This window comes from Bradyrhizobium sp. UFLA05-108, assembly GCF_059803455.1.
The window spans coordinates 1-55,458 of record NZ_JBANAZ010000051.1; the positions used below are offsets into that span (position 1 = coordinate 1).

62 protein-coding genes (1 of these 62 only partly in view) are annotated in these 55,458 nt (G+C 63.0%); 4 read left to right on the forward strand and 58 right to left on the reverse strand.

Going from position 1 to position 55,458, the window contains the following annotated elements:
- Window positions 1-72: 72 nt before the first annotated feature.
- The 6 genes from SO140_RS30740 to SO140_RS30765 all read right to left on the reverse strand — a co-directional run bounded on the left by SO140_RS30740 (window position 73) and on the right by SO140_RS30765 (window position 5,179).
- Window positions 73-603: a DUF3471 domain-containing protein gene (locus SO140_RS30740; RefSeq protein ID WP_449377249.1), complete on the reverse strand. Its 531-nt coding sequence runs from the start codon at window positions 601-603 to the stop codon at window positions 73-75.
- Window positions 557-1,450: a serine hydrolase domain-containing protein gene (locus SO140_RS30745; protein WP_449377250.1), complete on the reverse strand. Its 894-nt coding sequence runs from the start codon at window positions 1,448-1,450 to the stop codon at window positions 557-559. Before SO140_RS30745 ends, SO140_RS30740 begins: the two co-directional genes overlap by 47 nt.
- 92 nt (window positions 1,451-1,542) lie before the next feature.
- Window positions 1,543-2,355 carry a class D beta-lactamase gene (blaOXA, locus tag SO140_RS30750; protein WP_449377251.1) on the reverse strand — a complete coding sequence of 271 codons (813 nt, stop codon included), beginning with the start codon at window positions 2,353-2,355 and terminating at the stop codon, window positions 1,543-1,545.
- Window positions 2,356-2,434: 79 nt separating this feature from the next.
- Complete coding sequence (locus tag SO140_RS30755; RefSeq protein ID WP_254113110.1) at window positions 2,435-2,698, reverse strand: EscU/YscU/HrcU family type III secretion system export apparatus switch protein; 264 nt, start codon at window positions 2,696-2,698, stop codon at window positions 2,435-2,437.
- Window positions 2,695-4,329 carry a flagellar hook-length control protein FliK gene (gene fliK, locus SO140_RS30760; RefSeq protein ID WP_449377252.1) on the reverse strand — a complete coding sequence of 545 codons (1,635 nt, stop codon included), beginning with the start codon at window positions 4,327-4,329 and terminating at the stop codon, window positions 2,695-2,697. Before fliK ends, SO140_RS30755 begins: the two co-directional genes overlap by 4 nt.
- A 55-nt stretch (window positions 4,330-4,384) precedes the next feature.
- Entirely contained in the window at window positions 4,385-5,179 is a 795-nt protein-coding gene (locus SO140_RS30765) for an ATP12 family chaperone protein (RefSeq protein WP_449377253.1), read from the reverse strand.
- 74 nt (window positions 5,180-5,253) lie between these two features.
- Between SO140_RS30765 and SO140_RS30770 the strand changes: the two genes are divergently transcribed.
- The gene (locus SO140_RS30770; RefSeq protein ID WP_449377254.1) at window positions 5,254-5,700 is read left to right on the forward strand and encodes a hypothetical protein; all 447 of its coding nucleotides are present in this window, start codon (window positions 5,254-5,256) and stop codon (window positions 5,698-5,700) included.
- A 167-nt stretch (window positions 5,701-5,867) separates the two neighbouring features.
- Here the strand turns inward: SO140_RS30770 and SO140_RS30775 are convergent, their stop codons facing one another.
- Genes SO140_RS30775 through SO140_RS30790 form a run of 4 tightly spaced genes read right to left on the reverse strand, consistent with a single transcriptional unit; the run spans window position 5,868 to window position 10,206 of the window.
- Window positions 5,868-6,182 carry a hypothetical protein gene (locus SO140_RS30775; RefSeq protein WP_498543529.1) on the reverse strand — a complete coding sequence of 105 codons (315 nt, stop codon included), beginning with the start codon at window positions 6,180-6,182 and terminating at the stop codon, window positions 5,868-5,870.
- A gap of 31 nt (window positions 6,183-6,213) precedes the next feature.
- Complete coding sequence (locus SO140_RS30780; RefSeq protein ID WP_498543530.1) at window positions 6,214-7,413, reverse strand: RluA family pseudouridine synthase; 1,200 nt, start codon at window positions 7,411-7,413, stop codon at window positions 6,214-6,216.
- 52 nt (window positions 7,414-7,465) lie between these two features.
- Entirely contained in the window at window positions 7,466-8,803 is a 1,338-nt protein-coding gene (locus SO140_RS30785) for a replication-associated recombination protein A (protein WP_449377257.1), read from the reverse strand.
- Window positions 8,800-10,206, reverse strand: a complete 1,407-nt coding sequence (locus tag SO140_RS30790; RefSeq protein ID WP_498543531.1) for a DegQ family serine endoprotease — start codon at window positions 10,204-10,206, stop codon at window positions 8,800-8,802. Before SO140_RS30790 ends, SO140_RS30785 begins: the two co-directional genes overlap by 4 nt.
- Window positions 10,207-10,523: 317 nt before the next feature.
- Here SO140_RS30790 and SO140_RS30795 point away from each other — a divergent pair, with 317 nt between their 5' ends.
- Entirely contained in the window at window positions 10,524-12,125 is a 1,602-nt protein-coding gene (locus tag SO140_RS30795; RefSeq protein WP_498543532.1) for an OprO/OprP family phosphate-selective porin, read from the forward strand.
- Window positions 12,126-12,164: 39 nt separating this feature from the next.
- On the opposite strand, the gene SO140_RS30800 is transcribed toward SO140_RS30795, so the two are convergent.
- Window positions 12,165-12,542 (reverse strand): winged helix-turn-helix transcriptional regulator, encoded by a 378-nt coding sequence (locus SO140_RS30800; RefSeq protein ID WP_449377260.1) that lies wholly within the window; start codon window positions 12,540-12,542, stop codon window positions 12,165-12,167.
- A gap of 119 nt (window positions 12,543-12,661) precedes the next feature.
- Here SO140_RS30800 and SO140_RS30805 point away from each other — a divergent pair, with 119 nt between their 5' ends.
- Complete coding sequence (locus SO140_RS30805; RefSeq protein WP_498543533.1) at window positions 12,662-13,675, forward strand: zinc-binding alcohol dehydrogenase family protein; 1,014 nt, start codon at window positions 12,662-12,664, stop codon at window positions 13,673-13,675.
- A gap of 134 nt (window positions 13,676-13,809) precedes the next feature.
- Here SO140_RS30805 and SO140_RS30810 read toward each other — a convergent pair whose 3' ends face one another.
- The 33 genes from SO140_RS30810 to rpsL form a co-directional block, all read right to left on the reverse strand.
- Window positions 13,810-14,316, reverse strand: coding sequence for a hypothetical protein (locus SO140_RS30810; protein ID WP_498543534.1), 507 nt, complete (start codon window positions 14,314-14,316; stop codon window positions 13,810-13,812).
- A 62-nt stretch (window positions 14,317-14,378) separates the two neighbouring features.
- A complete protein-coding gene (locus SO140_RS30815) occupies window positions 14,379-14,675 on the reverse strand; it encodes a DUF1330 domain-containing protein (protein ID WP_498543535.1) in 297 nt (98 codons plus the stop codon).
- A gap of 332 nt (window positions 14,676-15,007) precedes the next feature.
- On the reverse strand, window positions 15,008-15,424 hold the full coding sequence (gene rplQ / locus SO140_RS30820) for a 50S ribosomal protein L17 (RefSeq protein WP_027520940.1): 417 nt from the start codon (window positions 15,422-15,424) through the stop codon (window positions 15,008-15,010).
- 121 nt (window positions 15,425-15,545) lie between these two features.
- Window positions 15,546-16,577: a DNA-directed RNA polymerase subunit alpha gene (locus SO140_RS30825; RefSeq protein WP_449377264.1), complete on the reverse strand. Its 1,032-nt coding sequence runs from the start codon at window positions 16,575-16,577 to the stop codon at window positions 15,546-15,548.
- Window positions 16,578-16,692: 115 nt separating this feature from the next.
- Window positions 16,693-17,082 carry a 30S ribosomal protein S11 gene (gene rpsK / locus SO140_RS30830; protein WP_007603045.1) on the reverse strand — a complete coding sequence of 130 codons (390 nt, stop codon included), beginning with the start codon at window positions 17,080-17,082 and terminating at the stop codon, window positions 16,693-16,695.
- A gap of 128 nt (window positions 17,083-17,210) precedes the next feature.
- The gene (gene rpsM, locus SO140_RS30835) at window positions 17,211-17,579 is read right to left on the reverse strand and encodes a 30S ribosomal protein S13 (RefSeq protein ID WP_498543536.1); all 369 of its coding nucleotides are present in this window, start codon (window positions 17,577-17,579) and stop codon (window positions 17,211-17,213) included.
- A 187-nt stretch (window positions 17,580-17,766) separates the two neighbouring features.
- On the reverse strand, window positions 17,767-18,675 hold the full coding sequence (locus SO140_RS30840; protein ID WP_498543537.1) for an adenylate kinase: 909 nt from the start codon (window positions 18,673-18,675) through the stop codon (window positions 17,767-17,769).
- 258 nt (window positions 18,676-18,933) lie between these two features.
- Window positions 18,934-20,268: a preprotein translocase subunit SecY gene (gene secY, locus SO140_RS30845; protein ID WP_449377266.1), complete on the reverse strand. Its 1,335-nt coding sequence runs from the start codon at window positions 20,266-20,268 to the stop codon at window positions 18,934-18,936.
- Window positions 20,269-20,417: 149 nt separating this feature from the next.
- Window positions 20,418-20,903, reverse strand: a complete 486-nt coding sequence (gene rplO / locus SO140_RS30850; RefSeq protein WP_498543538.1) for a 50S ribosomal protein L15 — start codon at window positions 20,901-20,903, stop codon at window positions 20,418-20,420.
- A 76-nt stretch (window positions 20,904-20,979) separates the two neighbouring features.
- Window positions 20,980-21,174 carry a 50S ribosomal protein L30 gene (gene rpmD / locus SO140_RS30855; RefSeq protein ID WP_027520947.1) on the reverse strand — a complete coding sequence of 65 codons (195 nt, stop codon included), beginning with the start codon at window positions 21,172-21,174 and terminating at the stop codon, window positions 20,980-20,982.
- A gap of 25 nt (window positions 21,175-21,199) precedes the next feature.
- On the reverse strand, window positions 21,200-21,775 hold the full coding sequence (gene rpsE / locus SO140_RS30860; RefSeq protein WP_027520948.1) for a 30S ribosomal protein S5: 576 nt from the start codon (window positions 21,773-21,775) through the stop codon (window positions 21,200-21,202).
- A 47-nt stretch (window positions 21,776-21,822) separates the two neighbouring features.
- A complete protein-coding gene (rplR, locus tag SO140_RS30865; protein WP_007603036.1) occupies window positions 21,823-22,185 on the reverse strand; it encodes a 50S ribosomal protein L18 in 363 nt (120 codons plus the stop codon).
- Between the two features lie 11 nt (window positions 22,186-22,196).
- Window positions 22,197-22,730: a 50S ribosomal protein L6 gene (gene rplF, locus SO140_RS30870; RefSeq protein ID WP_449377267.1), complete on the reverse strand. Its 534-nt coding sequence runs from the start codon at window positions 22,728-22,730 to the stop codon at window positions 22,197-22,199.
- 16 nt (window positions 22,731-22,746) lie between these two features.
- Complete coding sequence (gene rpsH / locus SO140_RS30875) at window positions 22,747-23,145, reverse strand: 30S ribosomal protein S8 (protein ID WP_027554158.1); 399 nt, start codon at window positions 23,143-23,145, stop codon at window positions 22,747-22,749.
- A 14-nt stretch (window positions 23,146-23,159) separates the two neighbouring features.
- Complete coding sequence (gene rpsN / locus SO140_RS30880; RefSeq protein ID WP_027520952.1) at window positions 23,160-23,465, reverse strand: 30S ribosomal protein S14; 306 nt, start codon at window positions 23,463-23,465, stop codon at window positions 23,160-23,162.
- 46 nt (window positions 23,466-23,511) lie between these two features.
- On the reverse strand, window positions 23,512-24,069 hold the full coding sequence (rplE, locus tag SO140_RS30885) for a 50S ribosomal protein L5 (RefSeq protein WP_449377268.1): 558 nt from the start codon (window positions 24,067-24,069) through the stop codon (window positions 23,512-23,514).
- Window positions 24,062-24,376, reverse strand: coding sequence for a 50S ribosomal protein L24 (gene rplX, locus SO140_RS30890; RefSeq protein WP_449377269.1), 315 nt, complete (start codon window positions 24,374-24,376; stop codon window positions 24,062-24,064). Before rplX ends, rplE begins: the two co-directional genes overlap by 8 nt.
- Complete coding sequence (gene rplN, locus SO140_RS30895; protein WP_027520955.1) at window positions 24,376-24,744, reverse strand: 50S ribosomal protein L14; 369 nt, start codon at window positions 24,742-24,744, stop codon at window positions 24,376-24,378. Before rplN ends, rplX begins: the two co-directional genes overlap by 1 nt.
- Before the next feature lie 86 nt (window positions 24,745-24,830).
- Entirely contained in the window at window positions 24,831-25,079 is a 249-nt protein-coding gene (gene rpsQ, locus SO140_RS30900; protein ID WP_027520956.1) for a 30S ribosomal protein S17, read from the reverse strand.
- Between the two features lie 13 nt (window positions 25,080-25,092).
- The gene (rpmC, locus tag SO140_RS30905) at window positions 25,093-25,299 is read right to left on the reverse strand and encodes a 50S ribosomal protein L29 (protein WP_027520957.1); all 207 of its coding nucleotides are present in this window, start codon (window positions 25,297-25,299) and stop codon (window positions 25,093-25,095) included.
- Window positions 25,300-25,304: 5 nt separating this feature from the next.
- Window positions 25,305-25,718 (reverse strand): 50S ribosomal protein L16, encoded by a 414-nt coding sequence (rplP, locus tag SO140_RS30910; protein WP_027520958.1) that lies wholly within the window; start codon window positions 25,716-25,718, stop codon window positions 25,305-25,307.
- A gap of 29 nt (window positions 25,719-25,747) precedes the next feature.
- Window positions 25,748-26,464 carry a 30S ribosomal protein S3 gene (gene rpsC, locus SO140_RS30915; protein WP_027520959.1) on the reverse strand — a complete coding sequence of 239 codons (717 nt, stop codon included), beginning with the start codon at window positions 26,462-26,464 and terminating at the stop codon, window positions 25,748-25,750.
- A gap of 17 nt (window positions 26,465-26,481) precedes the next feature.
- The gene (gene rplV / locus SO140_RS30920; protein ID WP_008549264.1) at window positions 26,482-26,868 is read right to left on the reverse strand and encodes a 50S ribosomal protein L22; all 387 of its coding nucleotides are present in this window, start codon (window positions 26,866-26,868) and stop codon (window positions 26,482-26,484) included.
- A gap of 10 nt (window positions 26,869-26,878) precedes the next feature.
- A complete protein-coding gene (gene rpsS / locus SO140_RS30925) occupies window positions 26,879-27,157 on the reverse strand; it encodes a 30S ribosomal protein S19 (RefSeq protein ID WP_008963465.1) in 279 nt (92 codons plus the stop codon).
- A gap of 12 nt (window positions 27,158-27,169) precedes the next feature.
- On the reverse strand, window positions 27,170-28,003 hold the full coding sequence (gene rplB, locus SO140_RS30930; protein WP_027520961.1) for a 50S ribosomal protein L2: 834 nt from the start codon (window positions 28,001-28,003) through the stop codon (window positions 27,170-27,172).
- A gap of 12 nt (window positions 28,004-28,015) precedes the next feature.
- Entirely contained in the window at window positions 28,016-28,318 is a 303-nt protein-coding gene (locus tag SO140_RS30935) for a 50S ribosomal protein L23 (protein WP_027520962.1), read from the reverse strand.
- Window positions 28,315-28,935, reverse strand: coding sequence for a 50S ribosomal protein L4 (gene rplD, locus SO140_RS30940; RefSeq protein ID WP_027520963.1), 621 nt, complete (start codon window positions 28,933-28,935; stop codon window positions 28,315-28,317). Before rplD ends, SO140_RS30935 begins: the two co-directional genes overlap by 4 nt.
- Window position 28,936: 1 nt before the next feature.
- Window positions 28,937-29,653, reverse strand: coding sequence for a 50S ribosomal protein L3 (gene rplC, locus SO140_RS30945; RefSeq protein WP_449377270.1), 717 nt, complete (start codon window positions 29,651-29,653; stop codon window positions 28,937-28,939).
- Between the two features lie 52 nt (window positions 29,654-29,705).
- Window positions 29,706-30,014, reverse strand: coding sequence for a 30S ribosomal protein S10 (gene rpsJ, locus SO140_RS30950; RefSeq protein WP_002712302.1), 309 nt, complete (start codon window positions 30,012-30,014; stop codon window positions 29,706-29,708).
- Window positions 30,015-30,101: 87 nt separating this feature from the next.
- Window positions 30,102-31,292 carry an elongation factor Tu gene (tuf, locus tag SO140_RS30955; protein WP_449377271.1) on the reverse strand — a complete coding sequence of 397 codons (1,191 nt, stop codon included), beginning with the start codon at window positions 31,290-31,292 and terminating at the stop codon, window positions 30,102-30,104.
- 40 nt (window positions 31,293-31,332) lie between these two features.
- Window positions 31,333-33,405 (reverse strand): elongation factor G, encoded by a 2,073-nt coding sequence (gene fusA, locus SO140_RS30960; RefSeq protein ID WP_449377272.1) that lies wholly within the window; start codon window positions 33,403-33,405, stop codon window positions 31,333-31,335.
- A 34-nt stretch (window positions 33,406-33,439) separates the two neighbouring features.
- The gene (rpsG, locus tag SO140_RS30965; protein ID WP_063701818.1) at window positions 33,440-33,910 is read right to left on the reverse strand and encodes a 30S ribosomal protein S7; all 471 of its coding nucleotides are present in this window, start codon (window positions 33,908-33,910) and stop codon (window positions 33,440-33,442) included.
- Between the two features lie 15 nt (window positions 33,911-33,925).
- The gene (gene rpsL, locus SO140_RS30970) at window positions 33,926-34,297 is read right to left on the reverse strand and encodes a 30S ribosomal protein S12 (protein WP_007603006.1); all 372 of its coding nucleotides are present in this window, start codon (window positions 34,295-34,297) and stop codon (window positions 33,926-33,928) included.
- Window positions 34,298-34,938: 641 nt separating this feature from the next.
- On the opposite strand from rpsL, the gene SO140_RS30975 reads away from it, so the two are divergent.
- Entirely contained in the window at window positions 34,939-36,180 is a 1,242-nt protein-coding gene (locus tag SO140_RS30975; protein ID WP_449377273.1) for an FAD-dependent monooxygenase, read from the forward strand.
- Here the strand turns inward: SO140_RS30975 and SO140_RS30980 are convergent.
- The 14 genes from SO140_RS30980 to rpoB all read right to left on the reverse strand — a co-directional run.
- Entirely contained in the window at window positions 36,105-38,129 is a 2,025-nt protein-coding gene (locus tag SO140_RS30980) for an ABC transporter ATP-binding protein (RefSeq protein ID WP_498543539.1), read from the reverse strand. The genes SO140_RS30975 and SO140_RS30980 overlap by 76 nt on opposite strands.
- Before the next feature lie 127 nt (window positions 38,130-38,256).
- On the reverse strand, window positions 38,257-40,311 hold the full coding sequence (locus tag SO140_RS30985; protein WP_449377275.1) for an FAD-dependent oxidoreductase: 2,055 nt from the start codon (window positions 40,309-40,311) through the stop codon (window positions 38,257-38,259).
- Between the two features lie 266 nt (window positions 40,312-40,577).
- A complete protein-coding gene (locus SO140_RS30990; protein ID WP_449377276.1) occupies window positions 40,578-41,708 on the reverse strand; it encodes a helix-turn-helix transcriptional regulator in 1,131 nt (376 codons plus the stop codon).
- 206 nt (window positions 41,709-41,914) lie between these two features.
- Window positions 41,915-43,300, reverse strand: a complete 1,386-nt coding sequence (locus tag SO140_RS30995) for an aminotransferase class I/II-fold pyridoxal phosphate-dependent enzyme (protein ID WP_474799860.1) — start codon at window positions 43,298-43,300, stop codon at window positions 41,915-41,917.
- A gap of 69 nt (window positions 43,301-43,369) precedes the next feature.
- Entirely contained in the window at window positions 43,370-43,969 is a 600-nt protein-coding gene (locus SO140_RS31000) for a flavodoxin domain-containing protein (RefSeq protein WP_449377278.1), read from the reverse strand.
- Complete coding sequence (locus SO140_RS31005; RefSeq protein ID WP_474799862.1) at window positions 43,962-44,834, reverse strand: hypothetical protein; 873 nt, start codon at window positions 44,832-44,834, stop codon at window positions 43,962-43,964. Before SO140_RS31005 ends, SO140_RS31000 begins: the two co-directional genes overlap by 8 nt.
- Window positions 44,831-45,559: an iron-containing redox enzyme family protein gene (locus SO140_RS31010; protein WP_449377280.1), complete on the reverse strand. Its 729-nt coding sequence runs from the start codon at window positions 45,557-45,559 to the stop codon at window positions 44,831-44,833. Before SO140_RS31010 ends, SO140_RS31005 begins: the two co-directional genes overlap by 4 nt.
- Entirely contained in the window at window positions 45,556-46,230 is a 675-nt protein-coding gene (locus SO140_RS31015; protein WP_449377281.1) for an N-acyl amino acid synthase FeeM domain-containing protein, read from the reverse strand. The genes SO140_RS31010 and SO140_RS31015 overlap by 4 nt, the downstream gene beginning before the upstream one ends.
- 78 nt (window positions 46,231-46,308) lie before the next feature.
- Entirely contained in the window at window positions 46,309-47,109 is an 801-nt protein-coding gene (locus SO140_RS31020) for an iron-containing redox enzyme family protein (RefSeq protein ID WP_449377282.1), read from the reverse strand.
- A 109-nt stretch (window positions 47,110-47,218) separates the two neighbouring features.
- Window positions 47,219-47,749: a hypothetical protein gene (locus SO140_RS31025; protein WP_474799865.1), complete on the reverse strand. Its 531-nt coding sequence runs from the start codon at window positions 47,747-47,749 to the stop codon at window positions 47,219-47,221.
- Between the two features lie 138 nt (window positions 47,750-47,887).
- Window positions 47,888-48,622, reverse strand: coding sequence for an iron-containing redox enzyme family protein (locus SO140_RS31030; protein WP_449377284.1), 735 nt, complete (start codon window positions 48,620-48,622; stop codon window positions 47,888-47,890).
- A 170-nt stretch (window positions 48,623-48,792) separates the two neighbouring features.
- Complete coding sequence (locus tag SO140_RS31035; RefSeq protein WP_449377285.1) at window positions 48,793-50,031, reverse strand: helix-turn-helix transcriptional regulator; 1,239 nt, start codon at window positions 50,029-50,031, stop codon at window positions 48,793-48,795.
- Between the two features lie 28 nt (window positions 50,032-50,059).
- Complete coding sequence (gene rpoC / locus SO140_RS31040; RefSeq protein ID WP_449377286.1) at window positions 50,060-54,256, reverse strand: DNA-directed RNA polymerase subunit beta'; 4,197 nt, start codon at window positions 54,254-54,256, stop codon at window positions 50,060-50,062.
- Window positions 54,257-54,386: 130 nt separating this feature from the next.
- On the reverse strand, window positions 54,387-55,458 hold the end of the coding sequence (gene rpoB / locus SO140_RS31045; RefSeq protein ID WP_449377287.1) for a DNA-directed RNA polymerase subunit beta. Its footprint extends 3,047 nt past the window's final position; only the last 1,072 of its 4,119 coding nucleotides appear in the window; the start codon falls outside the window, past its right edge; its stop codon occupies window positions 54,387-54,389.

Here is a 55,458-nt window from a genome sequence, read left to right on the forward strand (position 1 = left end):
GATGCCTTCACCCCCGAGGAATGCGCCAACTACCTCAAAAATTCAGGCTATCGAACTTAATGCCATCACGCTTTAGGGCACCCGCCGCCCGCGCATGTCCTTGCCGTTCTGGTGCAGCGTCAGCATCGGCGCTGCGCCGTCCTCGGGCCTTGCGAAAGTGAGCTGAGCGTCGACGACGCGGTAGAAGAAATCCGTCTCGCTCTCGGCAAATACCTCATATTCGGCCTGCCCGGTCGCCTGCACGAACAGATGGCTGCCGTCGGCGCGCACCGTCAGCACGAAGGTCGCTGCGATCTGGTAGCGGCCCATATAGGCTGTGAGCAGCGCCGGATCGACGGGGACCTCGTGCCGGATCTTCGGTGGCGGATAGACCGGGTTGATCATGTTCAGTGCGAGCGAGGTGTTGGCGCCATAATCGTTCGCATTCGACAGCAGGATGGATGCCTTCCCGGTACTGGTCGAATAGCCGATGAAGGTCGCATAGCCGCCGGTGCCGCCGTCCTTCCAGATCACCTCGTCGTCGAAGCGCAAGCTGGTGAACCAGCCCATGGCAACGTCACGCTGCGGCTCTCGCGGACGCCGCAGCGACAGCGTCATCCTCATGGCGGCATCGAGCGGCGTGTCGCGCGTGCCCTGATAGGCCTCGACGAACTTGAAGAGGTCGTTCAAGGTCGAGGCGCAGCGCGCCGGCGCCTGCGAGCGCATCGAGGTCCCAATTCGCCACGGGTGCCAACGCTGTATTGTGGCCTGGCGCCAGGCGCTCGCGCAGCGCGGCGGAAAGCGTGATCCGCGTGTCGTCCATGCCGAGCGGCGCGCAGATGCGCGAAGTGACGAGCTCCTCGTAACTTTTGCCCGCGCGCAGTGCCAATACGTGCCCGAGCAGGCCGAAGCCGAGATTGGCGTATTCGTAGTGCTTGCCCGGCGTGTAGGCGAGCCTGTAGCTCGACAGGAAATCGTAGAGCCGATCGGCGGTGTAGTCGGCATACGGATTGGTGGGGTCCTTCGGCGCAAAATTGTTGGGCATGTTCGGCAGGCCGGAAGTGTAGGTCGCTAGATCCAGCAAGGTGATCGGGACGCCCTGATATTCCGGCATCCTGACCCGCTCGGGCAGGAACTTGGCCGCGGGATCATCCAGCGCCACCTCGCCTCGTCCGACCATCTCGGCCAGCAGCAAGGCGGTGAAGACCTTTGTGATCGAGCCGATCTCGAAGACGGTGTCGGCGTCGAGCGCGCGATTATTGGCGGCTCCCGAACGCCCATGGGTCGCGACGATGCGGCGACCGCCGTCGATGCGACCCGCCACGAGCCCCATGGTCTCGTGGCCGGTCTCGATGTGGTCCTCGAGCAAGGCCGCGAGCTCCTGCTCAGGCAGGGACTGAGCATGCAGCCGCGCGCCGCCAAGTAGAAGTGCGGAGCCTCCGAGGAGAACCGAGCGGCGATGCAGCATCATACAAGGTCTCGTATGCGGCGCTCGCGCCGAACGGCCGATTAGTAGCCGAGCAATGCTAGTCGAGCTGCGCGACAGACTCCAGAGCTGCTACGTTAAATTGCGCCGATATCGGCAAGGCAGGCTTGCGTCAGCGTCATGCGATCGGCGATGTGACGCGGCTCGCGGCAATCCATGTTGAGCGCGAACACGGTGCGCGCGTCGCCCTTCTCGGCCCAGCCGACCATCCAGCCGAGCGAGCCCTGCTCCTTACCCGTGAGGCCGGACTTGGCACGGATGATGGAGGTGCCGACTTTCGTCACCGGCAGGATATCGCAGACGAGATCCTGGCTGCGCCCGGAGATCGGCAGCGCGCGGCGCCGCAGCCGGTCGACGAAGTCGATCTGGTCCATGGGATCGATGCGCAGGTTTCCGGTCAGCCAGAACTGGTCGATGCCGCCGCCGATGTCGCGATTGCCATATTCGAAGAGGTCGACGTATTTTTGCATCCGCTCCTGGCCGATGCGGCGCGCGATCTCCTGATAGACCGGCACCGCGCTGACCGCGATGGCGCTGCGCAGCGTGTGATCCCTGTTCCAGGCCTCGATGTCGCGCTTCACGCCGTCCCAGGGGAAGACATCCTTGTCCACGTCCTGCACCACGCCGGTTTCCAGCCCGATCAGCGAGTTGGGAATCTTGAAGGTCGAGGCCGGCAGCCGCGGCTCGGCGGAGCGCTCCTTGTCGCTCAGGATAATCATGTAGTCGTCGACCTTGTAGCCGACGAAGGTGCCGGCCGTGCCGGCTTCCGTAAAACGCTTCGCGAGGCTGTCGCGAACTTCGCTAAGCGGCGGCGCAACATTGGCGAGCGCGCGCGATGGCAGGATGGCGCTGGCGGCGAGAAGGCCGAGAGTAGAGCGACGGGTCAGCAAGGGCGGTATCCGTTCAATGGTCGGTAGCGACAGTGCAGCCGGTTTCGTGGTGAAACGATGACAGCGTTTTGGCGCGGCTTTAGCGCACCCGGCCCGACAGCCGCAGCACGAACACCAAGACCTCGGCCACGGCCTTGTAGAGGTCCGGCGGGATTTCGTCGCCGAGCTCGACCTTGGACAACGCGCCCGCCAGCACCTCGTTCTCCTCGATCGGAATGTCGTGGGCCTTTGCCAGTTCCACGATCTTGGCGCCGATCGTGCCCTTGCCCTTGGCGACGACCCGCGGCGCACCGCTGCCCTTCTCGTAATGCAGGGCGATGGCGAGCTTGCTCTCCTCGCTCATGTCGCGCGATCCAGAAAGTGCCCGGCGCGCGCCGGTTGCGGCTGCGGCGGCGTGCCGTCGCGGATCACGATGTCGCCGGGCTTGAGATCGGCTTTGGCCAGCGCCTTGCTGAGCTCGCCGGCGCCGTCGCGCAATTGCTGCGCGGTGGCAGGACGTTCCGCCCACATCCGCACAAATGTCTTGTCGCCATTGAGCGTGATCAGGGCATGCACGGGGCCGGCCGGCTCGACGTTGAGCGAGAAGCGCGCGCGCCAGGCCTTTTTCGCCGGATCGGACTCGCTGCCACCACCGTCGCGCGTAATCTCGAACTGTGCCATCGCGGTGCCTTGGGGCGTGGCGAAGGGAATTTCGAACGCCCATTGCGGCACGGACGGATCGACGCGTTGGCCGCTGGCATCGACGCGATCCGGAAGTGATGCGACCTGCAACAAAGTCTGCCGCGCGATCGCGGCGTCGGTGTCGTCGAGCAGCCGGTGCACGGTCTGACTCAGCGGAGCATCTGATGCCAGCGAGGCCGCTGGGATCGCCTGCGGCGATGGCAGCGCACCGCGAAATGGCGGCGGCGCGGTCGCCGCACGCGGCATCGTGTCGAGGCTGTGCGCGTCCGGCGCCGCGGCTTTGGATGCCGCAAACGCGGCGCCCATGGCATGCGGCAGCTCTTGCACGGCTTCCTGGAGCAGGCTCAGCGCGACGCCGGGTGACACGGCGCGCGGCAGCGCGCCTTCGGTCATGGCCTCGGTGAGCGCGGCCGCGATATCGGCGCCGTGCGGCGCCTGCAGCGTCTGGCCTGGGCCAGCTTCAGGTGAGAGCGGCGGCGCCTGGAACGTTTCGCCAGCAATCTGCTCGAGCGAGGTCACGGCCCGCGCCACGGCCGCAGGCGCGGCGGGAAGCGCGTTTGCCGGTGCCGCCACTTGCGGCGCCAAAGTTTCAACCGCGCCCGACGTTGCAGCGAGCGTCTGGCGCAGCACGAGAAGCGCCGCCTTCAGATCAGGAACGGTGCCGCTTGCAGGCATCAGCCCTGACGCCAGCGAGGCCTCGAGGAAGATCCCGGATTTCTGGAACGCGGACTCGATGTCGCCACCGTCGAGCTGCGGACCGAGTGGTGTCTGCTGCGCCAGCACGTCCAGCACGGCCTGCTTCAGCCCGGCCGGCAGGTCACTGTTGGTGACGACCGAGGCGAGATTGGCAAACAGCGGCGCCTGGCTGCCCTGCTTGGTCACCGCCTCACTGGAGGCCACCGAAACGGCGATCTGCTCGAGCGGCGTCAGGAGATTGCGCCCAGCGGTCGCGGACGGCGCGAGCGTGGGCGCGTCGGTGAGCGCGACCGCACCTGGCGTCAGCGTGACCTGATCGGTCGCCGCCCCGTCCGTTCCGTTGACGATCGCAAGGCGTACGGTGCCATCGCTCTGCGACACCGCGAGCTGGAGGTTCTGCCCCGGCGACAGCGCCACCTCCGACATAACGTCAATCGAGAGGTTGGCGATCGCGATGCGTACGAGATTGTCGGCCATCACGCTGACGACCTTGGCGTCGACGACCGAGCCCGCCTGGAGCACGAGCTCCGGCGTTGCCGTATCGGCTACGGAGGTGGCGGCGCTGACTGATACAATCGAGCTTATCGGCGTCGGCATGTTTTCAGGACCCGCGGAACGCGAGCAACCCTAGCCATCCGTCGTAAACCTCCCGTTAAGGACCTTGCGTCGGGAGCCCGTTCACGGCCTCGAGGACCACCACCGCCGCGGCAAAATCCTTCAGCCGGGCGGCGCGGCGGCCGGCCGCCTCCTCATCCACGCCCCACTGATCGGCGTTCCAGTCCTCGTCGACATGGGCGGCGGCCCAGACCTGGTCGGCATCACGCGCCCGATGCGCCAGGGCGAGGGCCAGCAGCGCCGAGCCCGTCAGCGTCGTGATCACGTGCAAAGCTGCGACCGACCAGGGATCCCCGGGCAGGGCCGCCCGCGCGGCCGCGATCGCCTGCTCCGGCTGGGTGACATGCATGATGCCCTCGGACAGGATGAAATGCGCGCCAAGCGTCTCGGCCGCCCAGAACAGCACGGGGTCCCAATGCACGGCCTCGCGGGCCACCAGGCCCTCGGGATGGCCGGCGCGATAGAACAGCAGGTCGGACTGGAGGTATTTTGCGAGGTCATCGCTGACGAGATCGACGCGGCCGACCACGCCCTCGACCACGCTGTTGGCGAGCCGCGTCAGCGGCATGGTCATGGGGTCGATCGTCTCCGCCTGGCCCGCCCATTCCGCGGCGACCGCGTCGGCGAGCAGCTTCGCGGGGATGACAACCTGGCGGCCGGACGGCGTCTTGATCGGCTTGCCGTCGAGCGTGATGGCGAAGCCGCCCTCGGCCTCCGCAACGCCCGCCTGCGCATAGAAACGCTTGCGCAGGGGCGCCCGGGAGGCAGCCCGCGCGGCCTCCTGCGGATCGAGCCGGGACTGGCCCGCAACCTCGTCAAACAATTCACGCATTCGGTTTTCGACCCTAATCCCTGGATGCTAGGCTTCTAAAGTATGTCCGGCAGCCGATAAAGCGAGCGGCAGGCATGAAGGAAATCGCTGGCATTATGGCCCTGTTCGCCGGCTTCTGGTCGGTTGTCGCCGAGGCCGGTTTCCGCTCGCCGGAATCGCTGGTGCGCAACGTCTATGCCCATTACGGCCGGGGTGCACCGGAGTTCTCGAAAGGCCTGCCGCGAGATGCTCCGACCGCGCGCCAGTTCTTCGACCCCAGCCTGCGCAAGGTCTGGAGCAGCCAGCGGAGCGAGCCCTACGATTTCCTGGTGCAAAGCCAGACCTGGACACTCGGCCCGGTCGCGATCTCGGTGCTTCGCAAGCAATACGACAAGACCTATGTCGCGGCGCTGTTCGACAATAACGGCCGTCGGGTGACGCTGAACTTCATCCTGGTCGACGGGCCGGAAGGCTGGCTGATCACCGACGTCGAGAGCCCGCATGACAGCCTGCGGATGTTTCTGGAGCAGTTCAGGAACTAGCGGGCCCCTGTCACACTCGCCGCTGTCATGCCCCGCGCAGTGATCTGTCCGGTCTAAACAGCAGGCGGGGCATCCAGTACGCCGCGGCTTATCGATTCAATCACAGCCGTCTCGGAGTACTGGATCGCCCGGTCGAGCGATGACAACTGAGGATGTGGCGGGATGACCTACTGGTTCGCGCACATGCGTGAATACGTGCCGCGATCGGCTGGGCTAAGCCCCGCCCCGGCAGCGTCATCGAGGCATTTGCTGATGCGGTCGCTGAATGAGGATCGTGGCGCCGGTCTGTAATTGTTGCTCGGCCGCGCATCGAGCTGCGGGACTTTCGGTATCTCGATCTTTGGCGGTGGCAGCGGAGGAGGCGGTGGTGGCAGCAATAGCGGCGAGGTGCCCGGCACCAGCGTCTGCGCGAAACTGCCCTGCCCCGCCGCGAGCGCAGCTAGAACCACCAGGATGGAGAGCGTCGCCTTCATGGAGGACATGTCGTGCTCCTCCCGTGGTCGCGCAAGCGGATTACTCCTCCGGCGCGTTCTCGATCGGATCAAATCTTGTTGCGTCGAGGCCAAGCAGGTTCCACGACTGCTGCATGTGCGGCGGCAGCGGAGCGCTGGCGTCGATGACCCCACCGCGCGGATGCGGAATGACGATACGGCGCGCGAGCAGATGCAGCCGGTTTTGCAGGCCGCCCGGCAATTCCCAGTTCTCGATGTTGAAGTATTTGGGATCGCCGATGATGGGATGGCCGATATGGGCCATGTGGGCGCGAAGCTGGTGCGTGCGCCCGGTCACCGGCTTCAGCGACACCCAGGTGAGCTTGTTGCCGGCGGTCTCGACCACCGCATAGTAGGTCACCGCGTGGCTCGCGCCCTCGTCGCCATGTTGGGCGATGCGCATGATGGTGTCGTCCTCGCTCTCCTCTTTCGCGAGGAAGGTCGAGATGCGGCCCTGCTTCGGCTTCGGCAGACCCGGCACCAGCGCCCAATAGATCTTCCGTGCCGAACGCGAGCGGAAGGCACCGGTGAGATGGGTCGCGGCAAAGCGCGTCTTCGCGATCAACAGGCAGCCTGACGTGTCCTTGTCGATGCGATGCACCAGGCGTGGCTTCTGCCCCTTGGCGTCCCGCATCACTTCCAACATCTGGTCGATGTGCCGCGTGGTGCCGGAGCCCCCCTGCACCGCAAGCCCCGCCGGCTTGTTGAGCACGAGGACGTCGTCGTCCTCGTAGAGCGTCATCTCCTTGAGCGCTTGAAGCGTTTTTTGCGCGGCTTCGGAGAGCGCGCCGGGCAGCTTCGGCGTATCCAGCTTCAACGGCGGAATGCGGACGCTCTGCCCCTCCTCCAGCCGGTCCTTGCTGTCGACCCGCTTGCCGTCGACGCGCAGTTCGCCTTTGCGCACGACGCGCTGGATGTGGGAGAACGACAGCCCTGGGAAACGCGCCTCCAGAAACCGATCGACGCGCATGTTGTTCTCGTCGGCCGTCACGGTGACGGTCTGCACCTTGGTCGGCAGCAGCGCCTCGACGGGCTTTGCGCTCGCCGGCTCAGGCGCACGCCGCTCGGTGCGCTCGCTAGCGAAAAGTGGCGGCTTCGAACCCGGCTTGCCGCCCGGCCGCGGCCCTGCCTTCTGCGCGCTACGCGCCTTGAACGGACGCGCTTCCTTGCGTTCATCACGCGAGCGGGGCTTTGGGTTGGTTCTCTTGATGCGGCGGCTCATGGTTGTCTGCCTAGCCTAAAAGCGGCTTCTCGTCACGACGAAATGGCCGATTTCAACGCGAGCCGCCCCGCTCCTTCCGCAGCTTCGCCCAGTAATCCAGCCGCTTCCTGATCTCCCGCTCAAACCCGCGCTCGGGCGGGTCGTAGAAGGTCTGGCGTCCAAGGGCCTCCGGGAAATAGTCCTGGCCGGAAAACGCGTCGGGCGCGTCGTGGTCGTATTCGTAGGCTGCGCCATAGCCCTCCGACTTCATCAGACCGGTGGGCGCGTTGAGGATGTGCTTCGGCGGCAGCAGGGAGCCGGCCTGCTTTGCGGTCTGCATCGCGGCGCCGAAGGCAGCGTAGACTGCGTTCGATTTCGGCGCGGTGGCGAGATAGACGACGGCCTGGGCGATCGCGAGCTCGCCTTCGGGATGACCCAGGAAGTCGAAGGCGTCCTTCGCCGCATTCGCGATGACGAGCGCCTGCGGATCGGCAAGGCCGATGTCCTCGACCGCCATGCGCACCACGCGCCGCGCCAGGAACAGCGGATCCTCGCCGGCGTCCAGCATGCGCGCAAGATAATAGAGCGCCGCGTCCGGATCTGAGCCGCGCACGGACTTATGCAGGGCCGAGATCAGGTTGTAGTGGCCGTCGGCGGACTTGTCGTAGATCGGCGCGCGGCGCTGCAAGATGTCCTGCAACTGCTCGGCCGTGAATATCTCGCCGGCGCGCGCGGAACGCCAGACTTCCTCGACCAGCGTCAGCGCAGCACGGCCGTCGCCGTCGGCCATGCGTGCGAGCGCGGCGCGCGCCTCCGCATCCAGCGGCAGCTTCTTGCCCTCGACGACTTCCGCATGCGCGAACAGTTTTTCGATTGCTGCGGCGTCGAGCGAATGGAACACCAGCACGCGGGCGCGCGAGAGCAACGCCGCGTTGAGCTCGAAGGACGGATTTTCGGTGGTGGCGCCGACCATCACCACCGTTCCGTCCTCCATCACCGGCAGAAAGGAATCCTGCTGCGCGCGGTTGAAGCGATGCACCTCGTCGACGAACAGCAGCGTGCCCTTGCCCATCTCGCGGCGGGCGCGCGCGGCGTCAAAGGCCTTTTTCAGGTCGGCGACGCCGGAGAATACCGCGGAGATCTGCTCGAAATGCAGGTCGGTGGCGTCAGCGAGCAGCCGCGCCACGGTGGTCTTGCCGGTGCCCGGCGGTCCCCAGAACACCAGCGAGCCGAGCGTACGCGTCGCCAGCATGCGTGTCAGCGCGCCGTCCGGGCCGAGGATGTGGTCCTGACCCACGACCTCCGACAGCGCGCGCGGGCGCAGGCGGTCCGGCAGCGGATGCGGGGCATCGTGATCGAGCCCAGCCGCGGCGAAGAGCGTTGGCGTCCCCTGTGGTCGCTTCGCGCTCATCCGCCGAGCGTGACGTTGATCTGCTGGCCGCCGCGCAGCAGCGCGATACGCCAGAGCCGCGCGGACACGCCCGCCGCCTTCTCCAGATCGCTGGTCTGGCCGATCTTCTGGTTGTTGACCGAAAGAATGATATCGCCCTTCTGGAAGCCGACGCCTGCGGCCGTGGTGTCGTCGCCGATTTCGGTGATCACGACGCCCTCGGTGTCGGCATCGAGATGCAATTCGTCGGCGACCGCCGGCGTGATGGCCGAGATCTTCGCACCCTGGAATGGCGAGCGCGCGGTGATGACGATCTCATTGCGACCGGTGTCAGGCGCGGTCTCGAGCTGCACGGTGAGCTTGATCGGTTTGCCGGCGCGCTGCACGTCGAGTTGCGCGGTACCGCCGAGCGGACGGGTGGCCAGGCGGTAGTCGAAGGCATTGAGATCGTCGACCGTCTGCCCGTCGATCGCGACGATCAGATCGGAGGCTTTCAAGCCGGCTTTCGCCGCAGGCCCGTTCGACACGACGCTCGCGACCAGCGCGCCCGTCGGCGAGCGCAGGCCCAGGCTCTCCGCGATGTCGGGCGTCACCCCCTGGAGCCGCGCGCCGAGCCACGGCCGCTTCACCGCCTTGCCGCCGCTCCTGGCGGAGGCAACGACGACGCGCACCATGTTGGCAGGAATCGCAAACCCGATGCCCTGCGAGCCGCCGGAGCGCGAATAGATCGCGGTGTTGATGCCGGCCAGCCTGCCGTTCATGTCGACCAGCGCACCGCCGGAATTGCCGGGATTGATCGCTGCATCGGTCTGGATGAAGAACTGATAGTCGGTGATGCCGACCTGCGTGCGCGCGAGTGCCGAGATGATGCCGTGGGTCACGGTCTGGCCGACGCCGAAGGGATTGCCGATCGCGAGCACGACGTCGCCGACCATCAACTCATCCGAGTTGGTGAAGTCGAGGGTGGGGAATTTCTCCTTGGCGTCCTTCAGGCGCAGCACCGCCAGATCGGTGCGGGAATCCTTCAGCAGAATCTCGGCCTCGAACTCCCGCTTGTCCGAGAGCGACACCTTGACCTGGTCGGCGCCCTCGATGACATGGACGTTGGTAACCACGAGACCCGAGGGATCGACGATGACGCCGGAGCCGAGCGAGCGCTGCATCTGCTCGGGCTGCTGGCCCGGCACGCCGAAGAAGCGGCGGAAAATCGGGTCGTCCAGCAGCGGATTGCGGTTCTGCACCACCTTGGCGGCATAGACGTTGACCACCGCCGGCTGCACCCGCTGCACGATCGGCGCATAGGACAGCTTGAGCTCCGCCTGAGACGACGGGACGCGACGGTCCTGCGCGAGGGCGGGATCTAGACTGCCCAGAAGGGTCATGCAGCTTGCGGCAATAACAGTGGCGCGGATCAATCGAAACATTCCTACCTCTCGGAAAAGACGCCGGAATATAGGCATGTTCGACCGCCAATAGAAGGGCGGCTCCCGCCAATATTCGCCCCCTTTTCTCCCCGCTCCGGCATGCAAGTCCCGCACGAGGGGCAGCGATTTTGCCGGTCCCGCGGGATTGGCATGACGCCCATCATCCTCCAGAGTGGAAGTTAAGCACGATTCGGTTGATGCGAATTTACATCAGCGGGAACCGGGCTCGTGCGTGATATTCGTCGCGGGGCGGTCATCTGCCGATCGTACGATTCTCCGTGATGATCGGGACGCTGATCAGTAAGGGAGTGGATGACGTGAATAGGAAAAGATTCACAACCGCGGCGCTCGGCCTCGCCGGCGCGCTCGCGGCTTCGCAAGGCCACGCACAGACGGCGAGCAACAGCGATCAGGAGATCGCATTGTTGAAGCAGCAATTGAAGCTGCTCGAGCAGAAGCTCGATAAACTGCAAAATCAGACCGCGGCGAACACGGCGGCCACGGCGAAGGCCAAGGCCGAAGCGAAGGCCGAAGCGAGAACCGAAGCGAAGGCCGCGGTTGCCAACGCGCAAGCCGCCATTCCGGTCAAGGGCCCGGTGGCTCCATCCGGTGTCGTCGTGACCATGCCGAACAACCGGCCGACCATCTGCACCGCGGACGAACAGAACTGCGTCGCGATCACGAGCCGCGTCCACTGGGACGTCGGCGGCTACGACTACCGTCCCAACACCGCGGCGACCGTGCCGCAGAAGCTCGACAGCGGCGAAAATCTCCGCCGCGCGCGGATCGGCGTCGTCGGCAAATTCTTCGGCGACTGGAACTACGCGCTGATCTATGACTTCGGCGGCTCGTCCGACGGCTTCGGCGGCACAGCTCCGGGCTCGCTGCCCGGCGGCGGCACGTCCGGCGTCGAAAACGCCTATCTGAGCTACACCGGCCTGAAACCGTTCGGCGGCAAGATGGCGGTCGAAGCCGGCATCATGGACCTGCCCTGGACGCTCGACGAATCGACCAGCTCCAACGACATCCTGTTCATGGAGCGTGCTTCGGTCGGCGTCATCGCACAAAATATCGCAGCCGGTGACTTCCGTTCGGCCGCCGGCACCCGCTGGTGGAACGACCAGCTCTGGGTCGGCGCCTATGTCACCGGACCAACCACGGGCCAGATCCACTCTGCGTCCAGCGTCTCTCCGCCCGGGACAAGCGAGCAATATGGCGCCGTCGCCCGCATTGCCGGCAATCCCATCAGCGGCAATGGCTACTCGTTTCATATCGGCGCCGATGCGGAGTGGCTGATCCAGCCGCCGCGCAATCTGGTGACGCAGGCGCAGACGCTCACGCTCAGTGACCGGCCTGAGCTGCGGATCGATCCAACGTCGCTGATATCGACCGGTGCGATCGCCAACGTTTCCGGGGCGCAGGTCTACGGCGTCGAAGTGGCGGGGACCTATGGCCCGCTCATCGCGCAGGGCGAATACTACTGGTTCAATGTCGACCGCACAGCGAATACTGGCCTGCCGCCCTTCAGCGCGCCGAGCCTGAAATTCGACGGCGGCTACGCGCAGGTCGGCTACGTGCTCACCGGCGAGACGCGTGCCTACAATCCGGCGACGGCCTCCTACGGCGGCATCAAGCCGGCGAATCCGTTCTCACTCACCGGTGGCGGGTGGGGTGCCTGGGAAATCGCCGCACGCGTGAGCACGATGAACCTGAACGATCAGCTCGCAACTGCGGCCGGCATCGCGGGTGGACGGCAAACCATCTACACTGCCGCGCTGAACTGGTACGTCAACGGCAACATCCGCTTCATGCTGGACTACCTGCATGGCGACATCTCCAAGCAGGTGAGCTCCACCTCTGCGGCGAATGCGGGCTCGAAGTTCGACGCGATTGCGATGCGGACCCAGGTCGCGTTCTGATACGACCCTTCCGGGAGCGGCACGTCCGCTCCCGGACACTTACGCTGCGCGCTTCGCCTTCCTCACGACCACCGGCGGCGGCGCGCAGGACAGCCGTTCCTGGTGGCTTTCACCCCAGGCTTTCAGGATATCGATCACCGGCCGCAGGCTCTCGCCGAGCTCGGAGAGACAGTATTCCACCCGCGGCGGCACTTCCGCATAGACCTTGCGGATGACGAGCTTGTCCTCCTCCAGCGCGCGAAGCTGTTTGGTCAGCATGCGCTGGGTGATGCCGGGCATCAGGCGACGCAATTCGCCGAAGCGCTGCGTGCCGCCCTGGAGGTGATAGAGGATCACGCCCTTCCATTTGCCGTCGATCAGGTCGAGCGTGGCCTCGACCGAGCACCCCGGCCGCCGGGCAAAATTGCGCCGTTTCATGCGTGTTTTCCCAATAGTATCCAAACAGGGACTATATCCCCATTTTTACAGTACTTGCAAAATCGGAGCTACCCGGACACTTAACCTGGCGATCTCACCTTCTGATGGAGACTTGAGACATGAAGGCCGTCGGCTACAAAAAATCGCTTCCGATCGAGGATCAGGATTCCCTGATCGATTTCGAAACCGCAAAGCCGGAGCCGAAGGGGCGCGACATCCGCGTCGCGGTAAAGGCGATCTCGGCCAATCCGGTCGACTTCAAGGTGCGCAAGCGCGCTGCCCCGCCCGAAGGCGAGGTCAAGATTTTGGGCTACGACGCGGCCGGCGTGATCGATGCGGTCGGGCCTGATGCCACGCTGTTCAAGCCGGGCGACGAGGTGTTCTACGCCGGCTCGATCCTGCGCCAGGGCACCAATGCCGAATTCCACCTGGTCGACGAGCGCATCGTCGGCCTCAAGCCGAAATCGCTCTCATTCGCGCAGGCTGCCGCGCTTCCCCTCACCTCCATCACCGCGTGGGAATTGCTGTTCGACCGCCTCGGCGCCGTGCCTGGCAAGAGCGTCGATCCGCGCACGCTCCTGATCACGGGCGGCGCAGGCGGCGTTGGCTCGATCCTGATCCAGCTTGCGCGCCGCCTCACCGGCCTCACGGTGCTCGCGACCGCGACGCGGCCGGAGTCGCAGAAATGGTGCCTCGATCTCGGCGCACATGCTGTGATCGATCACGGCAAACCGATGAAGGAGCAGATCGAGAAACTCAAGCTGCCGCCGGTCGCGCTGGTGGCAAGCCTCACCTTCACCGACCAGCACTACAAGGCGATCGCCGAATTCATGGCGCCGCAAGGCAGGTTCGGCCTGATCGACGATCCCCCGGAATTCACGATGGCCGTGTTCAAGGGCAAGGCAATTTCGGTGCACTGGGAATCGATGTTCACGCGCTCCTCGTTCCAGACGCCTGACATGGTCGCGCAGCATCACCTGCTGGGTGACGTCGCCGACCTCATCGACAAAGGCGTGCTTCGCACGACGATCGATCAGACCTTTGGCACGATCAACGCGACGAACCTCAAGCGCGCACATGCGCTGCTCGAAAGCGGCAAGTCGCGCGGCAAGATCGTGCTGGAGGGATGGTAGTTAAATCGTTGGTGCGTAGGATGGGCAAAGGCGCTCGTGCGCCGTGCCCACCATCTCTCCACGTGCGTGATAGAAGGTGGGCACGCTTCGCTTTGCCCACCCTACGATTGCTACAATTGCTACGTTCTACGCTCTCACTTCGCCTGAGCGGCCGTCTGGAGCGCCTTCCAGTCGAATCTCTCGGCGAGTGCCAGTCCCTCCTCCTCGGTAAGGCCGTCAAAGGAAAGATTGAACAGCGCGTCCTTGCCGAGCGCCACGATGAGCGTGCCTGATTTCTGCGGGTTGTTGTAGTTCTTGAGCACCTGCATTCCGCGCATGGTTGCGGACATGACATGACCGTCCGGAGTCTGGATGTTCATTCCGCTCTGGATCGGTGCCAGCGCTCCAGTGGCCGCCTGCCCGACCATGACCGCGGCCTGCAGATGCGCCGAGCCGCGCGTGTATTCGCGCGTCGCCGTGGTCATGCTCGTATCGGACATCTGCATCGACATGCCATCCGGCTTCTTGCCTTCCCATCCGGCAAGGTCGACCAGGAGCGGCAGCAGCCGCTGAAACGGCTGGTCGGCGTGTGACGGCGAAAGCGGCCACAAGATCACCAGTGCAACGAAGAAACAGAAAACCTTGAATCGCGACTGAAGCATTCTCTTCTCCCGGTTGGGCTAACCGGGCGAGCATAGCAACCCTTCGTTGCACCAGAAAGACCTCACCCAGGCGGTACGCCGTCGACAAATATCAGCCGTCGCTCCAGCGCGGTCCTCCGCAACTTCAGCGCCTCGGCATATTCGACCGAGGCGTACCATTCGCGCGCACGCACTATCGATGGAAACTCGACGATGATGATGGTCCTGGCTGGCGGACCGCCCTCCACGACCTCTGCGGCGCCGCCGCGTACGAGGTAGCGGCCGTCATATTGTGCGATCGTCTTTGCGGCGAGCGTGCGATAGGCCTCCATCGCGCTCTTATCGTGGACCTCGACCTCGGAGATAACATAGGCGGGCATGCGCGCACCCTCTTGTTGAGCATGATCTTCTCGGAAAACCGCTGCGCACTTTCCTGGATCATGCCCTACGCAATGATGTTGACGATGGAAATGTCGGGCGCCATCGGCGGCTCCGCAATTGGCACTCACTCATGCGTGAGGAAGGCATTCCCGTAGGATGGGCAAAGCTTTGTAGGGTGGGCAAAGGCGCTCTCGCGCCGTGCCCACCACTTCTGCTGCGGCACGCAAAGTGGTGGGCACGCTTCGCTTTGCCCACCCTACAATTCTCTACCCGCAAAACAAAAGCGGCGCCCGAGAGCGCCGCTTTCTCAAACTCTAAACTGCCGACAGGCTTACGCCGCTTCGGCTTCCTTCGCCTGGGACGGACCGGAGTCCTGGCCCTTGGCATCGACGTCGCGGTCGACGAACTCGATCACGGCCATCGCGGCGTTGTCGCCGTAACGGAAGCCGGCCTTGATGATGCGGGTGTAGCCGCCCTGGCGGTCCTTGTAGCGGGTCGCGAGCGTGTCGAAGAGTTTCTTGACCATGTCGACGTCGCGCAGCTCCGCGATCGCCTGACGACGGAGCGAGAGGCCGCCCTTCTTGCCGAGGGTGACGAGCTTCTCGACGATCGGACGCAGCTCCTTGGCCTTGGGCAGCGTAGTGACGATCTGCTCGTGCTTGATGAGCGAAGCCGCCATGTTGGCGAACATCGCCTTGCGGTGCTCGGCCGTGCGGTTGAGCTTCCGATGAACCTTGCCGTGACGCATGTAACTATTCCTTATATTAGAACTGCCGCGACGGTCGGTCGGACCAGTTGCTCAGGTGGGCTTCCTGCGTTCGCCCATAAAAATGACGGCCGGGGACGCCGGCCGTCACGGTGAAGTCAGATCAGTAGTGATCTTCGAAGCGCTTGGCGAGCTCGTCGATGTTCTCCGGCGGCCAGCCCGGCACTTCCATGCCGAGGTGCAGACCCATCTGGGCCAGCACTTCCTTGATCTCGTTCAGCGACTTGCGGCCGAAGTTCGGGGTGCGGAGCATTTCCGCCTCGCTCTTCTGCACGAGGTCGCCGATGTAGACGATGTTGTCGTTCTTCAGGCAGTTGGCCGAACGCACCGACAGCTCGAGCTCGTCCACCTTCTTGAGGAAGGCCGGGTTGAAGGCGAGGTCCGGGATGATCTCCTGGGCGACTTCCTTGCGCGGCTCTTCGAAGTTGACGAACACGTTGAGCTGATCCTGGAGGATGCGCGCAGCGTAGGCCACCGAGTCATCCGGCGTGATCGCGCCGTTGGTCTCGATCGTCATGGTCAGCTTGTCATAGTCGAGGATCTGGCCCTCGCGGGTGTTCTCGACCTTATAGGAGACCTTGCGAACCGGCGAGTAGAGGCTGTCGACCGGAATCAGGCCGATCGGCGCGTCCTCGGGACGGTTACGCTCGGCGGGCACGTAGCCCTTGCCGGTCGAGACCGTGAACTCCATGCGAATCTCGGCACCGTCGTCGAGGGTGCAGATCTGGAGGTCCGGGTTGAGCACGGTGACGTCGCCGACGGTCTGGATGTCGCCGGCGGTAACCACGCCCGGGCCCTGCTTCTTCACGACCATGCGCTTGGGCCCTTCGCCCTGCATCTTGATCGAGATGTCCTTGATGTTGAGGACGATGTCGGTAACGTCCTCACGGACGCCCGCGATCGAGGAGAACTCGTGCAGCACGCCGTCGATGTGCACCGACTGCACGGCGGCGCCCTGAAGCGAAGACAACAGGATGCGGCGCAGCGCGTTGCCGAGTGTCTGGCCGAAGCCACGCTCGAGCGGCTCGGCGACGATGGTCGCAAAGCGGGCCGGATCGCTACCCGGGGATACCTGGAGCTTGTTCGGCCGAATCAGTTCTTGCCAATTTTTCTGGATCGTCACTGTTTCACCCATACAGGCCAGTCAGTCTGCCATTGCCGACACTGGCGTTGGAGAAAGGCCGCAAGTCACGCTTGCGGCTTCGCAAAGCAAAGTCATCGCGGACGACGACGGCGCCCGCGACCTCGTATCAAACACGCCTACGCTTGCGCGGGCGGCAACCATTGTGCGGGATCGTGGTCACGTCGCGGATCGAGGTGACGGTGAAGCCCGCAGCCTGCAGCGCGCGCAGCGCCGACTCGCGGCCCGAACCGGGACCGGCGACCTCGACTTCCAGCGTGCGCATGCCGTGTTCCTGCGCCTTCTTGGAAACGTCCTCCGCAGCGACCTGCGCTGCATACGGGGTCGACTTACGCGATCCCTTGAAACCCATGGTGCCCGCCGACGACCAGGCGATCGTGTTGCCCTGCGCATCGGTAATGGTGATCGTCGTGTTGTTGAACGACGAGTTCACGTGCGCAACGCCGGAGGCGATGTTCTTGCGCTCACGACGGCGAACGCGGGTGGCTTCCTTGCCCATAGAGTACCTTTCCTGGAGATCTCAAACGCCGCCGTAATGCCAGCGGCTACACCTGTGAAAATGCGAGTGGCGAATGGCGAGTAGCGAATGCAATCATTCGCCACTTCCTATTCGCGATTCGCGTCGAATTACTTCTTCTTGCCGGCGATTGCCTTGGCCGGGCCCTTGCGCGTGCGCGCATTGGTGTGGGTGCGCTGACCGCGCACCGGCAGACCGCGACGATGACGCAGGCCGCGATAGCAGCCGAGGTCCATCAGACGCTTGATGTTGATGCCGACCTCGCGACGCAGATCGCCCTCGACGAGATAGTCGCGGTCGATGACTTCGCGGATCTGGAGCACTTCCTGGTCACTGAGCTGATTGACGCGACGATCCTCGGGGATCTTCACCTTGTCCATGATGTCACCGGCGATCTTGGGGCCGATGCCATGGATGTACTGCAGCGCGATCAGCACGCGCTTGTTGGTGGGAATGTTTACGCCGGCAATACGGGCCACGGCCTTCTCTCCTGTTGCCGATCCCTCGTCAGGAATCGGGCTTTAAGTGCTTGCTTTCTCGGGCAGGTGTTCACAAACGCGAACACGACGCCCACCCCCGGTCTTCCTGGGGCCCGGCATCGTCTGAAACTATCCGACTTGGATGCGGGGCTTATTAAGGGATTCCGGGGGGTTTCGTCAACCGCTGCTAGCGCTTAGCTCGCTTTTTCGTGACCTTTTTTTGACCCTTCTTCGGACCCTTTTTGGCGGTCTTTTTGACGGTCGTCTTGGCGGTCTTTTTTGCGGCTTTCTTGGTTCCTTTGGCTGCCTTCCTGGCGGACTTGGCGGCCTTCTTGGCTACTTTTGCGGGCTTTTTGACCGTTTTGGTAGCTTTTTGCCCACCCTTCCTGGCTGGAACCACCCGGGCCGCAGTATTGACCGCAGTCTTGGCATGGGCGGTCTTGGCGTGGGCAGTTTTGGCGTGGGCAGTTTTGGCGTGGGCGGTTTTGGCGTGGGTCTTGGGCTCGACCGCCCCCAGCGCCAGCAGAAGGCGGTGGATGGCGCGGGTGACCTCCTCGATGGTCATCATGCCATCGACGGTCGAGAGCTTGCGCCGCTCGGAATAGTAGTGAATCAGCGGTTCCGTCTGGCTGCGGTAGCTGGCGAGTCGCTTGGTCAGGACCTCCGGGGTGTCGTCAACCCGGACCTCCTCGCCGCGTTCGCGCATCTGGGCGACGCGGGTCTCGACGCGATCGAGCAGTGCGCTTTCGTTGACCCTGAGCTCGATCACGCCGTCGAGCTTGAGGTGCCTGTGCTTCAACAACTCGTCCAGCGCCTCAGCCTGCGGCACGGTGCGCGGGAAGCCGTCGAGAATGAAACCTTTCTTGGCATCGGGCTGCTCGATCCGGTCGGCGATGATTCCGACCACGACGTCGTCGGGCACGAGGCCGCCGCCAGCCATGATCTCCTTTGCCTTCAGCCCGACCGGTGTTCCCGCCGCAACCGCAGCGCGAAGCATCTCGCCGGTCGAGAGCTGCACGATGCCATAGCGCTCGATCAGCCGCTGCGCCTGGGTCCCCTTGCCTGACCCCGGCGGTCCCAGAAGGATAATTCTCATCGGCGTTCGCCCCCCGGATCGGTGAGCGATAGGTCGCGCACCTGTGTTTGAAGATCGAGACTAGTGCAAACCACAATCAGCGCCGTACCACCACCCATAATGACACGGCGTCGCCTTGCCGCAAGCGACGAGGCTTTGGGAATCGGTCTGCACGGTCAGGTAGACGGCTCGAGCCGCCCCCGTCAACGCTACCAACGGAATAGTTCTGAACGGGGAGCAGCCACCGATCGCAACGGCGACCGGGACGCAAGTCCGAACTTACCTGTTGCGGCGGCCGCGTAGCTTCGACTTCCGGATCAACCCCTCATACTGGTGAGCCAGCAGGTAACCCTGAACCTGCGCCACCGTGTCCATGGTGACACTGACCACGATCAACAGCGACGTGCCACCAAAGTAGAAGGGCACCGAGGCGTAGGAAATCAGAATTTCCGGGATCAAACAGACAATCGCGAGGTAGATCGCGCCGATGACGGTGATGCGCGACAGCACGTAGTCGATGTATTCGGCGGTGCGCTCGCCGGGACGGATGCCCGGGATGAAGCCGCCGTGCTTCTTCAGGTTGTCAGCGGTCTCGGTCGGGTTGAACACGATCGCGGTGTAGAAGAACGCGAAGAACACGATCAGCGCCAGGTACATGATCAGGAACAGCGGCCGGCCGTGGCCGAGCTGCGTCGTGAGCCACTGGAACCATTCCGGTCCCTTGCCGGCGTTGAAGTTCGCAACCGTCGTCGGCAGCAGGAGCAGCGAGGACGCGAAGATCGGCGGGATGACGCCCGAGGTGTTGAGCTTGAGCGGCAGATGCGAGGACTGGCCCTCGAACATCTTGTTGCCGACCTGTCGCTTCGGATACTGGATCAGGAGCCGGCGCTGCGCGCGCTCCATGAACACGATGAAGGCGATCACGGCGACCGCCATGATGATGACGATCAGGATCAGGCCGGTCGACATCGCGCCCTGACGGCCGAGTTCGAGCATGTTGGCGAGCGCCGAGGGCAGCTCGGCGACGATGCCGGACAGAATGATCAGCGAGATACCGTTGCCGATGCCGCGCGAAGTCACCTGCTCGCCCAGCCACATCAGGAACATGGTGCCGCCGGTGAGCGTGATCGCGGTGGAGAGACGGAAGAACAGGCCGGGGTCGCTGACGACGTTGCCGGCGCCTTCCAGACCGACCGCAATGCCATAGGACTGAAACGCGGCCAGGATCACGGTGAGGTAGCGGGTATACTGGTTCAGCGTCTTGCGGCCCGCCTCGCCTTCCTTCTTCAGCGCCTCGAGTTGCGGCGAGACGGTGGTGAGAAGCTGGATGATGATCGAGGCCGAGATGTACGGCATGATGTTCAGTGCGAAGATCGCCATGCGGTGGATACCGCCGCCGGCGAACATGTTGAACATGCCGAGGATGCCGCCCGCCTGCGAGCGGAACACCTGCTCCCAGATGTTGGGATCGATACCGGGCAGCGGGATGTAGGTGCCCAGCCGATAAACGAGCAGCGCACCCAGGGTGAACCAGATGCGCTTCTTCAGTTCGTCGGCCTTGGCAAGCGCGCCGAAATTGAGATTGGCTGCCAGTTGTTCCGCTGCTGAGACCATGTTGGGCTTTCTCCCGCCGCCTACTGCGCCGTCATGCCCGCGGCCGGGCTACTTGGGCGGACGCCGGACATTATCTGGTGCACGGCTTCGATAAGTCCATCGTCCAGCATGCGTAAAGGCCCGCGAGCCGCGGGCCAATGACGCAGATGTTACGCCGCCTCACCTTCTTCGGTGGCCGGCGCGAGGATCTTCACCGAGCCGCCGGCCTTCTCGACCGCCGCGATCGCGGACTTCGAGGCGCCGTGCACTTCGATGTTGAGTTTGGCCTTGAGCTCGCCGCGGCCGAGCAGCCGGACGCCGGCCTTGGAGCGGCGCAGCACGCCGGCCTTCACCAGCGCTTCGGCGTTCACGACGTTGCCAGTGTCGAGCTTCTTGGCATCGACGGCATCCTGGAGCCGATCGAGATTGATCTCGGCGAACTCGACACGGAAGATGTTGTTGAAGCCACGCTTGGGCAGACGGCGATGCATCGGCATCTGGCCGCCTTCGAAACCCTTGATGCGCACGCCCGAACGCGCGGTCTGGCCTTTGCCGCCGCGGCCGGACTGCTTGCCCTTGCCCGAACCGATGCCGCGGCCGACGCGCATGCGCTTCTTGCGCGAGCCGGGGTTGTCGGCGATATCGCTGAGCTTCATCGCCCTTCTCCTTGTTTCTTGCGCATGATCCTACCCGAAAACCGGTATCCAGTTTTCGAGATCATGCGCCGCTTGCTTACTTCCCGTCGACGATGCGGACGAGATGGTGAACCTTCTCGATCATGCCACGAACCGCCGGGGTGTCCGGCAGTTCGGCGACACGGCCGATCTTGTTGAGCTTGAGCCCGATCAGCGTCGAGCGCTGCGAGTGATGGCGGCGGATCGCGCTGCCGATCTGCTCGATCTTGATCGTCTTGGCGGCCTTGGCCATTTTTTAAAACTCCGAAAAGCTTCCGTTAGTCGGCAGCCGCCTCGGCATCGCCGCCGATACGACGGGACTGCAGGGTGGACACCTTGATGTTGCGGCGGGCCGCGACCGAGCGCGGCGAATCCTGGTGCTTCAACGCATCGAAGGTCGCGCGCACCATGTTGTAGGGGTTCGACGAGCCGATCGACTTCGCCACCACGTCCTGGACGCCCAGCGTCTCGAACACGGCGCGCATCGGACCGCCGGCGATGATGCCGGTACCGGCCGGGGCGGCACGCAGGTAGACACGGCCCGCGCCGTGACGGCCGGCGATGTCATGATGGAGCGTGCGGCCCTCGCGCAGCGACACGCGGGTCAGGTTGCGCTTGGCGGATTCGGTCGCTTTCCGGATCGCCTCAGGCACTTCGCGCGCCTTGCCGTGACCGAAGCCGGCACGGCCCTTCTGGTCGCCAATCACGACCAGCGCTGCGAAGCCGAAGCGCTTGCCGCCCTTGACCACCTTGGCGACGCGGTTGATGTGGACGAGCTTGTCGACGAACTCGCTGTCGCGCTCCTCGCGCTCCTTGCGTTCACGTCCGCCGCGGTGTTCGCGTTCACCTGCCATGGTTTTTCCAATCCTTCAGAGGCTTACGCCTCAATCCTCAAATTCTGTTAGAAGCTCAGGCCGCTCTCACGTGCAGCGTCGGCAAGAGCCTTGACGCGCCCGTGATAGAGATAGCTGCCGCGATCGAACACGACTTCCTTGACGCCCTTCTCCGCGGCGCGCTCGGCGAGCAACTTGCCGACCGCCTTCGCCGCATCGATGTCGGCGCCGGTCTTGCCGCCATCGCGCATCGACTTCTCGAGCGATGAGGCAGAGGCCAGCGTCTCGCCCTTCAGGTCGTCGATGACCTGGGCGTAGATGTGCTTGGACGAGCGGAACACCGACAGGCGCGGACGGCCGCCACCGGAGCGGCGCAGCTTCAGCCGCACACTCCGCTTGCGCCGGGCATTCGTAACCTTGGCTTTGGACATGACCGGCTCCGTTACTTCTTCTTGCCTTCCTTGCGGAAGATGAATTCGCCAACATACTTCACGCCCTTGCCCTTGTAGGGCTCCGGCGGGCGATAGCCGCGGATCTCGGCCGCGACCTGGCCGACGCGCTGGATATCACTACCCGACACCGTGATCTCGGTCGGCTTCGGCACGGCGATCGTGATCCCTTCCGGGATGGCATAGATCACGTCGTGGCTGTAGCCGAGCGCGAGCTGCAGGTTCTTGCCCTGCATCGCGGCGCGGTAACCGACACCGGTGATTTCGAGCTTCTTCTCGAAGCCCTTCGTGACGCCCTCGACGAGGTTCGCAACCTGAGCGCGAGCGGTGCCGTACAGCGCCCGCGCGCGATTGGTGTCGAGCCGCGGCTTGACCTTGACCTGGCCGTTCTCGAGCTTCACCTCGACGTCGTCATGGACGACGAACTGAAGCTGGCCCTTCGGCCCCTTCATCTTGACGGTCTGCCCATCGACGGTCGCGGTAACGCCCGACGGCACCGTCACAGGCTTTTTGCCAACACGTGACATGGATCGAAAATCCTTCTCAGAACACCGTGAAGAGGACTTCGCCGCCCACATTCGCGTCGCGCGCGCTGTGGTCGGCCATGATCCCCTTCGGCGTCGACAACACCGAAATGCCGAGCCCGTTGTTGACCCGCGGCAGGTTCTTCACCGAGGCGTAAACGCGACGCCCGGGCTTGGAGACACGTTCGATTTCGCGGATGACGGGCTCGCCGTCGAAATACTTCAGCTCGATCTCGATCTCGCTGCGGCCCGAGGAATGCTCAAGCGTGGCATAGCCGCGGATGTAGCCCTCGGTCTTCAGCACCTCGAGCACATTCTCGCGCATCTTCGAGCCAGGCGTGGAAACCTTGGTCTTGGAGCGCATCTGCGCATTGCGGATGCGGGTGATCAGATCGCTGATTGGATCGTGCGTAGACATCTAAACGACCCTCCTTACCAGCTCGACTTCACGAGGCCCGGGACCATGCCCTTGGAGCCAAGTTCACGCAGCGCGATACGGGACAGCTTGTTCTTGCGATAGTTCGAGCGCGGGCGGCCCGACAGCTCGCAACGCAGACGGATGCGGGTCGCCGATGAGTTGCGCGGCATTTCCGCCAGCTTCAACGTCGCAGCGAAGCGCTCCTCCATCGGGAGCTTCTTGTCGGCGATGATCGCCTTCAACCGCTCGCGCTTGGCGGCGGCGTTCTTCACCATCCGCTTGCGCCGGTTGTTCTTCTCGATTGAACTCTTCTTTGCCATGCTTGGCTCCTGGGTATCCGCGTTTGAGAGGCTTTTGGTCAGCGTCTCACTGCCGGAACGGGAAATTGAAAGCGGTCAACAAGGCCCTCGCCTCTTCGTCGGTCTTGGCCGTGGTGCAGACGGTGATGTCCATACCGCGGGCTTCCGTGACCTTGTCGAAGTCGATCTCGGGGAAAATGATGTGCTCCTTGATGCCGAGCGAGTAGTTGCCGCGGCCGTCGAAGCTCTTCGGGTTCAGGCCGCGGAAGTCGCGGACGCGCGGCAGCGCGACCGTCACCAGGCGATCGATGAACTCGTACATGCGGGCCTTGCGCAGCGTGACCTTGCAGCCGATCGGCTGGTTCTCACGCAGCTTGAAGGTCGCGATCGCGATACGCGAATAGGTCACGATCGCCTTCTGGCCGGCGATCTGGGTCAATTCGGCAGCGGCGTTCTCGGCCTTCTTGCGGTCGTTGACGGAATCGCCGACGCCCATGTTCAGCACGACCTTGTCCAGCCGCGGAACCTGCATGACGTTCTCGTAGCCGAACTTCTCGGTCAGGGCGACGCGGATCTTCGCGTCATATTCCGCGCGCAGGCGCGGCACGTAAGCTGTCTCAGCCATCGATCTCAGCTCCCGAGCTCTTGGCGATGCGGACCTTCTTGCCGTCCGCCTGAATCTTGAATCCGATGCGCGTCGGCTTTCCGTCCTTGCCGAGATACGCGATATTGGACAGTTGGATCGGCGACTCTTTCGAGATGATGCCGCCCTCCTGGTTCTGGGTCTGCTTCTGGTGGCGCTTGACCATGTTGATGCCACGCACCAGCGCCGTGCCTGCGTCCGGACGCACCTCGAACACCTCCCCGGTGCGACCCTTGTCGCGGCCGGTCAGCACGACGACCTTGTCGCCCTTGCGGATCTTCGCAGCCATCACAGCACCTCCGGCGCGAGCGAAATGATCTTCATGTGGTTCTTGGCGCGCAGCTCGCGCGGCACCGGCCCGAAGATACGGGTACCGACCGGCTCGGCCTGGTTGTTGATCAGGACGGCGGCGTTGCGGTCGAAGCGGATGACCGAACCGTCGGGGCGGCGGATGTCCTTGCGGACACGCACCACGACGGCCTTCATCACGTCGCCCTTCTTCACCTTGCCACGCGGAATCGCTTCCTTGATCGATACGACGATGATGTCGCCGATGGTGGCGTAGCGGCGCTTGGAGCCTCCGAGCACCTTGATACACATGACACGGCGTGCGCCAGAATTGTCGGCCACGTCGAGGTTGGTCTGCATCTGAATCATTGATGCACCTCGTCCTCTTTCTCTTTTGCGCCAGCCTGGCCAGCGCTCAACATTTCCCTGAAGTCAGTCGGCTAAGTGCCGGCAGCTCAGGCGCTTTTCTTGTGTTCGCCCCGGATCACGACCCAGCGCTTCAACTTCGAAATCGGCTTCGATTCCTCGATCCACACCACGTCGCCCGGCTTGAACTGGTTGTTCTCGTCGTGCGCGTGATAGTTCTTCGAACGGCGGATCGTCTTCTTGTAGATCGGGTGCGTGAAGCGGCGATCGACGCGCACCACGATGGTCTTGGCTTGCTTGTCGCTGACGACCACGCCCTGCAAAGTACGTTTCGGCATCTTCGTAAGCCTCTTACTTCTTCTTCGCGCGCTGCTGCGCGGCGACGGTCTTGATCCGGGCGATGTCACGGCGAGCCTCGCGCAGGCGCGAGGTGTTCTCGAGCTGCCCGGTGGCACGCTGGAAGCGCAGGTTGAAGCGCTCCTTCTTCAGGTTCAGGACGGCGTCATCCTGCTGGTCGGGGCTCATCGCGCGGATGTCTTCGATCTTCATCTGGGCCATGGCCATTACTCCGCAATGCGCTCGACGAAGCGCGTCTTGATCGGCAGCTTGGCGGCAGCCAAAGTCAGCGCCTCGCGCGCGGTCTGGTTGTTGACGCCGTCGATCTCGAACAGCACCCGGCCGGGCTTGACGCGCACGACCCACAATTCCGGCGAGCCCTTGCCGGAGCCCATGCGGACTTCGGCCGGCTTCTTCGACACGGGAACGTCGGGGAATACGCGGATCCAGACGCGGCCGGCGCGCTTCATGTGGCGGGTCAGCGCGCGGCGGGCGGCCTCGATCTGGCGCGCGGTGACGCGCTCAGGCTCGGTTGCCTTCAGCCCGAACTGGCCGAACGCCAACGTCGCGCCCGAAGACGCAACGCCGTGGATGCGGCCCTTATGCGCCTTCCGGAACTTCGTTTTCTTAGGTTGCATCATGGCTTTAAGCCCTCAAATTCTGTGCTGGCTCAGGCCGCAGCGTCGCGACGCTGCCGGCCGCCACCGCTGCCACCACCCTCGCCTTCGGCCATTCTCTTGTCCTGGGCCATCGGATCGTGCTCGAGGATCTCGCCCTTGAAGATCCAGACCTTGACGCCGCAGGTGCCGAAGGTCGTGAACGCGGTCGCGACGCCGTAGTCGATGTCAGCGCGCAGCGTGTGCAGCGGCACGCGACCTTCGCGGTACCACTCCATGCGCGCGATTTCCGCACCGCCCAGACGACCCGAGCAGTTGATGCGGATGCCCTCCGCGCCGAGACGCATCGCCGACTGCACGGCGCGCTTCATGGCGCGACGGAACGCAACGCGGCGCTCGAGCTGCTGCGCGATCGATTCGGCGACCAGCGTCGCATCGAGCTCCGGCTTGCGGATCTCGACGATGTTGATCACGACGTCCGACGAGGTGATGTCGGCCACCTTCTTGCGCAGCTTGTCGATGTCGGCGCCCTTCTTGCCGATCACCACGCCCGGACGAGCCGAGTGGATGGTGACGCGGCACTTCTTGTGCGGACGCTCGATCACGATGCGGGCGACGGCCGCCTGCTTGAGCTCCTTGTGCAGGATCTCGCGGATCTTGACGTCCTCGTGCAGCAGCTTGCCGTATTCCTGCTTGCCGGCGAACCAGCGGGAATCCCAGGTCCGGTTGATGCCGAGACGCAGACCGATCGGATTGATCTTTTGACCCATCGTTTTCTCCTGCGTCCTTAAGCGGCCGCTTCGGCTTCGACCTGACGAACGATGATCGTCAGCTGCGAAAATGGTTTGTAGACACGGCCCGAGCGACCACGGCCGCGGGCGGCAAAGCGCTTCATCACCAGCCCGTTGCCGACGAAGGCCTGCGCCACGACGAGATCGTCGACGTCGAGATCGTGATTGTTCTCGGCGTTGGCGATAGCCGATTCCAGGCACTTCTTCACGTCGACAGCGATCCGCTTGCGCGAAAACTGCAAATCGGCGAGCGCAGCGGACGCCTTGCGGCCGCGAATGAGCTGGGCCACCAGGTTGAGCTTCTGCGGGCTCACCCGCAACATCCGGGCGACCGCCTTGGCCTCGTTGTCGGCGAGGCTCCGTTCGCGCTTAGGTTTGCTCATGACTTAATCCTCAAGCCTTCTTGGCTTTCTTGTCGCCGGAGTGGCCATGGAAGGTCCGCGTCGGCGAGAACTCGCCGAACTTGTGACCGACCATTTCCTCGTTGACCGCCACCGGCACGTGCTTCTGACCGTTGTAGACGCCGAAGGTCAGGCCGACGAACTGCGGCAGGATGGTCGAGCGACGGCTCCAGATCTTGATGACGTCGTGACGGCCGGACGCACGCGCCGCATCTGCCTTCTTGAGCAGCGACGCCTCGACGAACGGGCCTTTCCAGACTGAACGAACCATGTCCGGCGTTCCTTACTTCTTCCGCTTGTGGCGGCTTAGGAGAATGAATTTGTTGGTCGACTTGTTGGTGCGGGTCTTCTTGCCCTTGGTCGGCTTGCCCCACGGGGTGACCGGGTGGCGACCGCCCGAGGTACGACCTTCACCACCGCCGTGCGGATGGTCGATCGGGTTCATGGCAACACCGCGGTTGTGCGGGCGACGGCCCATCCAGCGCTTGCGGCCGGCCTTGCCGATCGAGGTGTTCATGTGATCCGGGTTCGACACCGCGCCGATCGTGCCGCGGCAACGACCGTGCACCAGGCGCTGCTCGCCCGAGTTCAGGCGGATGATCACGTAGTCCTGGTCGCGACCGACGAGCTGGGCGTAGGTGCCGGCCGAACGCGCGAGCTGGCCACCCTTGCCTATCTTGGTCTCGATGTTGTGGATGATCGTGCCGACCGGCATGTTGCCGAGCGGCATGACGTTGCCCGGCTTCACGTCGACATAGTTGCCCGCGATGATGGTATCACCCACGGCCAAGCGCTGCGGCGCCAGGATGTAGGCCTGCTCACCGTCCTGATACTTGATCAGCGCGATGAAGCCGGTGCGGTTCGGGTCGTACTCGAGCCGTTCGACGGTCGCGGGAACGTCGATCTTTTCGCGCTTGAAGTCGACGGTGCGCAGCGTCTGCTTGTGGCCGCCGCCGCGGAAGCGCACGGTGATGCGACCGGTGTTGTTGCGGCCGCCCGAGGACTTCTTGCCTTCGGTAAGCGCCTTGACCGGCTTGCCCTTGTAGAGGGCCGAACGATCGACCATCACCAGCTGGCGCTGGCCCGGCGTCGTGGGATTGAATGTCTTCAGTGCCATCGTCGTAGGACCTTACAGACCGGTGGTCACGTCGATCCGGTGACCCTCTTCGAGGGTCACGATCGCGCGCTTGGTGTTCGACTGCGAGCCGAGATTGCCGCGGAAGGCCTTGACCTTGCCCTTGCGGACAAGCGTGTTGACGCTCTTGACCTTGACGTCGAACAGCTTCTCGATCGCTTCCTTGATCTGCGGCTTGGTCGCCTTGGCGGCCACCTTGAACAGAACCTTGTTGTGCTCCGAGGCAATCGTCGCCTTTTCGGTCACGACCGGCGACAGGATCACGTCGTAGTGGCGAGCCTCGATGTTCTTCGTCATTTGAAGCGCGCCTCCAGCGCATCGATGGCGGCCTTGGTCAGAACGAGCTTCTGACGGCGCAGGATGTCGTAGACGTTGATGCCCTGGATCGGCAGCACGTCCATGTTCGGGATGTTGCGGGCCGCCGCGGCGAAGCCCTGGTTGAGCTCGGCGCCGTCGATGATCAGCGCGTTGGTCAGGCCCAGGCCCGAGAAGTGGCCGAGCAGCGCCTTGGTCTTGGCGGCCTCGAGCGCTGCCTTCTCGATAACGACGAGATCACCGTCCTTGGCCTTGGCCGACAGCGCATGCTTCAGCGCCAGCGCGCGGACCTTCTTCGGCAGATCGGAGGCGTGCGAGCGCACCACCGGACCGAATGCACGGCCACCGCCACGAAACTGCGGCACGCGGGCCGAACCGTGACGAGCACCGCCGGTGCCCTTCTGCTTGTACATCTTCTTGCCGGTGCGCCAGATCTCGGCGCGGCCCTTGGCCTTGTGGGTGCCGGCCTGACGCTTGTCGAGCTGCCACTTCACGCAGCGCGCGATGATGTCCTCGCGCGGCTCGAGGCCGAAAATGGCGTCGGAGAGCTGGACCGAACCGGCTTCCTTGCCCTCAAGGGTGGTGACTTTCAATTCCATCTCACGCACCCTCCTGCTGGGCCGCAGCCTCGGCTTCGCCGCCGGCAACCTTGAACTTGCCCGGCTTCGGAGCTTCCTTCGGCAGCGGCTTCTTGACGGCGTCGCGCACGCGGATCCAGCCGCCCTTGGAGCCGGGAACGGCGCCTTCGACGAGGATCAGGCCGCGCTCGACATCGGTCTGGACGACGCGAAGGTTGAGCGTGGTGATGCGATCGACACCCATGTGGCCGGGCATCTTCTTGTTCTTCCAGGTCTTGCCGGGATCCTGACGGCCACCGGTCGAACCGATCGAGCGGTGCGAGATCGACACACCGTGCGTGGCGCGCAGACCGCCGAAGTTCCAGCGCTTCATACCGCCGGCAAAGCCCTTACCGACCGAGGTGCCGGTGACGTCGACGAACTGGCCGACGACGAAGTGATCGGCCTGGATCTCGGCGCCAACCGGGATCATGGCATCCGCGGTGACGCGGAATTCCTCGACCTGCCGCTTCGGCTCGACCTTGGCGACCGCGAACTGACCGCGCTCAGCCTTGGGCATGTACACGGTCTTGCGGCTGCCAGCGCCAAGCTGGAGCGCGACGTAACCGTTCTTCTCTTCGGTGCGGTGGCCTACGACCTGGCAATTGCCGAGCTTCAGCACGGTCACGGGGATATGTTCGCCGGCCTCCGTGAAGACCCGCGTCATCCCGACCTTTTGTGCGATCACTCCGGAGCGCATCGGCTTGCTTCCTGTTCTTTCTGTCCGCTTTCGCGAACGGGATCCAAAAATCTTAGAGCTTGATCTCGACGTCGACACCGGCGGCCAGGTCGAGCTTCATCAGAGCATCGACGGTCTGCGGGGTCGGATCGACGATGTCGAGCAGACGCTTGTGGGTGCGCATCTCGAACTGTTCGCGGCTCTTCTTGTCGACGTGCGGCGAACGGTTGACGGTGAACTTCTCGATGCGGGTCGGCAGCGGAATGGGTCCGCGAACCTGCGCGCCGGTGCGCTTCGCCGTATTCACGATCTCACGGGTCGACGTATCGAGAATACGATGGTCGAACGCCTTGAGACGAATGCGAATATTTTGGCCGTTCATTGCCGTGGTCTTTCTTCTCAGGTGAGTGGCGAGTAGCGAGTAGCGAGTAGAGATCTACTCGCCATTCGCCATTCCCTATTCGCGTAATTATTCGATGATCGAGGCGACGACGCCGGCGCCGACGGTACGGCCGCCTTCGCGGATCGCGAAGCGGAGCTTCTCTTCCATCGCGATCGGCACGATCAGGTGCACTTCCATCGCGATGTTGTCGCCCGGCATCACCATCTCGGTGCCTTCCGGCAGGTGCACGACACCGGTCACGTCGGTGGTGCGGAAGTAGAACTGCGGACGGTAGTTGGTGAAGAACGGGGTGTGGCGACCGCCCTCGTCCTTGGTGAGGATGTAGGCCTCAGCCTTGAACTTGGTGTGCGGCTTGACCGAACCGGGCTTGCAGAGCACCTGGCCGCGCTCGACTTCCTCGCGCTTGGTGCCGCGGAGCAGCGCGCCGATGTTGTCGCCGGCCTGGCCCTGGTCGAGCAGCTTGCGGAACATTTCGACGCCGGTGACGGTGGTCTTGGTGGTCGCACGCAGACCGACGATCTCGATTTCGTCGCCGACCTTGACGATGCCGCGCTCGACACGGCCGGTCACCACGGTGCCGCGACCCGAGATCGAGAACACGTCTTCCACCGGCATCAGGAACGGCTGGTCGATCGGACGCTCCGGCTGCGGGATGTACTCGTCGACGTTGCGCATCAGCTCGAGGATGGCCTCGTGGCCGAGCTTCTTGTCGGAGTCTTCGAGAGCGGCCAGCGCCGAGCCCTTGACGATCGGGATCTTGTCGCCGGGGAATTCATACTTCGAGAGCAGCTCGCGGACTTCGAGCTCGACGAGCTCGAGCAGCTCCGGATCGTCGACCATATCGCACTTGTTGAGGAACACGACGAGCGCGGGCACGCCGACCTGGCGGGCGAGCAGGATGTGCTCGCGGGTCTGCGGCATCGGGCCGTCAGCGGCCGACACGACCAGGATCGCGCCGTCCATCTGGGCAGCGCCGGTGATCATGTTCTTCACGTAGTCGGCGTGGCCGGGGCAGTCGACGTGCGCGTAGTGGCGGTTCTTGGTCTCGTACTCGACGTGCGCGGTCGAGATGGTGATGCCGCGCGCCTTCTCTTCCGGCGCCTTGTCGATCTGGTCGTACGCCGTGAACGTCGCACCACCGGTTTCAGCGAGGATCTTGGTGATCGCCGCGGTCAGCGACGTCTTGCCATGGTCGACGTGACCGATGGTGCCGATGTTGCAGTGGGGCTTGTTACGTTCAAACTTTGCTTTGGCCATTTGACTCTCCGTTCAATCGTCAGCTCGAGACCGACGACAATCAGGCAAACTTCTTCTGGACTTCTGCCGACACGTTGGCCGGCGCTTCTGCGTAGTGGTCGAACTGCATGGTGAAGGTCGCGCGACCCTGGCTCATCGAGCGCAGGTTATTCACGTAACCGAACATGTTCATGAGCGGCACCATCGCGTTGATGACGTTGGCGTTGCCGCGCATGTCTTGACCCTGGATCTGACCGCGCCGGGAGTTCAGGTCGCCGATGACCGAGCCGGTATAGTCTTCCGGGGTCACCACCTCGACCTTCATGATCGGCTCGAGCAGGACGGACTTGCCCATCTGCAGCGCTTCACGGAAGCAGGCGCGCGAAGCGATTTCGAAGGCGAGCGCCGACGAGTCGACGTCGTGGTACTTACCGTCGACGAGCTGCACCTTGACGTCGACCACGGGGAAGCCCGCGACCACGCCGGAGGAGAGCACGCTCTCGAGGCCCTTCTCGACGCCGGGGATGTATTCCTTCGGCACCGCGCCGCCGACGATCTTCGATTCGAACTCGAAGCCCTTGCCGGCTTCGTTAGGCTCGACGATGAACGACACGGCCGCGAACTGGCCGGTACCGCCGGTCTGCTTCTTGTGAGTGTAGCTGTGCTCCACCTTCCTGGTGATGCGCTCACGGAATGCCACCTGCGGCGCGCCGATGTTGGCATCGACCTTGTAGGTGCGCTTGAGGATGTCGACCTTGATGTCGAGATGGAGCTCGCCCATGCCCTTGAGGATGGTCTGGCCGGACTCGTGGTCGGTCGACACGCGGAAGGACGGATCCTCCGCGGCGAGCTTGGCCAGCGCCACGCCCAGCTTCTCCTGGTCGGCCTTGGACTTCGGCTCGATCGCGATCTCGATGACCGGCTCGGGGAATTCCATCTTTTCCAGAATCACCTGCTTGTCGGGATCGCACAGTGTGTCACCGGTGCGCGCTTCCTTCAGGCCGGCCAGCGCGACGATGTCGCCGGCATAGGCTTCCTTGATGTCCTCGCGGTTGTTCGCATGCATCAGCAGCATGCGCCCGATGCGCTCCTTCTTCTCGCGGGTCGAGTTCACGACGCCGGTGCCCGACGACAGAATGCCCGAATAGATGCGGCAGAAGGTGATGGTGCCGACGAACGGGTCGTCCATGATCTTGAACGCGAGCAGCGCGAGCGGCTCCTTGTCGTCCGCCTTGCGCACGACTTCGTTGCCCTTGTCGTCGGTGCCCTTGATCGCGGGCACGTCGAGCGGCGACGGCAAATAGTCGACGACGGCGTCGAGCAGCGGCTGCACGCCCTTGTTCTTGAACGCCGAGCCGCACAGCACGGGATAGAAAGCGCCGGTGAGCACGGCCTTGCGGATCAGCCGCTTCAGCGTCGCTTCGTCCGGCTCCTTGCCATCGAGATAGGCGGCCATGGCATCGTCGTCGAGCTCGACGGCGGCTTCCACCATCTTCTCGCGGTATTCCTTGGCCTGGTCGACGAGGTCTTCCGGAATGTCGACATAGTCGAACTTCGCGCCGAGCGCTTCATCGTTCCAGACGACGCCCTTCATCTTCACGAGGTCGACGAGACCCTTGAAGTTGTTCTCGGCACCGATCGGAAGCTGGATCGCAACGGGCTTGGCGCCGAGGCGGTCGACGATGTCGGACAGACACTTGAAGAAGTCCGCGCCGATCTTGTCCATCTTGTTGGCGAAGACGATGCGCGGAACCTTGTACTTGTCGCCCTGGCGCCAGACCGTCTCGGTCTGGGGCTCGACGCCCTGGTTCGAGTCGAGCACGCAGACGGCGCCGTCGAGCACGCGAAGCGAACGCTCGACCTCGATGGTAAAGTCGACGTGGCCGGGCGTGTCGATGATGTTCAGACGCTTGCCGGCCCAGAACGCCGTGGTCGCAGCCGAGGTGATCGTGATGCCACGCTCCTGCTCCTGCTCCATCCAGTCCATCGTCGCGGCACCTTCGTGCACTTCGCCGATCTTGTGGCTCTTGCCGGTGTAATAGAGGATGCGCTCGGTCGTCGTGGTCTTGCCGGCGTCGATATGCGCCATGATACCGAAGTTACGGTAGTCCTCGATGGCATGTTGGCGGGGCATGGGTCGTTCCTTGCGAGTCCGTTAGGTGTCGCCGTTACCAGCGATAATGCGAGAAGGCACGGTTGGCTTCGGCCATCCGGTGCACGTCTTCACGCTTCTTGACGGCGTTCCCCCGGTTATTCGATGCGTCCAAGAGCTCCGCCGAGAGCCGCTCGGTCATCGTCTTCTCGTTGCGCTCGCGGGCCGCGGCGATCAGCCAGCGGATGCCCAGCGCCTGCCGGCGGGTCGAGCGGACCTCAACCGGAACCTGATAGGTCGCACCGCCGACGCGGCGGGAGCGCACTTCGATCGTGGGCATCACGTTCTCAAGCGCCTGCTCGAACACGCCGAGCGGGTTCTGCTTGGTCTTGGTTTCGATGATGCCGAGCGCACCGTAGACGATGCCTTCGGCGACCGACTTCTTGCCGGCGTACATCACCGAGTTCATGAACTTCGTGATCACGATGTTCCCGAACTTGGGATCCGGCAGAACTTCGCGCTTTTCCGCTGAGTGGCGACGAGACATGGAAGAGGTTCCCGCTTACTTCGGACGCTTCGCGCCGTATTTCGAACGACGCTGCTTACGGTTCTTGACGCCCTGGGTATCCAGCACGCCGCGGAGGATGTGGTAGCGCACGCCGGGCAAGTCCTTGACGCGGCCGCCGCGGATCATGACCACCGAGTGCTCCTGGAGGTTATGGCCCTCACCAGGGATGTAGCCGATCACCTCGAAACCATTGGTCAGACGCACCTTGGCGACCTTACGAAGCGCCGAGTTCGGCTTCTTCGGCGTCGTGGTGTAGACGCGCGTGCACACGCCGCGCTTCTGCGGCGACTGCTGCAGCGCCGGCACCTTCTTGCGCGACTTCTGCACTTCACGCGGTTGTGCGATCAGCTGGTTGATCGTCGGCATCCTGGCCTTCACCCTTTTTCTGCCGCGGTCCCTTTCAGGCCCGCAAATTCTTCTTCCGGACTACCCGCCCGATGGGGCCGCTTAGCACGGAACGATCCGCACAAAGCGAAATCGCGCCAACCGCTCCATCAACGAGCGGAAAGCGCTTCGACGCCACAGAGGACCGCAGTCTTTGAACCGATCAGCATAAAGCCGACGGCCGCGTACCGAGGTCATGCATCCGAGTTTGATCTCAAGAGAACGAGCTCTAGAGAACTAAAATCGCACTGGCATTGCCTAGCTATGATCGACAGCGTTTGAGCGGCATTCGTCGAGGTTGGTGCCCACTTTACGATCCCAATGGGATCACGCGGGTGGCCCGTTCCGACGTTGGCGATGCTCACCGCCTGTCGTTAAGTGACGCGCTTTCTATAAGTGGGAATCACCTGAGTCAAGGTGAAACACAGCAAGCGAAGAGCTTCTCGCGCTTAAAGAATTGGCTCGTTCGGCGCCCTCGCCGCCTCCGTGATGTAGGTTCCCGCGCCGCGATCCGCTAGCCCCAGACCCTATTTGTACCCGGATACAATATACTTTTATGGCGCGCGCTAAGGTTTTCTTTCCTGTTCCTGCGGCAGGGTGCCGCGCCGGGCGGAGAAATACCCATGCTGTATACCGATATTGCGATCATCGGCGGGGGTATGGCCGGCTCCGCCGCCGCCGCAATGCTGGGTCGCGCCGGCGTCCAGACCATCTTCATCGACCCCCACACCGAGTATCCGCCGGACTTCCGGGTCGAGAAAATCAGCGGTGACGTCCAACTCGAGCGCTTCCGGCGGACCGGAATCGCAGAATCAGTGCTGCGCCGTACGACATTTTGCGGCGAGAACTGGATCGCGCGATTCGGCCACCTGCTCGACAAGGCGCCGAGCCAGCAGTTCGGCTTCCGCTACGAGGCCTTCGTCAACGCGATCCGCGCGGAAATCCCCGACACGGTCGAGCGGGTCTGCGCCAAGGCGCTATCGATCGCGACGAGCCCTGACCGGCAGAAGATCACGCTTTCCAATAACGAAGTCGTCTCCGCCCGCCTCGTCGTGCTCGCCAATGGATTGAACGTCGGCCTGCGCCACCAGCTCGGCATCGAACGCGAGATCATCAGCGCCTGCCATTCAATCTCGGTCGGATTCGACGTCGTGCCGCTCGGGCGAACCGCATTTGATTTTCCCGCGATGACGTATTTCTCCGAGCGGCCCGGCGACCGCATCCCCTACATCACGCTGTTTCCGATCGGCACGCGGATGCGGGCAAACCTGTTCGTCTACCGCGCCTTCGACGATCCTTGGCTGCGCGATCTGCGGCGGGCACCGGTCGCGACCCTGAACGCCGCCCTGCCGCGCCTCTCGCGCATCACCGGCGCCTTCGATATCGCGAGCGAGATCAAGATTCGTCCCGTCGATCTTTATGTGCATCGGGCCTGCCGCCAGGCCGGCATCGTGTTGATCGGCGACGCCTTCGCGACCTCCTGCCCTGTCGCCGGCACCGGCAGCGACAAGGTGTTCACCGACGTTGAACGGCTCTGCGGAGTGCACATCCCGGCCTGGCTTGCGACCGAGGGCATGGACGAGGACAAGATCGCTGCCTTCTACGACGACCCGATCAAGCGGGCCTGCGATGCCTGGTCGGCCGCCAAGGCATTCGACTTCCGTGAAGTGTCGCTCGCAACGAGCCCCTACTGGAGAGCGCAGCGCTGGGCGCGCTTCGTGGCCTGGTTTGCCCAAGGTGCGGTCCGCCGGGCGGCGCGACTGGTCCACCTCGAGCCGAACATCCTCGGTCACTCCTCGTCGTCATCCTCCTCGTCGTCCTCGTCTTCATCATCATCGTCGTCGCTGTCGTCGTCATCGACCTGAGCCGCGCCGCCATGCGGCTGGTGGATCTGGTCGTCCCACAGCTTGCGATAGGTACCGTTCTTGGCGAGCAGCTCGGCATGCGAGCCGCGCTCGATGGCGCGGCCGCCTGAAATCACGATGATCTCGTCCATCTCGACGACAGAGGTCAGACGGTGGGTCGACCAGATCATGGTGCGGCCCTTGGCGACCTTGAGCAGCGTGCGGTTGATCGCAGCCTCAGTCGTCTGGTCGAGCGCCGAGGTCGCCTCGTCGAGCAGCAGCACCGATGGATTGCGTATGATGGCGCGTGCGATCGCGAGGCGCTGGCGCTGGCCGCCCGACAGCGTATCGCCGCGTTCGCCGACCGGCGTGTCGTATTTCTGCGGCAGGCTCATGATATAGCGGTGGATCTCGGCCTTCTTGGCGGCCTCCGCCACCTCCTCGTCGGTGGCGCCCTCCTTGCCGAGCCGGATGTTCTCGCGGATCGACATGTTGAACAGCATGTTCTCCTGGAACACCACGGCCATGCTCCGGCGCAGCGAATCCAGCGTCACTTTCCGCACATCGACGCCGTCGATGGTGACGCGACCTTCGTCGGGAACGTAGAGGCGCAGGACCAGATTGAGCAGCGTGCTCTTGCCGGAGCCGCTGGGCCCGACGATCGCGATGCTCTTGCCGACCTTGAGCTTGAGGCTGAGATTGTCCAGCACCGGCGTCTGGCTGCCTTCGTACTGGAAGGTGACATGGTCGAAAGTGATATCGTTGGTGATGCGCGGCAGATCCGGCGCGCCGGGACGATCGGCGCCGCGCGTCGGTTCGTCCAGCAGCTCCTGGATATGGCGCACGGCAGCGGCCGAGGAGATCGACACCGGGATGAAGTGCATCACATGGGCGATGTTGTAGGAGACCTCCCAGAACGCGCTCTCGAAGGTGACGAAGATGCCGATGGTGATCTGCCCCTTGGTCGCAAGATACGCACCGATCGCGAGCACCACGAGGTGCAGGAGCAGGACCGAGATCGTGACCGTCCGCTCCACCATGGTCGACAGGAATGCGGCTGACGCGATCCTGTTGCGGGTCTCGTCGTTGCGGAAGGCGAAGAAGCCGAACATCTTGCGCTGCAGGCTGAACGCCTTGATCACGGCCTGCGCCGCCACGTTCTCCTGCACCATGCCGAGCAGCCCGCTTTCGTTGAGCTTCTGCTCGTAATTTGCCTGCACCGCCTTCGGCGTGAGGATGCGCGGTCCGATCAGCGTGATCGGAAACACCAGCAGCGCGACCACGGCGAGCTGCCAGTTCAGGAACAGCAACAGGATGATGCCGGCTATCAGCTCCATGAACGGCAGTGCAGCGCTGTTGACAAATGTCTTGACCGAGCCTTCGAAGGCCGAGAGATCGACGGAGAAGCGTGACAGGATCTCGCCGCGCTTGGTGCGACCGAAATAGGCCGCCGGCAGGCTCTGCACGTGCTCGAACAGCCGCTTGCGCACGTCGGAGATGATGCAGGCTGCCAGCCGCGCGTCCCAGCGCTCGTACCAGACTGCGACGATCGAGGTGAAGATGCCGGCGACCGCGAGCACGCCGAGGATCTTGTAGAGAGCCTGAAAGTCCTCCTCGCCGAGCGCGTCGTCGATCAGGAACTTCAGGCTGAGCGGCATGATGACGTTGAAGAGCGTCTCGATCAGCACGCCGAACGATACGAAGGCCAGGATCCGCTTGTAGTTGGAGAGGTAGGGCTTGACGAAGCCCAGGATGGTTGCGAGCGCGCCGGCGGCTTCGCGCGCCGTGAAGACAACGAGGTCCTCGTCCTCATCGTCGTCATCGAGCTCCGGAAGCTCGTCGTCCTCCTCCTCGTCATCCTCATCGTCTTCCAGGTCCGGCTTGACGGCGGATGCGAGCTTGTCCTCAAGCTCGGTCGCTTCTTCCGCGGCGAGCTTCTGTTTGTCGGGCGAGAGAGGCCTGGATGCCATGAAACCAACCGATGCTGACGGCCGGCATGACCGCAGAAAATCAGGAAAACAGCGGAGAACCGCTATTGCACCGATTCTATGCGATCAGGATCAATTCGGCAAAGCAATTGGCGAATTCGCGAGGCAGCTATTCGTCGTCCTCGACCTTGTCGAAGAAGGAATAGCGCAAGCTGTCGGCGTCGGCGTACCACTGCCCCGGCCCCTTGTTGGCGGCGAGCGTCGCCGCCCACAGCGCATCGGTGCAGTCGTTGCGGTGCATCGACAGGTCGAACCCGTTGCCGAAGAACAATTCCGACCATTCCCACCAGGTGCCGAGCTTCTTGACCCCGCGCAGGAGGTCGTAGCGATCAATCAGGCCAGGCGCCATGTCGGAGGTGATCGAGCCGAACACCAGGCCCGTCTTGACCACGCGGTTCAATTCGCGGATCGCGCGGACGACCTGCTTCTCGGAGAGGTGGCAAAGGCTGGTCTCGAATACGAAATCGAACGCGCCGTCCTTGAACGGCATGTCAGCGATCGAACCGAGCTTGTTGTATTTCTTGAGCGCCTTCGGCGTCCTGGCATGGATGGTGCGGTTGTTCTCGATGCCGAAGGCGTCGATCCCGCGCTCGCGCAGCGCGCCGACGAGCTCGCCGCTGGCAGAGCCCGCCACCAACAGCTTGGCACCCTTCGCCTTGCCCCAGACGATGCCGATGAGTTTCATCAGATAGTCGGGGTCGGTGAACTGGCGCCACGCTTCGCCATAGGGACCCTGACCGCGATAGTTGTCGAAATAGTCGCGGTCGATCTTGTCGGACAGCGGTGTCTCGCTCTGGCTGCGCGCGCGACGCAGGCGCATCATCTCGGTCAGGATGATGTCGGTCGCAGCGTCCGAGGAGTCGAGCAGACCGTTCAGCGTCGAATCGAACAGATAGTCGCCGACCACGACGATGCCGGGATGCTCCTTCGGCTCGGGCCGGTGATTGGTCATGACATCGCGCACGGGCAAGCCGCCCGGCAACGCGTTCACCGAAGACAGCCAGCGGTGGATCTTGCCCTCCATGAAATGCGCACGCGCATCGCCGAGCGAGGCGGGCAGCGATTTCAGCGCGGCATCGATCAGCTCCTGGTCGGAGAGATTGGCGAAGGCCAGCGCATCAGAGCCCGGAATGAGCCAGTTCAACACGCCGTGCTTGCCGACGTCGTGGCGGGCGCCCTCGTTGTAGACGCAGCAACCGCCGAAGGCTTCCGACATGAACCAGGCGCCGGGGATCTTGTCGCCCCAGAACGGGGCGTCGAACAGGATCGAGACGCGCAGGTAATGCGCGGGACGGTCGAAATAGGAGACGTGCTTGACCATCGACTTGCGGAGCTGCTCGCCTTCCCAGCCAAGCGTGGCGAGCCAGGAATGCGGCAGGCAGACCAGCACGAGGTCGAAGTCGCGCGTCTCCGGCCCCTTGCCGTTCATCATCTTGAGCTGGTAGCGCCCCGTCGGCGCCTTGCCGACGGCGAGCACGCGATGATTGAGCTGGATGTCGGCGTTGACCTCCGACTGGAGACACTCGACGAGCTGCTCGTTGCCGTTCTGGATCGAGTAGAGGCCGATATAGCCATCGACATCCATCAGGTAGTTCTTGAGCGCATTGAGCCCGTTGGTGTTGTGGCTCTCCGTCGCGATGTCGGAGCGCGCCATCACCTTGAAGAATCGCTTGGCGGTCGCGTCATCGACCTCCTCGTCGAGCACCTGCTCGGCCGTCTTGTAGGCCCAGGGATGCTCGTTGTCGTGCGCGCCGACGCCTTCGTAATATTCGATCGGCGACATCATGTCGGAGCAGCGCTTGCGGAACGCTTCGATGGCAGCCGCGGTCTTGGCGCCGTATTTGCGGCGCACGCCGGGTACGTCGTTCAGGAGCTCGCCGCCGAACTGGACCTGCTCGGCGTCCATGGGAATGGTCTGAAGCCCGAAATGCTGGATCAGTTCCCGCAATGGATCCGGTCCGGTCATCGAGTAATCGTAGATCTCGGCAACGCCCGCCTCGTACATCGCAGGCGCCGAATCGAACTTCCGCGTGACGATCTTGCCGCCGAGCCGGTCGGACGCCTCATAGATGGTGATGCGGCAGAGATCGCCGAGTTTGCGCTTCAAATACCAGGCGCTCATCAGCCCGCCGGGGCCGCCGCCTACGATTGCGAGGTCAAGCATGTCAGGTCCGTGGTCTCCGGCCGCCCCCCGTGTCGGGACCACCGGTCTAAGCTCTCTTAACAGAAGCGCTTTTTTGGCTGAAGGAAAGATGAACAAACGACGTCCCTGCACCGCAGCAAGGAAACAAAGCAGCAAAAAGGCCGGCAAAAGCCGGCCTTTTCATTGTCCTCGGGAATCGTACGGATGAACCATGTTTCGGCCCGGGCCGGGCTCCCCGGCGGCCCGGCTAGCCCGTGGGTGGGACGGGCCAATCGAGCCGCCTCCGGCTATTTCAGGATGAACCTCGTCAGCAGCACGGCCAGTTCGCTTTGCCTGGAAACCCCGACCTTGGAAAACACCCGCTTCAGGATCGTCCGCGCCGTTTCCTCAGCAATACCTAGCCGTTCAGCCGCTTCACGGGGCGAAAGGCCCGCACCGACCAGCGAGGCCACCCGGGCCTCCCCCATGGTCAGGCCCAAAACATCCCTGATCAAGGCAGGCTCGGTCGGACGATCATTGTCGGGATCAATCAGAAGCACGATGGCCCGGGCCTGGGTCAGAAAGTTCGTGACCGCACATTGTCCGGCCGGGATCGGGAGAACATAGAGCGTCAGCGGGCGAATTGAACACTTGCGATGGACTAGTATCGGCCGGTGCTTCGCCAACCAATCGTCTCTCCAATAATCCGCGAGGCTAGCCAATCTCCCCGGCCCCTGCAGGCTGATCGGCGAAGCCCCCACGACCAGCTTGTCGCCGGCGAGATTGAGACCATCGCCCAACCTCGCCTGGGCAGCGGGATTCGAGAACAACACGCGCGCCAGCGAATCGAGGATAAAAACCCCGATGCCTACGCGTTCAAGGGCCGTACCAAGCTCCACCCTGCCAAGCTCTGCATCCATAAGGCGGATGCTCAGGCGAAGCGAGCGCTCGATATGGGGACCGAATCTGGTCAGCAACGCCAGCTCTTCGTCGGTGAATTCCGGCTTGCCGGCTTCACGCTGCACAACGACGCCCACCTCCACGCGGGGATCGGGCGATACCATTGCTGCGGCGAAATATTTCAGACCGTACTTTGCGAGCAAGCCAACGTAGAGTGGATCTGTCTCGACCTCTGCCGGCGACACGAGGTGCCGATCGGTGACCGCGTCGCCGCTGAAAAAGTAGCCTCGCTCTCGTGAGCGAATAGCGCGGATATCACGGAGTCCCCAGTTCTGCCGATATTCCTCGCAGAGCGCCTGCATGGAATCGGAGCCCAGGGCACTGAAGCTGCCATCGTCCTTGCTGTAGACCATCGTGGCGCCGCGATCGCCAAAGCAATCGGCAAGGGCCTGCAACGCCTGCGGCCAGTGTACAGGCTCCGATGCGGATTGATAGATCGCCTCGATTGCATGCTCAAAACACTCAGAAGTAAGGTTCAAGCAGCCCCGCCCAATCGACAAAGTATCAAAATCGTCCGGACGCTGCCAAATCGCGCCAAACCAACCAATCGAAATCGTATGTTTGGCACGGGGGCCGTGGCAAGTGCTTTGTCGACGGCCGCTAGCCGGAGCAGACGCACCCTCGTCCACCGGGAGCCGGGCAAACAGGCCTTCGGGCCGCGCTGCGCAAGCACGGAGCCTGCCGGTCACGATTGACGGCGAGACTGGTCCTCCGACCAGCTGGCCATAGCGAAGTCCGATCTTTGCTTCTCAGACGGCGCCGGCCCAGCCGCGAACGCTCGTCTCGCCTGAATAAGAGCTTCTGCAAGAACCGACTGGGCAAATCTGCAATGTTCGGCGGTGTGGTCCGCCATCACCTGCAGGCGGAAGCGCGCCGCGCCCCTGGCAACCGCGGGATACTCCACGAGATTGGCCGCAAGTCCGCGCTCGCCCAGATGCCGCGCGGTCAGACGCGCCTGGGCTTCGTCCCCGACGACGACCGGTACGATCGGCGACGGTGCTCCCAAACACTTCAAATCAGCGGCCGATAGGATCGAGCGCAATAGGACAATCCGGTCGAGAAGGGCCCGGCGGCGCTTTTGTCCTTCCGGAGATCGAATAATCTCCAGCGCCTCGTGGACCACGGCACATTGAACCGGGGAAAGGGCATTCGAGAAGATGTGAGGTCCGGCGAAGACCTTGAGATATTCGAACGTGCTTTCACTGTTTGTTGCAACGAAGCCGCCATTTGACGCAAACGTCTTGGAGAAGCTGCCCATCACGATGTCTATCTCGCCCATGAGCCGCTGCGCCGCCAGATGTCCTCCTCCGCCGGGTCCCAGACAACCGAGATCGTGCGCACAGTCGACCATCAGCGTGGCGCGGAATTCGCGACACAATCGCTGAACAGCGCCGATGTCCGGCGTGTCGGAATTCATCGAAAACAGACTTTCAGTAACGACCAAGATTCCACCATTGGCATCCCTGCTCCTGATCTTGTGCAGAATTCGCTTGAGGCTCTCCGTTTTGAGATGGCCAAAAACATGAACATTCGGAGTCGAGCAATGCGCCCCCTCCTGAAGACACGCGTGCGACAATCCATCGAGAACGACATGATCACTCGGCCTCACGAGCGCACGGAGCACCCCGAAACCCGCTGCCCAGCCGGTCGGAAATAGCAGGACTCGATCATATTCGAGAAACTCGCAAAGCGCCTTTTCGAGCCGCACCGCGGCCTCAGTACGCCCCATCAACGCCGCCGATCCGGCGCTGTGCACACCATACTCGTTGATCGCAGCATGAGCGGCTGCTCGGATGCCCGGATGATTGGAGAGCGCGAGATAGTCCTGGGACGCAAAGTTGACGGTCTCTCGCCGATTAATCCCGTTGGTCCCCATGATCTCGCACTCGGGTCCGGGCTGCGCACGAGTCGCTCTGAAGTAGGGCCAAAGCTGCTTCTTGGCGCGCCCACTGACCCAGGCAAGGTACGCTCCGGTTCGCCGAAGCAGGTCGTGGCCTTCGAGCTCCCGAAACTCGGCAATACTTCCGGTCAAGCTCGATGCCATCGCCGACGAGTCTGGATGAGATTCCATGAGAGGCCTCCCCTCAATAGGCCGACGACCGACATGAAAGCGGCCGGCCTCGGCCCATCGGGCATCGATTCAGGTGTGAAAGTCATTCCGGCTGCACCGGGCGTTCCGCTCGACGACCGCGGTGCATTTCCCGGCTTCATCCGCCACATTCGTCATCCAGATTCGAACCAAAGACTCCGCATGCCGATGCTCCCGCTTGAAGTCGATGACGAATCCCGGGAAGTGGCCAGCCGCGAGCGCTGGTGAACTTTCAAACGTGAAGCGTTCCGGCGTCGTCTTTCCGCAGATGGGAAAACCAGATTGGCGGAAGAACCGGTTGAGCGGGCTCAAGCCACCCGCGAAGCTGCGCTTGTGGCCCCTGGCGTCGCCGAGCGCGAAGAGTGCGATCTGTCGGCTTCGGCTGATAGCGGTTGCCACCTCATGGGAATGCTTGTCCCAAAGGTAGTGCCAATTGCCCTGGCCGTAGGTGGGCGTTCCCAGAAACGCCAGGCTGTATCGCTTGCCGTAGATGCGAGGCGCCCAGTCATCCCATTCCGCGAGGTCGACCAGATCGACTTCGATCGCGGAACACCCTGCGATGAGATGCGCCACGGACCGCGTAGAACCTGAAGTCGATGCATAGATGACGCAAGCGCGCCTCGCTGAAGAACCTGCGTGAAACTCAGGCATCCAGCGCTTCCGCTGTATTGCCGGTGTCGGCGAATGGCTTAGTCCCGGTCACCGACGCGATAGCTCCACGCTCGAGAGCCGCCGCCAAACGGGCACCGCCGAACTCGTTGTCGCCATAGAACTGGCGGGCAATGGGCTCCAGCGGACTGCCAACCGCCTTGAACCGGGAAATCTGGTCGGCCGGGCAGCACAACGGTCGAACCGAGCCGTATTCCCGGTGAAAAACCCAGCCGCGATAATCGAGGTAACCGAACCGACAGAAGAACTGGATCAAAGGCTTGTTGCAGTCGAGGAAATCGATCTTGCATCCATTGCCGTAGTGAAAGTGTCTTGCGTAATGCAGGATGAGCTTGATGGGATGAATCGACTTCTGAAGCTCCGGCTCGAACATCAATTTCGTCGTCAGCGACATTTCGCTAGCGGCATAGTCGAAGCGATCGTCGACCCCATATAGAGTTCGATAGTAATCCGTGTGGGGATCGGAAAAACGGTTTCCTCTGATCGTTCCGATGATCCTTCCGTCCAGATGGGTCGCATAAATGGTCCCGCTCGCGTCGAGCGGCTCTATGACCGTTTTGCGCACGTGGTCCGCGTATTTCTGCCGGCGCTGCATTTGCTCGACATAGACGCGATATCTGAAGCGATAGACCTCCAGCCGTGCATCATCGTCCGATGCCTCGCGAATCTCGAAGCGTCCGGCCCTCGGCGCACCCGTCATGGAGATCACTCCGCCGCGACTGCCATCCAACAACTGCGAGCTGCTGGGCTTCTCCGGGTCGACACCGAGGTCTTCGACAAATTCTCTCTGCACGACAACACGATCCTTGAAATTCTTCTCTACTGGACAGGAGGCATCGGGACTCACTTTTCGACGGTTGCCCGGCGATACGCCTCGTCCCAAACGGGAAGCGGATAGACGGCATTGAAATAGTCAAAACATCGAAACATTGCCGCGGAGCTCTCCGGATACCGCGTCGCGACGTCGAGGATCAGATGCCTCAAGAACGTCGCATGCCTGGCGTCTTCAGTCGCGTGCTCAATGAGGAAACGCAGCCCTTCGCGAGGGAGCTTTCGCGCCTCAATGACTGGAAGAGCTGCCTGCGTGACCAACGCCGTAAGTTGCTCGAACAAGTACTCCGCACCGAGGTAGCCGAATGGGCTTTCGACCCGAGCCATTCGCCACCAAACTGCGGCAACCGCAAACGTTGCTGGTGACGCTGCGGCAACGACTGCATCCTCCTGATGACCGCCGAGCTTGCCATGATCTTCAAGGGCCCAAAGGCCGTGCTCCGCTTCTTCCGCCTTGTGCGCCGAGAGCATCTGCATCAATTTGACTTCGTTCTTGGGGAGCCGCCCAAACATGTGAAAGCCGGCTTCCGTAGTATGCGACTGATACCAACACACTGACCTGAATATCTCACGAACCAGCGCGAGTATGTGCTCGGCAGGCGTCGAGGGATCGGAAATCATGCGCCAGCCACGCCAGGCTTTTACATTGGCGAAGACTTCATTCACCCGACGGTCCAACTCCTCGAACGTCGCCTGCGCATCGAGGGAATACCCATTGATGGGTTGAGCTGAGATCGTCATGCTGTCACCAACTTGGTGTGAGTGCGGGATTGGCAAACGAGCTTCTCTGCGTAGGTGAGCAGTGGCGAAGCGACTTTTTTGAGATGCGCTAGATCATACGGATTGAGATTGAGGTTATGAATCCGGCCGGCAATCGGATCGCGAATATGGAATCCCGTCTCCCTAAAGCCGAACCGCTCGAAGATTCCAACGAGGTCGCTCCGCGTCCCGATGACACAACAGGTTGCTCCGGCGAGCATTCCAGTTCTGTAGACTTCACAGAAGAGCGGTACGATCACTGCACGCGCGCGAAGCTCGGGCCGCACCACAAAGCGGGAATTTACCACCGCCGTCGAAAGACACGCGATTCGTGCCCCCTCGACCAGAGGCCTCAAATGGAGATCTAGCAGCGCATCTGGTGCCCATGTGACCCGCACTGCCGCCAACAGGCGATCATCCTGCTTGACTTGAAAATTCAAGCTGACGTCATCGACAGGCTCAAGAAGGCATCGACGCACGTGGTCCGCATGGGCATACGCCTTCTGATCGCGCTCGACGTAAAGATCATAACGAAGCCGACCGATAGCCTCGAGTTCGGCGGCGCTTTTCGCCACGCTCACTTGCCCTGCTCGAGGCAGTGCCTGCTTTGGCCAGCGCCTCGCTAATTCTTCCCTTTCATCGGCCCCCTTCAAGATTTGCTCCCCACAGACTTCGATGTAAAAAAGACATCGTCCCCGAGGCATCCGGCAGCAGACACCGCGCGCCCGAGATCACTCCGCCGCGACCGCCATCGACCGTTGAGCAATGGCGCGCCGATAGGCCATGTTCCAGGCGGGCATCGGATAGACGTGATGGAAATACTCGAAGCCGTAGCAAATCGACGCGCGCGATTCCGGATACCGCTCGGCGACATCGCGAATGAGCTGGCCGATCTGTTGCGCATGCTCGATGTCAGCCGTGGCGTGATGATCGATGAACTCAAGCCCCTTCGGGGACAATCCCCTGCGATGAAGGATATGCCTCACTTCCTCTGTCACCAACGGAGTCAAGGCGTCAAAAAGATAAACGGCGCCCAAATAGACGAACGGGTCACGCTTCAGCGCAATGTAATTCCACACGCCGGCGATCGCGAACGAAGACGGGCTCATGCGACGCGATCTGGCAAACTCCTCATTCCCGCCGAAGCCCTTGTAGTCACGAAGGGCCATTTCGTTATGGTCGAACTCCTCGGACTGATGATGCAACATCTCCTCGACCCAAGGAATCGGCATAGATCTCGGCATCTGTCCGATCGCCCAGAGCGCAGCCGCGAGCGAGTCGGGCTGATACATGACTATCTCGAGATAGATCTCCTTCAGTATCGCGATGATCGTTGCGACCGGCGTGGAATCGTCCGCAACGAGACGCCACGGAGCCGATTCCTTGATTTCCGCGAAGGTGTCATCGACCCGGTTCGCAAGATGGGCCAGAACCTGCGAACTGCTCAACGTTTCCGGATCGACACCCAAATCCTCAATATACTCGGCTCGCATGAAATCCCCCTCTGCCTCAGCGATAAGGACGACGATCACAATCGCCCAATGCGCACTTACGTTTGCCGGGTTTACCCGCCGGCTTCAGCCCCCATCTGGGGTATGACGAGCAATACATGTGGCGTGTCCCGAGTGATGGTTCACCGCGTCAAGGTGCCGTCACAAGCGGAGCGCGCTTCAACCGACGTCTCGACGCGACCAGTGGCGACCCGACCGACCTCATGTGGGCGATATCGGCCAGGTCCAGGATCAGAACATCCTGCGGGCCCGCGACCGGGTCATCCAGCTTAGTACCGGACCTGCAATATCCAATGCGCTCAAACAGCGGCACACGGTGCGGGAGGGTCGACAGCACCGAATGCGTGCAACCCGACAGGACGCCGATCTCGTAGGCGCGTCGCAAGATCACGACCAGATTGGCCAGATCCGCCCGTTCGCTCGACGCAACGATGAGTCGGCTGCAGATGATGGTTTTGCCGCAAGCGATATCTGCGGGGAGACTGCCGCGCAGAAGCGAGAGATAGTCGCTCGCAACGACGTCGACAGACCACGACATCCGCAAGGCCACCGATATCGTCGCGCCATTGCCGATAAAGAGATTGAGCGACACCGGATCAATGGGATCAAGCAGCGTTCGGTCGGCTCCCGCCACCGCATAGGGTTGGGCTTGTTCGACCACGAAGCGCTGGTAGCGCAGTCTCCCGATGCATCCGAGTTCTTCGTCAGTGCTGGCGACTCGAACGCTGGAGTGACCGGCCAGAATTGACAGGCCCGGCCAGCGGGCCGAACGTTCGAGGTTGCACGGGACAAGAGACATCTAGCCGCCGGCTGCGACGGCTCTTTCGAGCGCCTCCTCCCAAACTGGCAGCGGCCAGACGCAACGGAAATAGTCGAAACAGCGCGTCATCGCTGTTTCACTGCCCGGATACCGGGTGACGGTATCGAGAATGAGGTGCTTCAGAAACGTCGCGTGTTTGGCGTCCTCGGTCGCGTGCTCGATCACGAACCTGAGCTCGTCGCGCGGCAAGTTTCGGCTCTCGATGATCGGCAATGCGGCCTTGGTCGCGAGCGCGGTCAGTTGCTCATAGAGATATTCCGCGCCGAGATAGCCAAGCGGCTCCTCGTGCTCGGCCATTCGCCACCATACTGCCGCGACGGCAAAGGTCGTCGGGGAAGTCGCGGTCAGATCCTTGGCGCCCAGCTTGGCCATGTCCTCGCGCGCCCATAATCCGTGCTCGGCTTCTTCGGCCTTGTGGCATGCCAGCGACTGCATCAGTCGAACCTCTCCCTTCGGAAAGCGCCCGATCATATGGAACGCTGCTTCGGTAGTATGCGGTTGATACCAGCAAACCGAGCGATAAAGCTCCCTGACGAAGGCAAGGATGGTAGATGGCGGTGTCCGCGGATCACGGATGACCTGCCACCCCTTCCACGCCTCGACGGCTGCAAACACCTCCGAAACGCGATGATCGAGTGCTCGGAAGCTCTGCCACGCCTCTTCCGGATAGCTGGCTTTGCTTGCGACGCTGGATGCACTTTCATAAACGTTCATCACGGCACTCCCAGAAGGCAACGGGGTCTGGCAACGGCTGGCATTGCCCGTGATGCTCGCAGGTAAAGCGCGTCCGCTTCAGCCCCCATCTGGGGTACGGAATGAATCGTTCACGGGGATTTTCGCCGAAAGCATTGCGGGCGCGGCGACGGACCGCATGGTCCGCCGGACTATCTCAGCACCAGCTTTGCCAGCAGGGCCGCAAGCTCGCTTTGCCTGCTGACTCCGACCTTGGCGAATACACGCTTCAACGTCGTGCGTGCGGTCTCTTCAGAAATGCCCAGTTTTTCGGCAGCCTCGCGCGGCGACTGACCGGCACCAACCAGCGCGGCAACGCGCGCTTCACCCAACGTCAAACCGAGAATGTCACGAATGAGCGAAGGATCTGGCGGGCTGTCCACGTCGGGATCGATGGCGAGCACGATAACCCTGGCCTGGGTCAGAAACAGGTTCATAGCGGTTTCAGCCATCGGTATCGGCAGAAAGTAGAGAGTCAGCGGGCGATTGGACGAACGGCGATGGACCAAAATCGGACGTTGCGCGGCAATCACGTCTTCAGATCGGTAATTGACGATGCGCTTCATCGCTTCGGATGCTTGCGAATTCAGCGCCAGCGACTGCACGCTCAATTTGTCGCCGATGATGTCAAGGCCGTCGCCCAGCATCGTTTGCGATGCAGGATTGGAAAAAATCACGCGCCCGAGCGAATCGAGAATGAAAATGCCCATCCCCAGACGGGACAGCGCCGCGCCCAGCCCCATCTTGCTGAGTTCGGCGTCCATGAGGCGTATACCGAGACGCAGGGCTCGTTCGACATGGGGGCCCAGCCGGGCCAACGTATCGAGCTCGGCGTCGGTAAATTCCGTTTTTTTTGGGCTCCGCTGAATGCTGAGAGCGACCTCGACCCAAGGATCAGGCGACACCATAGCTGCTGCGAAATACTTCAAGCCGTGCCGCGTCAGCAAGTCAGTGTAGAACGGATCGCTCAACATCTCCTGGCGTGAGACGACGTCACGGTCGGTAATGACGTCGCGTTTGAAGAAGTAGCCGCGTTCGCGCGACCGAACAGCCCGGATGTCGCGATCACTCCAGAGCCGACCGTATTCGAGACTGACCGAAGTCAACGACGCGGATTCGATGACACCGAAACTGCCGTCATCCTTCCCATAGAGCAGGATCGCGCCGACGTCGCCGAAACAGTCGGCGATCACTTGCAACGCCTGGGTCCAATAGGAGGGTTCGGCGGCGGATCGATAAATGGCCTCGACCGCGCGGACAAATGGCTCTGACATAAAATCGAACAAGAAAATTGACGCGTGCTGGAAAGTTGACCCGAGCGTCCCAACCTTGTCAACGCACCACCCCTCCCTACGCTCAGCAAAAAGGCCGGCTTTCGCCGGCCTTTTCATGATCCTCGGTATTCCTACGGATGAACCATCATTCCGCAGGCGGCAACGCCACCGGCTCCGCTTCCGGCGCCGGCGAGACGACCGAGGTCTGCTTCTCGCGCTCGTCGAGGATCAGCTTGTCGCGCTTCATGGCAACTTCGCGGATCTTGGCCATGGAGGCGCCGGTGCCCGCCGGGATCAGCCGGCCGACGATGACGTTCTCCTTGAGGCCCTCGAGCGGGTCGACCTTGCCGTTGACCGCCGCCTCCGTGAGGACGCGGGTGGTCTCCTGGAACGAGGCCGCCGAGAAGAACGAGCGTGTCTGGAGGCTCGCCTTGGTGATGCCGAGCAGAACCGGCGTTCCCGTGGCGGGCTTCTTACCCTCTTCCTTCGCCTTCTCGTTGAGCGCGTCGAACTCGATCTTGTCGACCTGCTCGCCGGAGATCATGTCGGTCTCGCCCTGGTCGGTGATTTCCACCTTCTGGAGCATCTGACGGACGATCACCTCGATGTGCTTGTCGTTGATGAGCACGCCCTGGAGCCGGTAGACCTCCTGGATCTCGTTGACCAGATAGGCCGCGAGCTCCTCGATGCCCTTGACCGCCAGGATGTCGTGCGGCGCCGGGTTGCCTTCCACGATGAAGTCGCCCTTTTCGACGACGTCGCCGTCCTGAAGGTGAATGTGCTTGCCCTTCGGGATCAGGTACTCGCGCGGCTCGTCGGTCTTGTCCACCGGCTCGATCGAGATGCGACGCTTGTTCTTGTAGTCACGTCCGAACCGGATGGTGCCCGCGATTTCGGCGATGATCGCCGCATCCTTCGGACGCCGTGCCTCGAACAGTTCCGCCACCCGCGGCAGACCGCCGGTGATGTCACGCGTCTTGGCGCTTTCGGTCGAGACACGGGCGAGGATATCACCCGGCGCGACCTTGGCTCCGATATCGACCGAGAGAATGGCGTCGACCGACAGCATGTAGCGGGCATCGCCGCCGCGGGCGAGCTTGAGCACCTTGCCATCCTTGCCCTTGATCACGATGGCCGGACGCAGGTCCGAACCGCCACGCGTCGATCGCCAGTCGATGACCACACGCTTGGCGATACCGGTGGCTTCGTCCAGCGTTTCCGAGATCGACTGCCCTTCGACCAGATCCTCGAAGCCGATGGTGCCTTCCACCTCGGTGAGGAGCGGACGGGTGTAGGGATCCCACTCGACGATGCGCTGGCCACGCTTGACGTTGTCGCCCTCATCGACGTGCAGGCGCGAGCCGTACTGAATACGGTGCGTCGCACGCTCGGTGCCGTCGCCATCGACGATCGCCACCACCATGTTGCGGACCATTGCGATCAGGTGACCTTCGCTGTTGCGGGCGATGGCCTTGTTCCTGATCACGATCTTGCCGTCGAAGTTGGATTCGACGAACGACTGCTCGTTGAGCTGCGCCGCACCACCGATGTGGAAGGTGCGCATGGTGAGCTGGGTGCCCGGCTCGCCGATCGACTGCGCCGCGATGACGCCGACCGCTTCGCCGTGGTTGACCGGCGTGCCGCGGGCGAGGTCGCGGCCGTAGCACTTGCCGCAGATGCCGTTGACGAGTTCGCAGGTCAATGCCGAGCGGATCTTCACCTCCTGCACACCACCCTGCTGGATGGCATCCAGATGGCTCTCTTCCATCAGCGTACCGCGCTTGATGATCACCTTGCCCGAGCCGTCACGCACGTCTTCGCAGGCCACGCGGCCCAGGATGCGCGAGCCGAGCGAAGCGACCACGGTGCCGGCATCGACGATGGCGCGCATCTTGATGCCGAGCTTGGTGCCGCAGTCGTCCTGCGTGATGATGCAGTCCTGCGCGACGTCGACCAGACGGCGGGTCAGGTAGCCGGAGTTCGCGGTCTTCAACGCGGTGTCCGCGAGGCCCTTGCGGGCGCCGTGCGTCGAGTTGAAGTACTCGAGCACCGAGAGGCCTTCCTTGAAGTTCGAGATGATCGGCGTCTCGATGATCTCGCCCGACGGCTTGGCCATCAGGCCGCGCATGCCGGCGAGCTGGCGCATCTGGGCCGGCGAGCCACGCGCACCGGAGTGGGCCATCATGTAGATCGAGTTGATGTCGGCGTCTGCTCCGCTGGCCGTCTTCTTGGTCGCAGAGATCTCCTTCATCATCGCCTTGGCGATTTCTTCGGTCGCCTTCGACCAGGCGTCGACGACCTTGTTGTACTTCTCGCCATGGGTGATCAGACCGTCATTGTACTGCTGCTCGAAATCCTTCGCCAGCGTACGGGTGGTGTCGACGATCTTCCACTTGCCGTGCGGCACGACCATGTCGTCCTTGCCGAACGAGATGCCGGCCTTGAACGCGTTGTAGAAGCCGAGCGCCATGATGCGGTCGCAGAAGATCACCGTCTCCTTCTGGCCGCAGTGGCGGTAGACCTGGTCGATGACGCCGGAGATCTCGCGCTTGGTCATCAGCTTGTTGATGATGTCGTACGAGATCTTCGAGCTCTTCGGCAGCACGTTGCCGAGCATGATGCGGCCGGGCGTGGTCTCGATCCAGCGGCGGGCCGGCTTGCCGTCCTCGCCGACGCCTTCCCACCGGTACTTGATCTTGGTGTGGAGGTGGATGACCTTCGAATGCAGCGCGTGCTCGAGCTCGGCCATCTCGCCGAACACCTTGCCCTCGCCGGGCATGCCTTCGCGCAGGATCGAGAGATAGTAGAGTCCGAGCACGATGTCCTGCGACGGCACGATGATCGGCTGGCCGTTCGCCGGATGCAGGATGTTGTTGGTCGACATCATCAGGACGCGCGCTTCGAGCTGCGCTTCCAGCGACAGCGGAACGTGCACGGCCATCTGGTCGCCGTCGAAGTCGGCGTTGAACGCGGCGCAGACCAGCGGGTGGAGCTGGATCGCCTTGCCCTCGATCAGCACGGGCTCGAACGCCTGAATGCCGAGGCGGTGCAGCGTCGGCGCGCGGTTGAGCAGCACCGGATGCTCGCGGATCACCTCGTCCAGGATGTCCCAGACCTCGGGCCGCTCCTTCTCGACCAGCTTCTTCGCCTGCTTGACGGTGGTGGACAGGCCCTTGGCGTCAAGCCGCGAATAGATGAACGGCTTGAACAGCTCGAGCGCCATCTTCTTCGGCAGACCGCACTGATGCAGGCGCAGCTCGGGACCGACCACGATCACCGAACGGCCCGAATAGTCGACGCGCTTGCCGAGCAGGTTCTGGCGGAAGCGGCCCTGCTTGCCCTTGAGCATGTCGGCGAGCGACTTCAGCGGACGCTTGTTGGCGCCGGTGATGACGCGGCCGCGGCGGCCGTTGTCGAACAGCGCGTCGACGGCCTCCTGAAGCATGCGCTTCTCGTTGCGGATGATGATATCAGGCGCGCGCAGCTCCATCAGCCGCTTCAAACGGTTGTTGCGGTTGATGACGCGGCGGTAGAGGTCGTTGAGGTCCGAGGTCGCGAAGCGGCCGCCGTCGAGCGGCACCAGCGGACGCAGATCCGGAGGGATCACCGGAACGACGGTGAGGATCATCCATTCCGGCTTGTTGCCGGAGTGACGGAACGCCTCCACGATCTTCAGGCGCTTGGCGAGCTTCTTGTGCTTGATGTCGGAGTCGGTCTCCTGCATCTCGGCACGCAAGCTGACCTCGAGCTTCTCGAGCTCCATGCCCTTGAGCAGTTCGCGGATCGCCTCGGCGCCGATCATGGCGGTGAAGGAATCCTGGCCGTACTCGTCCTGCGCCTTCAGATACTCGTCTTCCGACAGCAGCTGACGGTCCTTCAGCGCGGTGAGGCCCGGCTCCAGCACGACGTAGTATTCGAAGTAGAGGATCCGCTCGAGATCCTTCAGCGTCATGTCCAGCAGGAGGCCGATGCGCGAGGGCAGCGACTTCAGGAACCAGATGTGGGCGACGGGCGCTGCGAGCTCGATGTGACCCATGCGCTCGCGCCGGACGCGCGACAGCGTGACCTCGACCGAGCACTTCTCGCAGATGATGCCCTTGTACTTCATGCGCTTGTACTTGCCGCACAAGCACTCGTAATCCTTGATCGGCCCGAAAATGCGCGCGCAGAACAGGCCGTCGCGCTCGGGCTTGAAGGTCCGGTAGTTGATGGTCTCCGGCTTCTTGATCTCGCCGTAGGACCAGGACAGAATCTTCTCTGGAGACGCGATCGAGATCCGGATCTGGTCGAAGACCTGAGCCGGCGTCGTCGGGTTAAAAAGATTCATAATCTCTTGGTTCATCGTCTTCTCCTCGCGTGCCGGTCGAGGCCGGCAGCAAATTCGAAAATCTTAACTCGCGGAGCGCCCTGCCCTCACCGCGCGGGACAAGGCGCCGATGCCCGGCCTCTTCGGCCGGGCATGAAGAGTCGCGTTACTCGGCCGCCTCGGAGGTCGGCGCCGGTCCCATCTTGGAATTGTGCAGGTCGACGTTGAGGCCGAGCGAGCGCATTTCCTTGACCAGGACGTTGAAGGACTCCGGAATACCGGCCTCGAACGTGTCGTCGCCGCGCACGATCGCCTCGTACACCTTGGTACGGCCGGCGACGTCGTCCGACTTCACGGTCAGCATTTCCTGGAGCGTGTAGGCCGCGCCGTAAGCTTCGAGCGCCCACACCTCCATTTCGCCGAAGCGCTGACCGCCAAACTGCGCCTTGCCGCCCAGCGGCTGCTGGGTAACGAGCGAGTACGGACCGATCGAACGCGCGTGGATCTTGTCGTCGACGAGGTGGTGCAGCTTGAGCATGTAGATGTAGCCGACCGTCACCTTGCGATCGAAGGGATCGCCGGTACGGCCATCATAGACGGTCGACTGGCCCGAAGCGTCGAGACCGGCGAGCTTAAGCATCTCCTCGATGTCGGCTTCCTTGGCGCCGTCGAACACCGGCGTCGCGATCGGCACGCCGTGGCTCAGGTTGCGGCCGAGTTCGATCAGCTCATTGTCGTTGAGCGTCTTGATCGTCTCGTCCTCGCCGTAGATCTTCTTCAGCGTCTCCTTCAGCGGCTTCATGTCCTGCTTCGACAGATAGGCATCGACCGTCTGGCCGATGCGCTTGCCGAGGCCGGCGCAAGCCCAGCCGAGATGCGTCTCGAGGATCTGCCCGACGTTCATGCGCGAGGGCACGCCGAGCGGATTGAGCACGATGTCGGCATGGGTACCGTCCTCGAGGAACGGCATGTCCTCGATCGGCACGATCTTCGACACCACGCCCTTGTTGCCGTGGCGGCCGGCCATCTTGTCGCCGGGCTGGATCTTGCGCTTCACCGCGACGAAGACCTTGACCATCTTCATCACGCCGGGCGGCAATTCGTCACCGCGCTGCAGCTTCTCGACCTTGTCGAGGAAGCGCTGTTCAAGCCCCTTCTTCGACTCGTCGTACTGCTTCCGCATGGCCTCGATCTCGGCCATCAGCTTGTCGTTCGGCGAAGCGAACAGCCACCACTGC

Bases quoted from the DNA above. Each gene is read 5' to 3' on its own strand.
- SO140_RS30740 (WP_449377249.1), bottom strand. From the start codon at position 603: ATGAGGATGACGCTGTCGCTGCGGCGTCCGCGAGAGCCGCAGCGTGAC.
- SO140_RS30745 (WP_449377250.1), bottom strand. From the start codon at position 1,450: ATGATGCTGCATCGCCGCTCGGTTCTCCTCGGAGGCTCCGCACTTCTA.
- SO140_RS30755 (WP_254113110.1), bottom strand. From the start codon at position 2,698: ATGAGCGAGGAGAGCAAGCTCGCCATCGCCCTGCATTACGAGAAGGGC.
- fliK (WP_449377252.1), bottom strand. From the start codon at position 4,329: ATGCCGACGCCGATAAGCTCGATTGTATCAGTCAGCGCCGCCACCTCC.
- SO140_RS30765 (WP_449377253.1), bottom strand. From the start codon at position 5,179: ATGCGTGAATTGTTTGACGAGGTTGCGGGCCAGTCCCGGCTCGATCCG.
- SO140_RS30770 (WP_449377254.1), top strand. From the start codon at position 5,254: ATGAAGGAAATCGCTGGCATTATGGCCCTGTTCGCCGGCTTCTGGTCG.
- SO140_RS30775 (WP_498543529.1), bottom strand. From the start codon at position 6,182: ATGTCCTCCATGAAGGCGACGCTCTCCATCCTGGTGGTTCTAGCTGCG.
- SO140_RS30780 (WP_498543530.1), bottom strand. From the start codon at position 7,413: ATGAGCCGCCGCATCAAGAGAACCAACCCAAAGCCCCGCTCGCGTGAT.
- SO140_RS30785 (WP_449377257.1), bottom strand. From the start codon at position 8,803: ATGAGCGCGAAGCGACCACAGGGGACGCCAACGCTCTTCGCCGCGGCT.
- SO140_RS30790 (WP_498543531.1), bottom strand. From the start codon at position 10,206: ATGTTTCGATTGATCCGCGCCACTGTTATTGCCGCAAGCTGCATGACC.
- SO140_RS30800 (WP_449377260.1), bottom strand. From the start codon at position 12,542: ATGAAACGGCGCAATTTTGCCCGGCGGCCGGGGTGCTCGGTCGAGGCC.
- SO140_RS30805 (WP_498543533.1), top strand. From the start codon at position 12,662: ATGAAGGCCGTCGGCTACAAAAAATCGCTTCCGATCGAGGATCAGGAT.
- SO140_RS30810 (WP_498543534.1), bottom strand. From the start codon at position 14,316: ATGCTTCAGTCGCGATTCAAGGTTTTCTGTTTCTTCGTTGCACTGGTG.
- SO140_RS30815 (WP_498543535.1), bottom strand. From the start codon at position 14,675: ATGCCCGCCTATGTTATCTCCGAGGTCGAGGTCCACGATAAGAGCGCG.
- rplQ (WP_027520940.1), bottom strand. From the start codon at position 15,424: ATGCGTCACGGCAAGGTTCATCGGAAGCTCAACCGCACGGCCGAGCAC.
- SO140_RS30825 (WP_449377264.1), bottom strand. From the start codon at position 16,577: ATGGGTGAAACAGTGACGATCCAGAAAAATTGGCAAGAACTGATTCGG.
- rpsK (WP_007603045.1), bottom strand. From the start codon at position 17,082: ATGGGCAAGGAAGCCACCCGCGTTCGCCGTCGTGAGCGCAAGAACATC.
- SO140_RS30840 (WP_498543537.1), bottom strand. From the start codon at position 18,675: ATGAGAATTATCCTTCTGGGACCGCCGGGGTCAGGCAAGGGGACCCAG.
- secY (WP_449377266.1), bottom strand. From the start codon at position 20,268: ATGGTCTCAGCAGCGGAACAACTGGCAGCCAATCTCAATTTCGGCGCG.
- rplO (WP_498543538.1), bottom strand. From the start codon at position 20,903: ATGAAGCTCAGCGATATCGCCGACAACCCCGGCTCGCGCAAGAAGCGC.
- rpmD (WP_027520947.1), bottom strand. From the start codon at position 21,174: ATGGCCAAGGCCGCCAAGACGATCAAGATCGAGCAGATCGGCAGCGCG.
- rpsE (WP_027520948.1), bottom strand. From the start codon at position 21,775: ATGGCAGGTGAACGCGAACACCGCGGCGGACGTGAACGCAAGGAGCGC.
- rplR (WP_007603036.1), bottom strand. From the start codon at position 22,185: ATGTCCAAAGCCAAGGTTACGAATGCCCGGCGCAAGCGGAGTGTGCGG.
- rplF (WP_449377267.1), bottom strand. From the start codon at position 22,730: ATGTCACGTGTTGGCAAAAAGCCTGTGACGGTGCCGTCGGGCGTTACC.
- rpsH (WP_027554158.1), bottom strand. From the start codon at position 23,145: ATGTCTACGCACGATCCAATCAGCGATCTGATCACCCGCATCCGCAAT.
- rpsN (WP_027520952.1), bottom strand. From the start codon at position 23,465: ATGGCAAAGAAGAGTTCAATCGAGAAGAACAACCGGCGCAAGCGGATG.
- rplE (WP_449377268.1), bottom strand. From the start codon at position 24,069: ATGGCTGAGACAGCTTACGTGCCGCGCCTGCGCGCGGAATATGACGCG.
- rplX (WP_449377269.1), bottom strand. From the start codon at position 24,376: ATGGCTGCGAAGATCCGCAAGGGCGACAAGGTCGTCGTGCTGACCGGC.
- rplN (WP_027520955.1), bottom strand. From the start codon at position 24,744: ATGATTCAGATGCAGACCAACCTCGACGTGGCCGACAATTCTGGCGCA.
- rpsQ (WP_027520956.1), bottom strand. From the start codon at position 25,079: ATGCCGAAACGTACTTTGCAGGGCGTGGTCGTCAGCGACAAGCAAGCC.
- rpmC (WP_027520957.1), bottom strand. From the start codon at position 25,299: ATGGCCCAGATGAAGATCGAAGACATCCGCGCGATGAGCCCCGACCAG.
- rplP (WP_027520958.1), bottom strand. From the start codon at position 25,718: ATGATGCAACCTAAGAAAACGAAGTTCCGGAAGGCGCATAAGGGCCGC.
- rpsC (WP_027520959.1), bottom strand. From the start codon at position 26,464: ATGGGTCAAAAGATCAATCCGATCGGTCTGCGTCTCGGCATCAACCGG.
- rplV (WP_008549264.1), bottom strand. From the start codon at position 26,868: ATGAGCAAACCTAAGCGCGAACGGAGCCTCGCCGACAACGAGGCCAAG.
- rpsS (WP_008963465.1), bottom strand. From the start codon at position 27,157: ATGGTTCGTTCAGTCTGGAAAGGCCCGTTCGTCGAGGCGTCGCTGCTC.
- rplB (WP_027520961.1), bottom strand. From the start codon at position 28,003: ATGGCACTGAAGACATTCAATCCCACGACGCCGGGCCAGCGCCAGCTG.
- SO140_RS30935 (WP_027520962.1), bottom strand. From the start codon at position 28,318: ATGACGAAGAACATCGAGGCTCGCCACTACGACGTGATCCTGTCGCCG.
- rplD (WP_027520963.1), bottom strand. From the start codon at position 28,935: ATGGAATTGAAAGTCACCACCCTTGAGGGCAAGGAAGCCGGTTCGGTC.
- rplC (WP_449377270.1), bottom strand. From the start codon at position 29,653: ATGCGCTCCGGAGTGATCGCACAAAAGGTCGGGATGACGCGGGTCTTC.
- rpsJ (WP_002712302.1), bottom strand. From the start codon at position 30,014: ATGAACGGCCAAAATATTCGCATTCGTCTCAAGGCGTTCGACCATCGT.
- tuf (WP_449377271.1), bottom strand. From the start codon at position 31,292: ATGGCCAAAGCAAAGTTTGAACGTAACAAGCCCCACTGCAACATCGGC.
- fusA (WP_449377272.1), bottom strand. From the start codon at position 33,405: ATGCCCCGCCAACATGCCATCGAGGACTACCGTAACTTCGGTATCATG.
- rpsG (WP_063701818.1), bottom strand. From the start codon at position 33,910: ATGTCTCGTCGCCACTCAGCGGAAAAGCGCGAAGTTCTGCCGGATCCC.
- rpsL (WP_007603006.1), bottom strand. From the start codon at position 34,297: ATGCCGACGATCAACCAGCTGATCGCACAACCGCGTGAAGTGCAGAAG.
- SO140_RS30975 (WP_449377273.1), top strand. From the start codon at position 34,939: ATGCTGTATACCGATATTGCGATCATCGGCGGGGGTATGGCCGGCTCC.
- SO140_RS30980 (WP_498543539.1), bottom strand. From the start codon at position 38,129: ATGGCATCCAGGCCTCTCTCGCCCGACAAACAGAAGCTCGCCGCGGAA.
- SO140_RS30985 (WP_449377275.1), bottom strand. From the start codon at position 40,311: ATGCTTGACCTCGCAATCGTAGGCGGCGGCCCCGGCGGGCTGATGAGC.
- SO140_RS30995 (WP_474799860.1), bottom strand. From the start codon at position 43,300: ATGGAATCTCATCCAGACTCGTCGGCGATGGCATCGAGCTTGACCGGA.
- SO140_RS31000 (WP_449377278.1), bottom strand. From the start codon at position 43,969: ATGCCTGAGTTTCACGCAGGTTCTTCAGCGAGGCGCGCTTGCGTCATC.
- SO140_RS31010 (WP_449377280.1), bottom strand. From the start codon at position 45,559: ATGACGATCTCAGCTCAACCCATCAATGGGTATTCCCTCGATGCGCAG.
- SO140_RS31030 (WP_449377284.1), bottom strand. From the start codon at position 48,622: ATGAACGTTTATGAAAGTGCATCCAGCGTCGCAAGCAAAGCCAGCTAT.
- SO140_RS31035 (WP_449377285.1), bottom strand. From the start codon at position 50,031: ATGAAAAGGCCGGCGAAAGCCGGCCTTTTTGCTGAGCGTAGGGAGGGG.
- rpoC (WP_449377286.1), bottom strand. From the start codon at position 54,256: ATGAACCAAGAGATTATGAATCTTTTTAACCCGACGACGCCGGCTCAG.